Source organism: Kamptonema sp. UHCC 0994 (assembly GCF_029167235.1).
In the GTDB taxonomy this organism is placed as follows: Bacteria; Cyanobacteriota; Cyanobacteriia; order Cyanobacteriales; family Microcoleaceae; genus Kamptonema.
In genome coordinates this window covers 1-44,087 of sequence record NZ_JARFTR010000018.1, presented here as the reverse complement: position 1 = coordinate 44,087, position 44,087 = coordinate 1, and the positions used below count along the sequence as shown (strand labels likewise).

The 44,087-nt window shown below is 42.5% G+C and carries 31 protein-coding genes and 1 other RNA gene; 11 read left to right on the top strand and 21 right to left on the bottom strand.

Features of this window, described 5'->3' with window-relative positions; genetic code table 11:
• Window positions 1-70 precede the first annotated feature (70 nt).
• Window positions 71-2,335, top strand: a complete 2,265-nt coding sequence (locus PY364_RS01940; protein WP_275519997.1) for a glycosyltransferase family 39 protein — start codon at window positions 71-73, stop codon at window positions 2,333-2,335.
• A gap of 115 nt (window positions 2,336-2,450) precedes the next feature.
• Here PY364_RS01940 and PY364_RS01935 read toward each other — a convergent pair whose 3' ends face one another.
• The 3 genes from PY364_RS01935 to PY364_RS01925 all read right to left on the bottom strand — a co-directional run bounded on the left by PY364_RS01935 (window position 2,451) and on the right by PY364_RS01925 (window position 9,716).
• The gene (locus PY364_RS01935) at window positions 2,451-3,611 is read right to left on the bottom strand and encodes a glycosyltransferase family 2 protein (RefSeq protein ID WP_275519995.1); all 1,161 of its coding nucleotides are present in this window, start codon (window positions 3,609-3,611) and stop codon (window positions 2,451-2,453) included.
• Between the two features lie 191 nt (window positions 3,612-3,802).
• The gene (locus PY364_RS01930) at window positions 3,803-5,938 is read right to left on the bottom strand and encodes a HEAT repeat domain-containing protein (protein ID WP_275519993.1); all 2,136 of its coding nucleotides are present in this window, start codon (window positions 5,936-5,938) and stop codon (window positions 3,803-3,805) included.
• 130 nt (window positions 5,939-6,068) lie between these two features.
• Window positions 6,069-9,716, bottom strand: coding sequence for a CHAT domain-containing protein (locus tag PY364_RS01925; protein ID WP_275519991.1), 3,648 nt, complete (start codon window positions 9,714-9,716; stop codon window positions 6,069-6,071).
• A gap of 12 nt (window positions 9,717-9,728) precedes the next feature.
• On the opposite strand from PY364_RS01925, the gene PY364_RS01920 reads away from it, so the two are divergent.
• Complete coding sequence (locus PY364_RS01920) at window positions 9,729-9,908, top strand: hypothetical protein (protein ID WP_275519989.1); 180 nt, start codon at window positions 9,729-9,731, stop codon at window positions 9,906-9,908.
• A gap of 41 nt (window positions 9,909-9,949) precedes the next feature.
• On the opposite strand, the gene PY364_RS01915 is transcribed toward PY364_RS01920, so the two are convergent.
• The 4 genes from PY364_RS01915 to PY364_RS01900 form a co-directional block, all read right to left on the bottom strand.
• The gene (locus tag PY364_RS01915) at window positions 9,950-11,494 is read right to left on the bottom strand and encodes a mercuric reductase (RefSeq protein WP_275519988.1); all 1,545 of its coding nucleotides are present in this window, start codon (window positions 11,492-11,494) and stop codon (window positions 9,950-9,952) included.
• Between the two features lie 17 nt (window positions 11,495-11,511).
• Window positions 11,512-12,243 (bottom strand): TVP38/TMEM64 family protein, encoded by a 732-nt coding sequence (locus PY364_RS01910; protein WP_275519986.1) that lies wholly within the window; start codon window positions 12,241-12,243, stop codon window positions 11,512-11,514.
• 84 nt (window positions 12,244-12,327) lie between these two features.
• Window positions 12,328-13,386: a DMT family transporter gene (locus PY364_RS01905; protein WP_275519984.1), complete on the bottom strand. Its 1,059-nt coding sequence runs from the start codon at window positions 13,384-13,386 to the stop codon at window positions 12,328-12,330.
• A 31-nt stretch (window positions 13,387-13,417) separates the two neighbouring features.
• The gene (locus tag PY364_RS01900; protein ID WP_275519982.1) at window positions 13,418-14,110 is read right to left on the bottom strand and encodes an NUDIX domain-containing protein; all 693 of its coding nucleotides are present in this window, start codon (window positions 14,108-14,110) and stop codon (window positions 13,418-13,420) included.
• Window positions 14,111-14,233: 123 nt separating this feature from the next.
• Between PY364_RS01900 and PY364_RS01895 the strand changes: the two genes are divergently transcribed.
• Window positions 14,234-15,295: an isochorismatase gene (locus PY364_RS01895; protein ID WP_275519980.1), complete on the top strand. Its 1,062-nt coding sequence runs from the start codon at window positions 14,234-14,236 to the stop codon at window positions 15,293-15,295.
• 496 nt (window positions 15,296-15,791) lie between these two features.
• Here the strand turns inward: PY364_RS01895 and PY364_RS01890 are convergent, their stop codons facing one another.
• Together PY364_RS01890 and purD are read right to left on the bottom strand one after the other, a co-directional pair.
• Complete coding sequence (locus tag PY364_RS01890; RefSeq protein ID WP_275519978.1) at window positions 15,792-17,900, bottom strand: ATP-binding protein; 2,109 nt, start codon at window positions 17,898-17,900, stop codon at window positions 15,792-15,794.
• A gap of 116 nt (window positions 17,901-18,016) precedes the next feature.
• Entirely contained in the window at window positions 18,017-19,291 is a 1,275-nt protein-coding gene (gene purD, locus PY364_RS01885; protein ID WP_275519976.1) for a phosphoribosylamine--glycine ligase, read from the bottom strand.
• Between the two features lie 135 nt (window positions 19,292-19,426).
• On the opposite strand from purD, the gene PY364_RS01880 reads away from it, so the two are divergent.
• Window positions 19,427-20,632: a 5-(carboxyamino)imidazole ribonucleotide synthase gene (locus tag PY364_RS01880; RefSeq protein ID WP_275519974.1), complete on the top strand. Its 1,206-nt coding sequence runs from the start codon at window positions 19,427-19,429 to the stop codon at window positions 20,630-20,632.
• Window positions 20,633-20,681: 49 nt separating this feature from the next.
• Window positions 20,682-20,868: non-coding RNA, 6S RNA (gene ssrS / locus PY364_RS01875), on the top strand.
• A 63-nt stretch (window positions 20,869-20,931) separates the two neighbouring features.
• On the opposite strand, the gene PY364_RS01870 is transcribed toward ssrS, so the two are convergent.
• The 5 genes from PY364_RS01870 to folK form a co-directional block, all read right to left on the bottom strand.
• Window positions 20,932-21,891 (bottom strand): DMT family transporter, encoded by a 960-nt coding sequence (locus PY364_RS01870; RefSeq protein WP_275519972.1) that lies wholly within the window; start codon window positions 21,889-21,891, stop codon window positions 20,932-20,934.
• A 165-nt stretch (window positions 21,892-22,056) separates the two neighbouring features.
• Complete coding sequence (locus PY364_RS01865; RefSeq protein WP_275519970.1) at window positions 22,057-23,505, bottom strand: FAD-binding domain-containing protein; 1,449 nt, start codon at window positions 23,503-23,505, stop codon at window positions 22,057-22,059.
• Window positions 23,506-23,621: 116 nt separating this feature from the next.
• Window positions 23,622-24,170, bottom strand: a complete 549-nt coding sequence (locus PY364_RS01860; protein WP_275519968.1) for an NUDIX hydrolase — start codon at window positions 24,168-24,170, stop codon at window positions 23,622-23,624.
• Window positions 24,171-24,198: 28 nt separating this feature from the next.
• Complete coding sequence (locus tag PY364_RS01855) at window positions 24,199-24,627, bottom strand: DUF29 family protein (protein ID WP_275519966.1); 429 nt, start codon at window positions 24,625-24,627, stop codon at window positions 24,199-24,201.
• A 28-nt stretch (window positions 24,628-24,655) separates the two neighbouring features.
• Window positions 24,656-25,144, bottom strand: coding sequence for a 2-amino-4-hydroxy-6-hydroxymethyldihydropteridine diphosphokinase (gene folK, locus PY364_RS01850; protein WP_275519964.1), 489 nt, complete (start codon window positions 25,142-25,144; stop codon window positions 24,656-24,658).
• Between the two features lie 18 nt (window positions 25,145-25,162).
• On the opposite strand from folK, the gene PY364_RS01845 reads away from it, so the two are divergent.
• Window positions 25,163-27,430, top strand: a complete 2,268-nt coding sequence (locus PY364_RS01845) for an FdhF/YdeP family oxidoreductase (protein WP_275519962.1) — start codon at window positions 25,163-25,165, stop codon at window positions 27,428-27,430.
• Here the strand turns inward: PY364_RS01845 and PY364_RS01840 are convergent.
• From PY364_RS01840 to PY364_RS01830, 3 genes are all read right to left on the bottom strand, one after another.
• Window positions 27,424-28,017: a Uma2 family endonuclease gene (locus PY364_RS01840; RefSeq protein ID WP_275519960.1), complete on the bottom strand. Its 594-nt coding sequence runs from the start codon at window positions 28,015-28,017 to the stop codon at window positions 27,424-27,426. The two genes, PY364_RS01845 and PY364_RS01840, sit on opposite strands and share 7 nt — an antisense overlap.
• Before the next feature lie 37 nt (window positions 28,018-28,054).
• Window positions 28,055-28,645: a Uma2 family endonuclease gene (locus PY364_RS01835; RefSeq protein ID WP_275519958.1), complete on the bottom strand. Its 591-nt coding sequence runs from the start codon at window positions 28,643-28,645 to the stop codon at window positions 28,055-28,057.
• Between the two features lie 72 nt (window positions 28,646-28,717).
• Complete coding sequence (locus PY364_RS01830) at window positions 28,718-30,928, bottom strand: phosphoketolase (RefSeq protein WP_275519956.1); 2,211 nt, start codon at window positions 30,926-30,928, stop codon at window positions 28,718-28,720.
• A 201-nt stretch (window positions 30,929-31,129) separates the two neighbouring features.
• On the opposite strand from PY364_RS01830, the gene PY364_RS01825 reads away from it, so the two are divergent.
• The gene (locus PY364_RS01825) at window positions 31,130-32,554 is read left to right on the top strand and encodes a cytochrome P450 (RefSeq protein ID WP_275520002.1); all 1,425 of its coding nucleotides are present in this window, start codon (window positions 31,130-31,132) and stop codon (window positions 32,552-32,554) included.
• 220 nt (window positions 32,555-32,774) lie between these two features.
• On the opposite strand, the gene PY364_RS01820 is transcribed toward PY364_RS01825, so the two are convergent.
• The gene (locus tag PY364_RS01820; RefSeq protein ID WP_275519954.1) at window positions 32,775-32,924 is read right to left on the bottom strand and encodes a hypothetical protein; all 150 of its coding nucleotides are present in this window, start codon (window positions 32,922-32,924) and stop codon (window positions 32,775-32,777) included.
• Between the two features lie 35 nt (window positions 32,925-32,959).
• On the bottom strand, window positions 32,960-33,946 hold the full coding sequence (gene cysK / locus PY364_RS01815; protein ID WP_275520000.1) for a cysteine synthase A: 987 nt from the start codon (window positions 33,944-33,946) through the stop codon (window positions 32,960-32,962).
• A 361-nt stretch (window positions 33,947-34,307) separates the two neighbouring features.
• Here cysK and ribBA point away from each other — a divergent pair, with 361 nt between their 5' ends.
• The 4 genes from ribBA to PY364_RS01795 all read left to right on the top strand — a co-directional run bounded on the left by ribBA (window position 34,308) and on the right by PY364_RS01795 (window position 39,890).
• Complete coding sequence (gene ribBA, locus PY364_RS01810) at window positions 34,308-36,071, top strand: bifunctional 3,4-dihydroxy-2-butanone-4-phosphate synthase/GTP cyclohydrolase II (RefSeq protein ID WP_275519952.1); 1,764 nt, start codon at window positions 34,308-34,310, stop codon at window positions 36,069-36,071.
• A 141-nt stretch (window positions 36,072-36,212) separates the two neighbouring features.
• A complete protein-coding gene (locus PY364_RS01805) occupies window positions 36,213-37,649 on the top strand; it encodes a pentapeptide repeat-containing protein (protein ID WP_275519950.1) in 1,437 nt (478 codons plus the stop codon).
• 50 nt (window positions 37,650-37,699) lie between these two features.
• The gene (locus PY364_RS01800) at window positions 37,700-37,825 is read left to right on the top strand and encodes a hypothetical protein (protein ID WP_275519948.1); all 126 of its coding nucleotides are present in this window, start codon (window positions 37,700-37,702) and stop codon (window positions 37,823-37,825) included.
• A 334-nt stretch (window positions 37,826-38,159) separates the two neighbouring features.
• Window positions 38,160-39,890: an ATP-binding protein gene (locus PY364_RS01795; protein WP_275519999.1), complete on the top strand. Its 1,731-nt coding sequence runs from the start codon at window positions 38,160-38,162 to the stop codon at window positions 39,888-39,890.
• A gap of 72 nt (window positions 39,891-39,962) precedes the next feature.
• Here the strand turns inward: PY364_RS01795 and PY364_RS01790 are convergent, their stop codons facing one another.
• On the bottom strand, window positions 39,963-42,662 hold the full coding sequence (locus tag PY364_RS01790) for an AAA-like domain-containing protein (RefSeq protein WP_275519946.1): 2,700 nt from the start codon (window positions 42,660-42,662) through the stop codon (window positions 39,963-39,965).
• The gene (locus tag PY364_RS01785) at window positions 42,659-44,002 is read right to left on the bottom strand and encodes an AAA-like domain-containing protein (RefSeq protein WP_343277546.1); all 1,344 of its coding nucleotides are present in this window, start codon (window positions 44,000-44,002) and stop codon (window positions 42,659-42,661) included. The genes PY364_RS01790 and PY364_RS01785 overlap by 4 nt, the downstream gene beginning before the upstream one ends.
• Window positions 44,003-44,087 lie beyond the last annotated feature (85 nt).

Here is a 44,087-nt window from a genome sequence, read left to right as displayed (position 1 = left end):
GCGGTAAAGATACCGCCCAGAGGGCGGCGTTACGTAAGTCAAACAAAACGATATTCTGCTGTGAGGAATCATGGTAATACTACAACATCTGTGGGAGTTAATATTATTTCTCGTGATTCTATCAGGGTCACTTCCTTTATGTTTATTTCTTGCGCTGATTAATCAAAGTGAAAATGTTAAATCTTCCTTAGCCCATTTTTTGTTAGTAACATTAACGGCATGGAGTATTATAGAAATCAGTCTTGGCTTAATTTTAGGCACTTTCGAGAAGTTAACACTAAACACGGTGATTTTTTCAGAAATACTCCTATTTATTAGTGGTTTCAGTTTAATTGTTGCCAAAAGATATAGTTTTTCAGTTGTGCTTCAAAAGCTACCGAAGCTCAAACAGTCACTCAATAAAACGGAACAAATAATTATTAGTTCTGCTGCTGCTGTGGCGCTTGTACTTTTGTTGATATTAGCAACAAAACCAATCACTAACTATGATTCTTTGTGGTTCCACTTACCCGCAATCTCCCGCTGGTATCAAACAGGGGCCTTAACTTTATTAGATGCAACAGGAAATTGGATATTCGATCACCAAGATGCCATAGTTTACCCTTATAATTGGCATATTTTAAACTTGCTATTTGTTCTCCCTTTCGGCGAAGATTTCCTGGTAGCTTTTCCGCAACTAATTGCTTGGATAATACAGGGAATTTCCGTCTATCTTTTGAGTATTTATTTCGGCGCAAGTCGCATCAATAGCATGGCAGCTTCATCTTTATTGTTGACTGTGCCGATGGTGCTCAATCAGGTTAATACCATTCATATAGATTTACCATTATCTGCATTATTTACTGTAACTTTATACTTTGCCTTATCTTATTATAGCCGCAGAAGTATATCTGATTTTACTCTGTTTTTGGCTGCCTTGGGAATATTTGCAGGCATTAAAATTACAGCCATTATTTATGGCGCTTGTATTTTGGGGGGATTGGCAATATTAGAATTGAAAAAAATCTGGTTAAAACCCAAAGACACACAATTTAATTTTCAGGTAAAATCACCGCTGCTATTGTTTGGAATAGTCCTTTTGTTGTTTTTAGGAGGATTTTGGTATGTGCGAAACCTTCTGCATATCAATCATCCTCTTCAGAATTTGACTCTGTTTTCGCCAAGTTTTCCTACATCTCCACCGCCGAAAAATTCAGAAGCATTCGGGTATTTAAAGATTTGGAAAAGCACTTTATTGAATCAATTTAACCTCACAAAAATATCTAATTGGCAGATTTTTCTCTCTCAAGTAATTGTAAGATTGCAGTTGCCATTTATAGCAATGTTATGCCAGATATTCGCATTGCTAGTTTTGGCAATATTTAAAAAGCGAATACCCCAAATAAATGAAAAATTTGTTTGTTTAATTATTTTACTCATTGGCACAGGCTTTTTGTATTTTATTACACCATTTAGTTCTGGTACTGACGGCGAAATAGTTGGTCAACTAAGTCCTTTATTAGGATTTAATTTAAGATATGGATTTCCATTTTTAAGCATGATATCCGTAGCCGCAGCGGTGAGTGCAACTTTAGTCAAAACGGCAGATATATTAATTATATCAACTGTTTTAATTAGCGGTATTGTAGGTATTTTTAGTAGCGAATTTTTTGATGCTATCAAAAATGCCTCTTTTACTGGAAATAGTATAATTTGGGGTAGTCAACTGATTAACCAGTTTAAATCTTCTCCGATAGAAGCTGGTAATACAGTAATCGCAATACTGAAACCTAACCTGATTGATATCTGCCGATATCTAGGAATTTATGTGATTTATTTAGTGTTTATTTTCTTACTAACTTGGCAATTATCTCAGGGTAGATTTTTGACAATAGGATTGCATAGATTTCAGCGTTTTAGTCGAACAATTGTGATTTGTACTTGTATAGGGTTAATGATTTTAATCGTTAGTACAACTTGGATGTGGCGGGAAAAACGAGAGTTGAATCGAGCTGAAATTTATCAAGGGATGTATGATTATATTGAAAAAAACACGCTTCCTGATGAAAAAATTGGATTCTTTTTAAGTCACCGCAGTTACCTTTTTTACGGGAAAAACCTAAATCGGCAAGTTTTATATGTTCCTTTGAGAGTGAAATTCGATCAGAGTGCTAAATGGGCTGATAGTTTGCGGCAAAATGGAGTTAAAATAGTTGCATTAGGGCCTCTGACTTCCCTTGATAAATATACGAAAAAAACTGTATCTTGGTTAACGAGTGAGGATGGGTATTTGGAATCTGTTTGGGGTGAAAATGTTAGTCAAAAGTCTGTTTTGTATCGATTGAAAAGTAAATAAAGATTACCAAGATTGCCCAAAATTATATCATAAGTTAGGACACTCGCTCATGGCCCAAACCATTAACTCTGTTCCCCTCTTCCCCTTCTTCCCCTTCTTTCACGCTTCCCCTAGCCTAAGCGCCCCTAACCGCCCTGGCGGTTGCTATATCTGCTTGATTTCGCTTGACAATGCGGGAAATTGAGCGATGAAAAATGTTCCCAATCGTTACCATCAATTCGATATTTTTGCACCGACTCTCCACCAACACTTCCCGGCTAGTCAGTTTACACTCAGAGGATGGCGGCTCTTGTAATCTCAGAGGTGCCTCCAGAGCATCTTGATGTCTCCAAAACTGGAATAATAAGTTTAAAAGGCTTTTAGCCAATATTCTGTAAAAACCAAAACGAAACAAGGGTGAGATACACTCAGCTTTTAAAGCTTGGAATAACCAAAATAAAGCGGTGCTATCGCTCCCATTCCGACTACTTTGGTGTGCCAAAGATATCAAAAAAGTGCTAGCAGAAAATCGGTACAGGAACTCTGGAATTTCAGGATGTCGTTGCTTTACATCTTGCAGCATTAAGGCGTGAGACTTCGCCATCGCCATATAATTACTAGACATACTGCTGTAAACTTTGCGGTATCCAATCAGAAATTCTGGCACGACTTGGTATTGATAGTATTCTGCCAATCGTAGGTACAAGTCCCAATCTTCACAGCCTTGAGCACTCTGTTCTCTATAATTACTTTCGTAAAAGCCAACCTTATCCAAAGCAGAACGCCGGATCATTGAAGCGCTAGCATTACCTAAAAAGTTGTGGCAGACTAAGGTTTTATAAACTTCACCTTCAATTGTAAAAGCGCGGAATCCCCCGGTTAAAAATCCCTTTTCGTCAATGTCTAATGACCAAGAATAGACGACTCCTAATGATGGCCCTCCCGCCATCATACATTTAACTTGTTTTTCTATATTTTCAGGATACCAAATATCATCGGCATCAATGGGGGCAATGTATTCTCCTATTGACTTCTGAATTCCTAAGTTACGAGCAGCAGCAACGCCAGCATTGGGCTGTTTTAGGAGTTGGACGCGAGGATCTTTTTGGGCGATTTTTTCTACAATTTCAGGGGTTCGATCCTGGGAACCGTCATCGACTACTAAAACTTCAATTTGTGGATAAGTTTGAGCGAGAACAGATTTTAGAGTTTCTTCAATAAATTTCTCAGCATTGTATGCAGGGATAATAACTGAGACGAGAGGTAAATTGGGGGATTTTTGAGAATCTGGCTGCATTGGCTTTTATAGCAACCGCCAAGGCGGTTAGGGGCTAGGGGCTAGGGGCAAGGTTGCTATAAGAGTGATTGTATCGCATTCTTAGTTCAAAGTCAAAAGTTAATGGTATAGCAGGAGGCTCTTGTAATCAGAGCCTTGGGTTTGAGCGATCGCTTATAGGACTTTCGCAATAGAAGTTAAATTTTAGGGATTCATCTCCCAAGGTTTGTCACAGAAGAATCCCCGTGTATGACAGACTGGGGAGTGTCAATATTGAGCTTTCGAGTTGCTAACCCCCGCACTTGTTCGTCGGCATCGTGAAGCGATCGCGCTTGCAAAAGAGAGATGGCTCCGGGATGATGGGGATAGTGTTCGATAATTGCTTCCAAAGCTGTAAACCGAGGGTTGTAAGGGAAAGAGCCTTTCTGGTTATAAGGGTCATTGATGGCGCGATCGCACAAAAATTCAAACATTCCTGGTTCCTCTTTCCACCCCCGCATCAATTCCAACAGTGCAATTACTCGCACATGAGAGTCAGGATCGCTTTCTGCTCTACTTTTGAGCCATACCAAAGTTTCCGAGTCATTTTTCCAACCCCGTGCTAATTTCTGTACGGCGGCTTGTCTGACACTTGGGCTCTCGTCGCACTCAGCCTGGGCCTTCAGCAAGGTCAAGGTTTCGGAATCGCCAGGCCACCTGCAAGCAAGTTCTTGTACGGCTGTCTGCCTTAGTGCTACATCATTTGACTGAACTAGAGATTTTAGCCAAGATAAGATTGTCGGTTGGTTTGACCATCCTTGGGCGATTTCTTGGACGAGTACAGTCCGCAGGTAGGAATCGGGTTCTGAGTCAGCTAAAATTTGAAGGAAAGGCAAGGTTTCAGACTCCTGCGGCCACCCCCTAGCGATGCCTCGAAGTGCAGCTTCTCGCACGTTTAAATGACTGTTCGACTCAGCAAGATTTCTCAGCCACAGGAAGATTTCGGGATGAGACGATCGCAGTTTAGCTATTTCTTGCACGGCAGCTTGTTGGACAATCCAATAATCGTCCGCCTCGGCTAATGTTTTTAATAGCGTTAAGGTTTCTGGATTTTCGGGCCAACCTCTAGCTATTTCTTGAAGGGCGATTTCTCGTACTTCTACATCGCGATCGCTCTGGGCTACAGTTTTTACAAAAGCCCAAGTTTCTGAGAAATCTTGCCACCCTCTGGCTATTGCTTGTACCGCCACTTCTCGGACTGCGGAATTGCCCTCAGATTCGGCTACAGTTTTCAGTAACAGATAAATTTCGCGATCGCCCCCCCAACCCTTTCCCAACTCTGCTAATGCAGCCTTTCGCACTTCCTTATTCTCATCTGACTGAGCTAATCCTCTCAGCAAAGACAAAGTATCTGCCTCTTCTCGCCAACCCCGCGCCAATTCTCGCGCCGCCACTATTCGCAGAGTTGAACTGCTTGTCTGAGTTAGCTTTTTGATTTGGGGCAAAGTTTCGGCATCCTGCGACCAACCTCTGGCGATCGCTTCCCAAGCTGCTACTCGCACTGTTAAACTTTCGTCAGCTTCAGCAATTTTTCTCAGCAAAACTAAGATATTTGTTTGATTTGGCCAATTTTTGGCTAATTCTTGCACGCCTACCCTGCGGACTGCGGGACTGGTATCTAACTCCGCGAGGTGTAACAGCAAAGGTAATGTGTCCGCCGCTTCCCGCCAACCCCGCGCCAACTCTTGGGCCGCTGCCGATCGCACGGCCCAACTGCCGTCAGATTCAGCTAAGCTTTTGAGAAGGAGATATATATCTGTCGCGTCAGGCCAACCCCGCGCCAATTCTTGAGCAGCGGCGGCGCGGACTTCTCCGGTATCGTTAGACTGAAGCAGATTCAACAGCCAAGTATAGGTTTCTGGTTGGTGTTTCCAAGTAGCTGCGATCGCTCTAATTGCCTGCGATCGCACTTGATAAGTTTCCTGCAACTCTTGAGCGCTTTGATATAAAATCAAAAAGCCAGTACCATACTGAGATAAGCTCTTAAAAGAATTGAGCAATGTAGTATCAACAGTTACTCGATCGCGATTTTTTGTTTCTAACAGACATTGAGCCGCCAAAAACAGATTGATAAATCTTTCTTCTTGACCGTTTTGCCCAATCAAATATTCAATAATTTCTGATACACTCTCCTCATCCAGCCTTCCTGCAATTAGCCGCAGGACTTCATGCCAGGATTCTTCCCGCCAGTGTCCCCCGAAAATTTTCGTTTTGAGTTCCGCTGTAGTCAGCTTGCCAGATTGAACTTGTTCTACGATTAACTCCGCCGCAGTCCGGGCATCATTGTCGGCAATAAGTTTTTCTAACATAGGTGTCGAGGCAGTTTCCAGGTAGCTGGCACAAATCTGATTGTTATTTATATAGAGTAAGGCATTTCTGCCCTTCTAGATAACTAAATGTTTCTACCCTTGGGCCTTCTACCTTCTACCTTCTGCTATATTACCATTCCCCCTGAAGCGTAAAAGCCGCCCAATAATAAGGAGAACGCCACTTTTCCTGCTGTAACATTTCCAATTGCGCCGCCCTTAATGCCGCCGCTGGCGTTAACCCTTTTTGCAGCATTCCCTGATAGAAACTTGCCATTAGTTTCGACGTTCCTTCATCGTCCACATTCCACAAACTCACGACTACTCGCTTTGCACCAGCATACATAAATCCCCGTGTCAATCCTACCATTCCCTCGCCTTGAATGTTCTGACCTAAACCAGTTTGACAGGCACTTAAAACTACTAAATCTGCTGACAATTTCAGATTAAAAATATCCGTTAGTCGCAGGAATCCATTTAAAGGATTGCCATTTTTATCGACTAAAGACATCACAATTCCTGACAATTCAGGGTGAACGCTATTAACTAAACCGTGAGTGGCAAAATGAATGATTTTATATTGGCTTAAATTTGGGCTAGTTGCTGTGGCACGGTTAGCTTCAAAATCCAAAGATTCAGTACCAGAATTAGTCGGTAATAAGGCTTGAATAACTTGCGCTTCTTGGCGAGTAAAAGTTAAACGTTGAAACTGTACGTTATTGTCGCGAATAGAACGGCTTAAACCCAGATTTACTGATTCTATTGCTTGCTGAGTAGTGGCTGAAGAATTATTTTTCACTCGTTCATCATTAGCACTAAAGACTGGATCGGCAAGAATAGCTAAAGCCTTACTAGGGGCTGGTCTATCATTGTAATTTTGTCTTAAACTTGCTAAGGTGGAAGCCGAAGGTAGCAGCACGATTTCATGGTCTATAATTAAAGGCTGATTTCCATTTTTTTCAGAATTATCATTCAGTGATAGTGCCGCAAAGGGCAGATAATTTAACACGCCATCACCAACTATGAGCAGGCGTTTTTTACCAATTTTTGCGGCTACAGGCTGTAAGATCATTTGACTGATAGCATTGTTAGTTTCAGCTAAGCGAGTGGGGTTATTTCGGTAGCGCTGATTAGTGACACTATCTCGAAAATTACGGGCGGCTTCCTCAATGTCGGCAACTTTGGGTAATTCATAACTGGTGATGCCGGTTTTAGTCACAGCCCAGAGATAGCTGCGATCTTTTCCTAGAGAATACTGGAGTAAAATTGTATTTTGATCGAGAATTTGTTGTTGAATTTGTGAAAGAGTTAGGGGTTGCGGTTGAGTAAGGGCAGCGTAGCGGGGACTGGTAGCACGAATTTGAGCTTGAATGTCCTGATATTGTCCTAGTAAAGTTTGCCGTTTTTGGTCTAATTCTGTTTTTTGTTCGGGGGTAGAATTGGGGCGACTTAGAACTTCGACTCGGTGTTTTTCTATTGCGTCGAGTTGTTGTTGTAAACTGCGTTCTTTTTGCAGTAATTCAGGGGAAACGCCTTGACGAATATCGGCGTTTGCTTCTTGAAGAAGTTCGAGGAGGCTGCGGGCGCGGGAATGTTCGCTGGCTTCAAAGGCTTTGGTATCATAACCAGAATTAGGTTGCTTTTTGTGCAGTTGCATTAATAGGTCAATGTAGAACTGGTAATAGTTTTGTACAGTGGCAAAGTATGAGGTGCGAAGTTCAGGGCTGGTAACTTTTGTGCGGAGGTTTTCGATGATTTTGATGGAGGCTTCAATGTCGGTGAGGGCTTCAGTAAGATTGCCTTGATCGCGTTTAATGGTAGCACTATTGTAGAGGGTGAGGGCTTCTCCAGGACGATCGCCCAGAGCCCGAAACAGCGGGAGGGCTTGCTTGAAATACTCTTCTGCTTTCTGCTTTTCTCCCAATTCTGAGTAGGTAACACCTATATTATTAAGTGTAAAGGCTTCTCCGCGCCGATCGCGCACTTCTCGTCTCAGATACAAGGCTTTGTTGTAGTAATCGAGGGCTTGCTGTTGGTTTCCCAAATCGTTGTAGACTAAGCCGATGTTGGTGAGAGTAGTTGCTTCCTTAGTGCGATCGCCCATAGCGCGAAACAAAGTAAGGGCTTGGTCAAAATATTCTCTGGCTTTCTGTTTTTCTCCTAAATCATTGTAGGCTAAGCCGATGTTATTGAGTGTGGTAGCTTCCGCATTGCGATCGCCCGATGATGTGCGCGTATTTGGAGATATATTCAAGATATTGCTGGGGAGAATTGCTTCGATCGGGCGATCCGCCATTCCTCGAATCAGCGCCAGAACTTGGTTGTAGTAGTCGATCGCTTGCTGTTTCTCTCCCAAAGCATAGTACACAGCGCCGATATTGTTGAGGATGACGGCTTGTTTGGGGCGATCGCCTAAAAATTGATTCTGGGAAAGGGCTTGTTTGTAGTAATCTAAGGCTTGTTGTATCTCTCCTAATCTATTAGAAATTAAGCCCATTTGGTTCAGCGCATAAGCTTCATTCTTCAGATATCGAAGCCTTTGATAAAGCAAACGTGCTGCATCAAACTTTTGCAATGCCGCCCGGTAAGATGCTGCTGTTTGTTCATTGAATAGTCGCCTAGCTTCCTGAATCAATCGCTCGGCTTGATCTTTTTTTTGATTTAATAATTGTTTGTTTTTCTGAATTAATCGATCGGCTTCTCCATCCGGGATTTGATTTCCACTGAGATCGAGGGTTGTCAGATTCGTCAATCCCAATAAAGGTGTCGCATCTGTGATTTGATTTCTACTGAGATCGAGGGTTGTCAGATTAGCCAATCCCGCTAAAAGTTTGACATCGGTGATTTGATTTCTACTGAGATCTAGGGCTGTCAGACTTGTCAAGTTCGCTAATGGTTTGACATCAGTGATTTGATTGGAGTGAATGAAAAGCAGTATCAGATTAGTCAATCCCGATAATGGTTTGACATCGGCGATTTTATTCTCACTTAAATAAAGAAAATCTAACTTAGTCATTCTCGATAAAGGTGCCACATCTACAAGTTGATTAGATGCGAGGGAAAGCCCTGTTAGATTGGTTAATCCCGCTAATGGTGCCGCATCTACGATTTGATTGGCTTCGAGGAAAAGCTCTGTGAGATTAGTCAGTCCCGATAACGGTTTCACGTCTCTTATTTGATTGAAATTGAGGACGAGAAATCTCAGATTAGTCAGTCCCGATAACGGTTGCACATCTCTTATTTGATTTAAACTGAGGTTAAGCTTTCTAAGATTGGTAAATTTTGATAAGGGTTGGAGATCGACTATTTGATTGCGAATCAGGGAAAGTTCTGTTAGATTAGTCAGCGTTTTTTGAGCGCGATCGCACTCTTGTGTCTTTGCTTTTGACAGCAACACCTCAACAGTATGTCTGACTTCGGGGGTCAAACTCTCTTTGTTGGTACACCAATCGCCAAAGCTTTCAAATATCTTGGGATTGGGCCCTGTAGCAGATCCTAGCAGGATACTCGCACCTACAGCTAAGCCCCAATGCCCCCAAACCCAAACTGTGAATTTCATAAACACCTGCTCAAACAAGACCTTGTTAACCGGTATCATAGTCGATGTAGAACTGGTAATAGGCTTCAATGTTAGTGAGGCTTCGGTGAGATTGCCTTGAGCGCGTTTGGCAGAAGCCATGTTGTCAAGGGTGCGAGCTTCCCCAGTGCGATCGCCAGCTTCTCGATACAGCTTTAATGCTTCTTCCCATTTAGCGATCGCGCCTTTTAAAGCTTCTAACATCCCTTGCTGATAATGGCAATCAACCTTGCGATCGTATTGTGGAACTCAGACCGTCTTAACTGCCAAGAAGGTTGCTATAAATATATCATATCCTTTGTCATTGTTCGCTGTGCGAAGCAATCTCAAGGCTATGTGATTGCTTCGGGCTTAGTTTGCTTCGCTTCGCTCGCAATGACATTGTTAGGCTTATAATGACATTATTACTTTTAATTTATTCATATACTTATTAACATTTATCGCGTCCAAGTTAGCCATTGAGAAAACAGTTTTTTCACAAATGGTGTCAACCGAGTACGATTGTAAGCATCCGCCGCTTTGCGAATTGCATCCGCTTGAGTTGGATAAGGATGAATCACGCTGGCAATTTTTCCTAAACCAATATTATTAACCATTGCCAAAGTTATTTCGCTAATCATTTCGCCTGCGTTTCTAGCCACAATTGTTGCACCTAAAATTTTATCTGTACCTTTCTTGACATGAATTTTTACAAATCCTTCTTCTTCTCCGTCAGTAACAGCTCTATCTACCTGACTAAAAGGAATAAAAAACGTATTTACATCAATTCCTTTTTCCTCAGCTTCTTGCTCATACATTCCTACATGAGCAATTTCTGGGTCTGTATAAGTACACCAAGGCATTGTCAAAGCACTAAGTTTTTTACGTCCTAAAAATAGAGTATTTTGAATTACGATTCTGGCGGCAAAATCAGCAGCATGAGTAAATTTCCAGTTCATACAAACATCGCCAGCGGCATAAATACGGGGATTACTGGTTTGCAGATTATCATTGACAATTATCCCATTTTTTATATCATATTTAACGCCGACAGATTCAAGGTTTAAGGTCTCTACATTCGGGGAGCGTCCTGCACTAGCTAAAATTTCATCTACTACTATTGAATCTTCCTTGCCATTAGATTGATAATAGATAACTTTGCCTGCATTTGTGCGCTCAATTCTCTTGATTTTGCATTGCAAGATTAGTTGAATTCCTTCTCGGATAAAAGCCTGCTGAACAATTTCTGCTGCATCAGTATCTTCGCGGTCTAAAATGTGAGCATTTTTGTGCAGCAACACTACTTCTGAACCCAATCGCTGAAATGCTTGAGCTAATTCGGAACCAATCGGCCCGCCGCCAATTATTGCTAAACGTTTCGGCTGTTCTGTGAGGTTAAATACTGTTTCGTTAGTAAGATATCCAGCTTCTTCTATACCCGAAATTTGTGGTTGCAATGCTCTCGCACCTGTGGCAATTACTGCCTTTTTAAAACGTATAGTTTGACCTGCAACTTCTATTGTATCATGACTGGAGAAACGACCTGCTCCTAGAAAAACATCAACCCCTAATTTTTCTTGATAGCGTTGAGCTGAATCGACATCGCTTATTCCTGCTCTTAACCGCCGCAGTCTTTCCATGACTGCGGTAAAATCAACAAAATCAACTTCTATATTATCAGGAACTCCGATGCCAAATCGATTTGCATCTCTGATATCAGCAGCAACAGTCGAGGAACGAATTAGACATTTCGATGGCACGCAACCAACATTTAAACAATCGCCACCCATTAAATTTTTTTCAATTAAAGCCACTTTTGCACCTAACCCTGCTGCACCTGCAGCCACTATTAATCCCGCAGGGCCAGCTCCGATTATAACTAAATTATAACGGCTAACTGGTTGCGGATTTACCCAATCTAACGGATGTAAATAAGAAACTAATCTTTGGTTGTGTATATCCATCGGGGATATATTTATATTGTTAACTTTCGAGTCTGACATTGTTTTTATTTCTCCTGTTAAATACTGGCTTCTAAACTTTTACGAGCAATCCGAGCTGCATAACTGGTAACAGCAACAGTAGCAATAAAACCTAACCCATTAATAAGTAAATTTGCGGTAGATGCTTGGGTATTTACAGCATAACAAGCTTTTTGTATTATAGCTATCTCTCCTCCTAAAGAACCGAGGTACACGTACATCATAGTCCCTGGAATCATACCAAATGAACCGAGAATATAGTCTTTTAAGGAAACTTGCGTCACTCCAAAAGCATAATTTAAAAGGTTGAAAGGAAAGATAGGAGAAAGGCGCGTTAAAAAAACTATTTTAAATCCTTCTCTGCCAACAGCTTCATCAATAGCTTTGAATTTTGGATGCTTCTCAATTTGTTTTGCCACCCAGTCGCGAGATAGGTATCTACCGATCAAAAAAGCAAAGGTAGCACCTAAAGTTGCGGCAATAAAGACATAAAGCGAACCCCAAATAATGCCAAAAATAAAGCCTCCTCCTAGTGTGAGAATAGAGCCGGGTATAAATAACACAGTAGCCAAATTATAGATAACAATGAATGCTAATGGCCCCCAAAATCCAAGCTGGTTAATCCACACCAATCCGCTTCTTAAAAGTTCTTGAGTATTGGCATATTTTGCTGTTATAGTAATGATAACAACTAATGAGACAATTAAGGAAAATCTTAAGATATTTTTGATATATCGATTTGGACGGGTTGGCTGTGGTTGCTCTAACATGATTTTGCCCTCCTTATTTACGACGATAAAGTGTACCTAGTTTGAGGTTTTTATTTAGTAATTTGGCATTTTCTTAAAACTGTTTTATACTCCTTTAAAACCAACTTCTCTATCAATTTCCATAGCACTAATGTTCTGGGTTGTAACTGGAGTTTCAGTGCTTTGGCGAACAACTCCTATTTGGGTTAATATGATGCCCACCATGATAACAGTACCACCAATATATTGAGCTATGCTAGGCAATTCTCGTAAAATTAAGTAAGAGGCTAAGATTCCAGCAAGGGGGCCAAAAGAACTAGCTAATGAAACCTCTGAGGCGGTAGACTTTTTTAACCCAGTAAAAAAACACAATTGACCGCCCACAACGATGACAATTCCATAGAATAACATCCACTGCCATAACAAAGGCGAGAAAATATCGATAAAATGAATTGGGCCATATTGAAACATGACAATTGCAAAAAAGATAATCGTGCCTATAACTGTTCTAAAGACGGTAAATATTCCCAAGGGTATCTGACGGAGTTTGGCTTTGCTAATAATAGTAGAAATAGCTATAGATACAGCCCAGCCAGCGGTCATTAATTCACCTTTTCCTATATGAATAACTCCTCCCATTTTTACGATGTTGTCATCGGGAGTTTGAAGTAATATTGTTAAGAGAACGCCAATAAATGAAGCAATTGCACCGCCAACAACCCACCGATTTACTCGTTCCCGTAGCAATAATACGGATAAAATTAAAGTTAGAGGCGGCTCGATGCGCCCAATCAAAATGACATTGTTAACCATTGTCACAGCTAGAGCTGTAAAAATTAGAGTGGGGGCTAAAGCTCCTTCAAGGATAGCAACTACACTTAAACTTAGCCAATCTTTTCTAGAAAGCTGTTTTAATCCAGGCAAATTCCATTGTCGGTGATAGACGAAAATTAGAACGAGCAAAGCACAAATATTTCCTGCAAATAGGATATTGCAAAATGAAATTGGATTCCTGCCATTAATTAAGTTTTGAGCACCGATTTCTGTTAATTTACGAATGACTGACCCAGAAATAGCGAAAATAACAATAGCTGTCAAAAGGTAGGCTCTTGCAGGCATTGCGTTGATTAATTTTAAAGTGGTAGCCCATAAGTTTGAGATCATCTTGGTTTTATCTCCTTAGTTTTGACTGTGATTATAGTTCAAAATTAAATCCTTTTTGTTTTAATTTATGATATTTACGTTCGTCAAATTTATAAAGTCTTGCTGCGCGATGGGCAACTCCTATTTCGGTTTCATCTAGCGCTACTAAAAGCTCCATTTTTAGAATTTTTTTACGGAAATTTCGCTTGTCTAGTTTTTGTTCTAAAATTGTTTCATAAACCTTCTGGAGTTGGGTAAGGGTGAATTTTTTTGGTAAAAGTTCAAATCCGATGGGTTCGTAACGAACTTTGCCTTTTAGTCTAGCAAGAGCTGTCGCTAAAATTTGCTCGTGGTCGAAAGGAAGTGGCGGCTTTTTAGTAGCAGGAAACCAAGCGGCATCGGTGGCATCTGTTGCTGCATCAATGGGGTGCTCCGATAAATTGATTAAGGCGAAATAGGCGACAGTAACAACGCGATCGCGCGGATCTCTGTTAACATCACCGTAAGTATAAAGTTGCTCTAAAAATACATTTTTAATGCCCGTTTCCTCGCGCAATTCCCGCCGAGCTGCTGCTTCGAGGTTTTCCTCAATTCGCACAAAGCCCCCAGGTAACGCCCATTGTCCCTCAAAAGGTGGCACTTTCCGCTGGATTAGCATGATTTTTAGGAGGTCGTCTTCATCCAATCCAAAGACGACGCAATCGACGGTAAGTGCAGGTCTCGGAAATTCGTAGGTGTAAGTCATGGGAATTGAGAATTGGGAATTTTTCTAGCCACTCTTGACAATGTGTTTTAGCGACACTAAGCTAGAAGTGTATCAATAACACTAATATAGCGGATTCCAGCATTTGTTTACAGGGAAATCATAATGACAACACAAACTCAACTACAAATTCCTTCTCACTTCGACCCCAAAAAAGTTGGAGAAGTCTGGCGAGTGCCCTATCAAGATAGGGCAACAGATGCAAAAAAATGGGCAAAACAAAACAGTATTCAACCCGCAGCAAAAGACAAAACTCGCATTTGTCTAATGATAATTGATGCCCAAAATACCTTTTGTATTCCCAACTTTGAATTATTTGTCGCAGGTCGTTCCGGTACTGGTGCGGTCGATGACAACGTGCGACTGTGCGAATTTATTTATCGCAATTTAGGTGTAATTACAGCCATTGCACCTACAATGGATACCCACACCGCCATGCAAATTTTCCATCCGATATTTTGGATTAATGACGCAGGAGAACACCCAGTACCAGCCGCTACGATGGTGACACTAAACGATGTCCAAACAGGCCTCTGGAAAGTTAATCCTGCCATCAGTTATAGCCTCGCTGATGGGCACTATTTAGCCTTGCAAAAACACGCTCTGCACTACGTTCAAAAACTGAGTGACAACGGTAAATATCCCCTCACAATTTGGCCCTATCATTCCATGTTAGGGGGAATTGGACACGCCTTAGTTTCAGCAGTTGAAGAAGCGATATTTTTTCATAATCTAGCCCGAAACAGCCAAACTCTTTTTGAAATTAAAGGTAGCAATCCCCTCACAGAAAATTATTCAGTCCTGCGGCCAGAAGTTTTAGATAGTGCAGATGGTTATCCTATTGCTCAAAAGAATGTGCGTTTTATTCAGAATTTACTGGAATATGACGCGGTAATTATTGCCGGACAAGCAAAAAGTCATTGTGTCGCTTGGACAATTGAGGACTTGCTAACAGAAATTATGGCACAAGATTCTAAATTAGCTAAGAAAGTTTATTTGTTGGAAGATTGCACTTCGCCGGTTGTTGTTGCCGATATAATTGATTTTACAGAGCAAGCGGATGCTGCTTTTGCGAGGTTTGCGAATGCGGGGATGCAGATTGTTAAATCGAGTCAGCCAATTGATACCTGGCCGGGTATAGCAACCGCCAAGGCGGTTAGGGGCTAGGGCGTGTTTTCAAACTATAAATTTGATGTAGGGGCGAAGCATTCGGGCGATAAATTTCTGCTATAAACCAAGGTTTTGTGTCCGAATGCTTCGCCCCCCCAGGGTTTGAAAACACGCCCTAGGGGCTAGGGGCTAGGGGCTAGGGAAAGAAGGGGAAGAAGGGGAAGAAGGGAATAGAATCAGCGAGTTTCAGGAACTCAGAACGTCCTAACTGCCAAGAAGGTTGCTATATTTCACTTAGAAACTTTACGTAACGCCGCCATCTTGGCGGTAAAGAAACCGCCGGGACGGCGGCGTTACAGATATTTTGTCAGAGTTTACGCACCCAACCAAAGAAACCGGGTTTTTTACGAAAATACTTCGTTATGACCACAGATTCTCTAAAAAACCCGGTTTCTGGGACTCTATGCCTAAGTCCTATTCGTGTCCATTACCAATTACCAATTACCAATTACCAATTACCAATTACCAATTACCAATTACCAATTACCAATACCTATTTCTGCCCATAAACCGCTAAATCAAACCAAAAAGTAGTACCTACCCCAACCTCACTCACCAAATGCACTTTCGTATGATGCTTATCAATAATATTCCTCACAATCGAAAGCCCTAAACCAGTTCCTTCCAAAGTATGTACTCGATTTTCTACCCGGAAAAAACGGTCAAAAATTGCCTCTTGATCCTCTGCATCAATCCCAATTCCCGTATCAGAAATTTCAATCCGCACTAACTTAGAAGCCTGTACCGCGTGTGAAAGAGCATATTTCCCAGATGACGATTCTTCGCCCACAATTGCATATTTATCTTTTTCTAATTCAACATCTAACTGAGAAGCGCGAATCGCAATTTTCCCCCCAGAATTAGTAAATTTCAAAGCATTACCGACAAGATTAGCAAATACTTGTAATAGCAAATCATAATGACCCAAAACAGTAGGCAAATCAGGCTCAAGCTCTTGGATTAATTCAATCCCCTTATCCTTAGCATTAAGTTGATAAGTACGCAAGGTTTGCTCTACAGCTTGGGCAATATCAACACCGTCAAAATGGTAAATTCGGCAAGATTCCAACCGCGACAAATCTAATACATCGTTAACCAGGCGAGTGAGGCGGTCAGTCTCATGGTTTGCCGTTTCTAGAAATTCCCGGCGTTCAGCCTCGCTAAGGTCTTCTCCGTACTCGTGGAGAGTTTCGATGAAAGATTTAATATTAAACAAAGGCGTTCTCAATTCGTGAGAAACATTGCTAATAAATTGACTCTTAGCTTCATTTAGTTCTACTTCGCGAGTAATATCCTGTATTGTCATCGCAATCCCTTTCAAGTTTTCTCGATACTCTTCTGGAAGGTGGGATTTAGAACTTTCAAAGTATAAGGAACATTCAAAAGCATCGGGACGCGGGGCCTCGGTACAGGTATTTCTTTCTTCATGGAGACAACTTTTACAGAGTGGTTCTGAACCCGGTGCTTTGTGTAGAGTTACAGTAGTAACAAGAATTCTCACAGTGCGATTAATGGGTTCTGTAAGGGAGCAGCGAAATTCTCCCCCTTCGCGATCGCCACCAGCAATTTGATATAGTGGTCTGGCTACCTCTAGCTGCACTTCCGCAGGCAAGTAATTTAAAACATTTTCCCCAATCACATTCTTATATTCCCAGCCAAAGATTCGCCGCGCCGTTGGGTTAACTAAAATGATGTACAAATTAGCATCTAGCAACACTGCACCGTCAGCAATAGTAGAAACCAGGGTTTCTAGCTTAGCTTTTTCCGCTGTCAATTCTTCAATGTTTTGCTCTTCGTAACTTTCCAGCTTTTCAGCCATCTCATTAAAGCTACAAATCAATTCTCCTAATTCACCACCCAAAGGCAAATCAACCCGCTGTTTAAAATTACCCGAAGCAATGTTTTTAACACCAAAAACTAATTCTTTAATCGGTTGGGTAATAGTCAAAGCATTAAATACTGCCCCTAAAATTACCATCACCCAAATTGTTACAAATACTGCTAAGGTAACATCCCTAGTTAAATTTGAGGAAATGACGGCTGTAGGATTAGGATTAATGCCGATCGCTAAAACTCCTAAATATTTGCCCTCGTGGATTAAGGGAACAAATACGTCAGTCAGTTCACCTAGGGGAGTTAAGTGCTGCTTGACTAAGGGTTCAGGGGCGAAATTTACATCCTCGACATTGGCGGTAAAAGTATCTGGAAGTTGAATCCGGCGACGGAGAGTTAGGGACGTTTCTACCTCGGACTCCGAAAAGGGTAAGCCAAGGTAGATTTCGCCGGCATCATCGGCGTAGAGGATATAGCGAATGCTCGATGTGCTGCCGTAGAATTGCCGGGAAAAGCGGGCTACCTCTGTGCGATCGTTTTTGGCAATTAAAGGGGCGACATTGGCAGCTAGCAGCAGGCCGAGATCGCGGCCGTAGCGGGTGTCATTGAGGTGGGCATCTAGTTGAATGGTGTTGACTGCCCAGAATGTGAGGCCGCTCATAATCAAGGAGACTACCAGTGTGGCTCCCGCCATCAGCCGCGTCTGGAGGGTAAACTCCGACCACCAATGGGCTATTATTTCTCCGATGTTTTTGAGGAAGATTAGCATTTGGGTAATTAAAAATTAAAAATGTAAAATTAAAAAATTGGATTTTTAGATATTGCCAGAGGGCAAGCGCAAATCCAGCCTTTATTGTTACATTATTAAATTTTAATTATTAAATTTTAATTTTTCATCGCTCGGTGGCCAATGTCCCGGCGGCAGTAAGCCCCTTCAAACTGGATACAATCAACGGCTGCGTAAGCTTTTTTGATGGCAACCTCAAAGGTTTCGCCCACCGCAGTTACCCCTAAAACCCGCCCCCCGTCAGTAATTACCTGCTCTTTCAGCTTAGTCCCGGCGTGAAAAACAGTGGCTCCCAAGGCTTCGGCTTGCTGAATCCCGGTAATTACTTTGCCTTTCTCATAAACCCCTGGATAGCCGCCAGCGGCCAGTACCACACAAACGGCCGCCCCCGGTTTCCAACTCAGGGCGGGGAATTTCCCTAAACGCTGTTGACAACAAGCCAGCATGATGTCTTCGAGGGGCGTTTCCAGCAGGGACAGGATGGGTTGAGTTTCGGGATCGCCGAAGCGACAGTTAAACTCTAAGACTTTGGGTTCGCCCTCTGGGGAAATCATTAGACCTGCGTAAAGCACACCTCGGTAGTCTATACCACGTTTCTGTAATATTGTCAAGGTGGACTTTAGAATTTCTGTCTGAATCCGCTGCATTAGGGCGGGTGTGACGATGGGTGCAGGGGCGTAGGCTCCCATCCCCCCGGTATTTGGGCCTGTGTCGCCGTTGCCGATCGCTTTATGATCCTGTGCGGGCAACAGTGGTACAATTGTCAAGCCATCGGTCAGAGCTAGGATGGAGACTTCTTGGCCGCTTAAAAATTCTTCAACTACGGCGCGAATATTATCACTGCCAAATTCGCCCCCAAAGATAGCATCAATGGCACTCTCAGCCATTTCTACGGTGGTGGCAACTGTGACACCTTTACCCGCTGCGAGCCCGTCGGCTTTGACAACGATCGGCACTCCCTCGGCGGCGATGTAAGCTTTAGCAGAGTCAGCATCGGTAAATGTGCCTGATTTGGCGGTGGGGATACCGGCCTCTAGCATCAAATCCTTTGCCCAAGACTTGCTGGCTTCAATTTGAGCCCCTGCTTGGATGGGGCCGAAAACGGGGATATTTCGTTGTTGGAAGTAGTCAGCAATGCCCAAGGATAGGGGGACTTCGGGGCCGACGGCCACTAAGGAGATATCATGCTCTAATACGGCTCGTTCCATGCCCTCGAAGTCATCTACCTGAAGGGGGAGATTTTGGCAATTTTTCAGGGTGGCAGTTCCGCCATTGCCGGGGGCGCAGAATACTTGTTCTATTTTGCCTGATTGCAGCAGTTTTGTTGCGATCGCGTGTTCGCGGCCTCCGTTTCCTACTACTAAAACTTTCACTTTGTCATTACCTCTAGTTTGTTTCCTCAATGGCTGATTTTCAGCTACACTGTCTATCTGTCTTGTACAGTATTTTTTATTATGCCATGATTAATTAATGAATAGTTATTATAGTTCACACAATTACTTTTATCTATGAAAAGCAGTCAAATTACCACTAATCAATCTCAAAAAATCCATCGAGTAGGTGTCATCGGCGGCGGACAACTAGCATGGATGATGGCAGATGCAGCGACAAAATTAGGAGTTAAATTACTAATTCAAACACCGAATTTAAGCGATCCAGCGGCAACAGTAGCGGCGGATATTGTGTTAGCATCTATTGATGATGCAGCGGCGACTGCTAAGTTGGCAAATCGTTGTGATGCAATTACTTTTGAGAATGAGTTTATTGACTTAGAAGCTTTATCTCCCCTTGAACAGCAAGGTGTAATCTTTCGACCGAGTTTATCAGCTTTATCTCCTTTATTAGATAAATATCACCAACGTTGCTATCTGCGAGATTTGGGTTTACCAACTCCAGCTTTTATGGGTTGGGATGGCGGGTTGACAGCCGAAAAGGTGCAAGATTTAGCGGCTCAGTTTTCGCTGACAAAATTTCCTACAGTCCTCAAAGCTCGTCGTCACGGTTATGATGGTCAAGGGACTTTTATTATTAAAGATGAAGCGAGTTTAAAGTCAATTTTGGATAAGTTAGGAAATCAGCCATTATTACTTGAAGAATTTGTACCTTTTGAGCGAGAATTAGCGGTAATTGCGGCTCGTTCCGTGACAGGCGAAGTGGCAATTTATCCAATAGTTGAAACTCAACAGGAAAATCAAGTTTGTCGGCGGGTTATTGCTCCCGCTGATATTAGTGTAGAAGTAGCAGCACAAGTAGAAGCGATCGCGCACTCTCTCCTAAATAGTTTAGAAGCTGTCGGCATCTTTGGTATTGAATTATTTTTAACTAAGGATGACAAAGTATTAGTCAATGAAATTGCACCCCGCACTCACAATTCTGGACATTTCACCATTGACGTTTGCGAAACTTCCCAATTTGAACAACATTTACGAGCAGTTTGTCAACTCCCTTTAGGTGAAACTTCCCTTAATTGCGACGGTGCAATTATGGTAAACCTACTGGGGTATGAAAACGCGCAATCTGACTATTTAACCAAGCGAGAAAAACTGGCACAAATCAGGGGCGCTTATGTGCATTGGTATGGTAAGAGCGAATCGCGTCCCGGTCGTAAGTTGGGTCATGTTACAGTTGTACAGGATGCGAGATCGCATGGCGATAGGCGAGTGGAGGCAATGGCGATCGCTCAAACCATAGAATCCATCTGGTATGGAAGTTAAATTAATTAAAGCTTGCCAAAATCAGATAATTCTGTATAATAAAAATATAGGTTTGCTACGACGTTGGTGACTGCCGATAATGTTTTTTTGATCTATAACTCTAAACATTACGGGAGCCTATTTGTTTCGTCAGCAGTATACCGGGCTTGTACCCGGAAACTTTAAGACTTAGCTGAGGTGCCCACCTGGTTTACACCAGGTCAAAAGCTGAGGTAAGACGGCGTTGCGGTGAACCTTATTTAAATATTGATGATATAGGCGCTATGGAAGATAGCAAGCCTATTTTTTTATCGTTTAGCCTAACTCTGAGCAGGTTCTTCCAATTCGATTTCTAGTATATCATTCGTTGTTTGACTCACGATCGCTACATACAATCCTAAAAGCACGATCGCAAACCCCACCCAACTCGAAAAACCGAGCTTTTCTGAAAAAATAATCCAAGCCAACATCCCTGCAAAAACAGGTTCAAGTAGATGAACTAAAGCAACAACCACCGATGATAAAGTATCAAGACTAAAGGTTAATAATCCATGTCCTAAACCTTGACAAATACAGGCTAAAGCGAGAATCATCAGCCAAGTATTGAACGAGTGAGGAAAAGCCGGACTCTGAGTTAACAGTAGGACAGGTAAACTTACAAAGGCCCCAATACTACAGATCCACATTTGCATCGTCACCGCAGATAGCTGAGTACGAATTTGTTCCATAATCATCAGATATCCTGACAAAAACACCGCCGATAGAAGAGCTGCAAAATCTCCCTGCACCCGACTTGCATCAATTTGTATTTCCTGCCATCCAATCGCTCCTACTCCCACGATCGCAATCATCATACCCACCACAAATTTGCGCTCAAATGTCTTACCAAAAAACCACCAAGCTCCCAAGCTAGTAAAAATTGGCGCAAGATTATGGAGTAAAGTAGCAATCGCAATACTTGTCTGGGATTGTGCCCAAAAAACCGCAGCAAGAGCCGCCAACCATAGCACTCCTGCTATCGCTAACATCCCCAGAGTTTTAGCTGTGTATAACTCTGATTCCACTGTTTCTTTCGGAGAAAAATGCTGAAAGGCAGTAATACCACCATTGCACAAGCCAAATACAATCGCCGATATAAGTAAGCGATTGGAAGCAATGGCGTATGAGCTGAGTTCGTAGTGGCTAAACTTAACAAAAGTAGCCGCAAGAGAGATAGCAAATACGCCAATTAGCAAGGCAATAAAGGCGATTGTAGGTTTATTTGAGTCAGTTAACTGCACAATCAGAAAATCTCATCAAAAACGTCAGGATATTAATTCAGATGCAATCCCTGTAAGTAGAGATAACTTTTTCTCTACTTTTTGCAACATTCTAGAGATTAATATCCCTAGCATTACCGATCGAGTTGGCATGAATTTACATATTGTACACTAAAATTAAAGAATTTACTCAACTACTTTTTGCCGCTGATAAAGTTCCTTAAATTTTCGCTGCTGCTGATTGTGATCCACAATTGGCTCAGGATAGCCAATGCTGCGCCGCTCTATCGGTGTAATTTTCCCAGCTAGCAAAGAAGCTGTATCTATCCCACACAATTCTGGAACCCATTTCCGGATATATTCACTTTTTGGATCAAATTTTTGCGCTTGGGTAAATGGATTAAAAATTCGCAGGGGTTTCGGGTCCATACCACTAGATGCGCTCCACTGCCATCCTCCATTATTAGCAGAAAGATCGCCATCAATCAACTTCTGCATAAAGTATTTTTCGCCCCACTGCCAGTTAATAATTAAATCTTTGGTCAGGAAACTAGCAACTATCATCCGACAGCGGTTGTGCATCCAACCAGTTTGATTCAGTTGACGCATAGCAGCATCAATAATTGGATAGCCTGTTTTACCTTCACACCACGCTTGAAAAAATTCTTCATTGTTATCCCAAGGAAAATTTTTAAACGCCTCACGATAAGCACCATTAGCTAATTCCGGGAAGTTATACATGGCGTGTTGATAAAATTCTCGCCAAGCGATTTCCTGTTGCCAAGTCTGGATGTTTGTACGCGCTGCTTCATTATGGCATTGTTCTATGATGGTAATAGTAGCCTGCCAAACTGTGCGGATACCAATTGCTCCAAACTTAAGAGCAGCGCTGAGTTGAGATGTGCCGTCAATTGCCGGAAAATTGCGCTGTTTATCATAGTCGTAAATAGCGCGATCGCAAAAATCATCTAATTTTTCTTGCACTCCATCTTCCCCTGGTTCTATAATTAAAGGAGCATTCCAAACAAATCCTAATTCTTTTGCTGTTGGCAATCTAATCGTACCAGATAACTTAGCTATATCTTGTTCTTTCGCCGTTAATCCTGTTAATTGTTCCAGAGACATAATCGGCAGGGTGTCAACAGGTTCGGCTTTAGGTTTACTAACCCAATTTTTCCAAAATGGGGTATAAACTGTGTACTTTGTACCCATACCTGTGCGAATTTCATCTGGCGCGTGCAGTAATTGATCCCAGAAAGTTCTGACTTCAATTCCTGCTTGTTGAAGTGCCTCTAAAACAGCATCATCGCGCTTTCTTGCATAAGGCTCAACATCCAAATTCCAGAATACAGCCTTTGCCTGCAAAGCTATTGCTAATTTCGGTATTCCTTGGGTAGGTTCAGCTTGAAGTATCAATAATTGACTGCCAGCTTCAGCATAGCGACGTTGAAGTTGCTGCAAGCAGCCAATCATATAAGTAACTCTTGCCGGTGCAACATCATCGCGCTGTAAAATATTGGAATCTAGGCAAAAAACACCCACAATTTTATGAGTTGATTTCCGCGCTGCGGCTAATCCAATATTATCAGAAATGCGTAGATCGCGCCGATGCCAGAAGATAAATAAATTAGACATTTTTACTTAACTACCATACTCATTAATTGCCGATCTATCGGAAATTCAAAGCCAGCACCGTAAGCATCGCCAATAGCTAATTCGAGTAGCATATATTTAATGAATTTTGTAGGTATTTAATTCAAAAATGGACGAGCCAGAAAAAAGCTAGAAATTGATTTAGCATCCACTGGTTCACCTGCTAAAATCGCATCTTCTAATTCTTGAGGTGTAAACAAAACGACTTCCATATCCTCATCATCATCTTGTGCTGGCGGTTTTTCTAGTAGTTCTAAATCTTGTGCTAAAAAGGCATAAATAATTTCATCTGAATAACCGGGAGCGAGAAAAAACTGCCCTAATTTTTGCCATTTATGAGCGCGATAGCCTGTTTCTTCTTCTATTTCGCGCTTGATAGTTTCTGCGGGATCTTCATTGGGTTCGATAGTACCTGCGGGAAATTCCAAAATCCTTCCTTGAGTTGCAAATCGATATTGCCGCAATAAGACAAGTTTACCTTCAGGGGTGACGGGTACTGCTAATGCACCGCCGGGATGGCGAATACATTCCCATTCGCCTTCGGAACCATTGGGGAGGCGGAGGCGATTGACATCAAAGCTAAATTTACGACCTTGATAAAATAGCCGTTGTTTGATAATTTGTGGTAGTTCTTCAACAATTTTCATGGGAATTTTCAATGGTGATTGTTTAATTTTAACTCTCTGGCGATATTAAAGCCAAGGCCCGATCGATAATTTCTTCTCGGTTAACCATCGCTGCCAATTCTTCCGGCTCATATTGTCCTTCTCTTACTTCCAATGATGCAGCATCAATTGCCATTATGTAAGCAACTTCTAAAATAGAGCGCAATTCTTCTGGCATTAAATAATACCCCCCTGCTTTACGACGCTTATTTTTTTCCTGAATTTCGCGAACACTATTGCGAATAGAAATATCCCAAGAGCGCGTAGTACGATGTTCTGCCTGCTGTTTAATTAAGTGTAGCAGCAGAATCTTGGCATAGCTACGAATGTTATTAATTTTGTCGTCTCGGCTCATTTCTTCAAGTTCATCGACTATGACTAATGCCGCTGGAATATCGCCTTGCAAAAGTAAGTCTTTGAGCATTAGCAATTCTTCCATAACTAATACCTCAAGTATTGGGTAATATCTACGATATTAATTCTCGTACTTCTGAACAGTCTACACTATTTACCAGTTCTGCGATCGCCATTTCCTTGACCGGATGTACCCAATCGGAAGCAATTTCTGCCAAAGGTACTAATACAAACGCTCTTGCTATCATCCCAGGGTGAGGCAGCACCAGTGGCGGAGTTTCTAGGATTAGACGATCGTATAATAGTAAATCGAGATCGATAGTTCTCGGCCCCCATTTTTCTCGGCGTTGGCGACCAAACTTAGCTTCAATTTCCAGTAAAGTTTCTAGTAATTGTTGCGGTTCCAAGTTTGTTTCCAGTATAGCACAGGCATTGATATAATCAGGTTGTGGGGGGCCAACTGGTGCCGTTTGATACCAGTTTGAACAGGATTTAACAGTGATTCCTGGGGTGTTATTCAGGGTTTCGATCGCCCCTTGGAGGGTGGCGAGGGAATCTCCCAGATTGCTTCCAAGTGCGATTGCTGCTTTAATTAATTTCATAGTATTTAACTAACAAAAATGGACACAAATATCAAACAGAATATCGAATCTACTCCAACCTTCGGCGATCAAAACGATGAAACTCCGAGTATGGGAGGTGGCTTGCCTATCATTGAATTCTGGGCAGAACATACCCTATCCCCGTCAGGGCCAAAACTCTGGAAGACCTTATTACACAAAAGTGCTTGTCTGTCCTGTTCTTGGGGTACTGGAGGACAGAAAGGAGGCTTCACGAATGAGGTCGGTGAAAAGCTCCAGCGCTGCATGAAAAGTGTAGAGGCAATTGCCGCCGAAATCCAACCACCTATCTCCGCTAATGTTTTTTCTCAACATACCATTAATGAACTTCAACAACTAACATCACTGGAAGCAGATCGCTTAGGGAGACTAAGTTTTCCAATGATTTTGCGGGCAGGAAAAACTCATTATGAGCGAATTTCTTGGGAAGAAATTTATCAAATTGCCTTGTCTGCTTTTAGCAAATCTCCTGAACGAGTTGCCTCTTACAGTTCCGGCCGTTCCTCGAATGAAGCGGCATTTTTGCTACAATTGATGATGCGATCGCTCGGTTCTAATAATTTAGCAGACTGCTCCGATCTGTGCCACGCCGCTTCTACAACTGCCCTCAAACAAATGTTTGGAACGCGCACCTCAGTGGTAGACCTAGAAAACCTGAAGCAAGCAGACTGCGTAGTGCTGGCTGGTTCCAATTGTGCTTATAATCATCCCCGTTTGATGAACGAACTGATCAAACTGCGCGATCGCGGTGGTCAGGTAATTGTGATTAATCCCATCGAAGAAATTGGATTAGTTAAATTCGGTTCACCTGCCTTTCCCATTAAGTCTTTGCTAACTGGCTCTGATATTTCTTCTCTCTATTTGCAACCCATTCCTGGTAGTGACACAGCCCTATTTGTTGGCATACAAAAATCTCTAATTGAGAAGGGAATGGTGAAAATAGAATACCTGCAAGCATATACAGAAGGTTGGGAATTTGTAGTTGAGCAAGCACGAACAACTGATTGGGAAACTATTACCAAAATTTGTGGTATTTCCCAACCAGAAATTGAAGCCGCTGCCACTATTATTGGCAAATCCAAAAGAGTTGTATTTGGTTGGGCAATGGGAATTACTCAACACAATAACGGTGTTGACAATGTTTATAGCATTGCTAATACAGCTTTAATCACTGGTAATGTCGGTTTTGAAGGTACGGGAGTGATGCCAATTCGCGGCCATTCTAACGTCCAAGGTTTTGGCTCAATGGGTGTCACAGTTAATCTAAAAACAGAGATTCAAGCAACACTAGAAAAGCTATTAGGACGTTCACTAAGTCGTGTTAAAGGTTATGACACTCGCGCTCTAATTACAGCAGCAGATGATGAAAAAGTAGATGCGCTAATCTGTCTTGGTGGTAACTTATATGCTGCTAATCCTGACTCTACTCAGGCTAAACGTGCCTTGGGAAAAATTGAAACAATTATCTATCTTGCCACCAAGCCAAATTTAGGGCATTTTCACGGTTTAGCAAAACAGAACACTATCATTATTCCCGTGCTGAATCGATTTGAAAATCCCCATAAAACAACTGTAGAATCAGGCAATAACTTTGTACGATTAAATGATGAAGGCGAAACGCATATCAAGAATGCTGAACTGATTTCTGAAATAGAGTTTCTGACAGAATTAGCGCACCGCATTCATGGTGAATATCCCGTTAAATGGCGCAAACTTCAAGATACTAAATACGTGCGGCAATTAATTGCTAAAACTATCCCTGGATTCGAGAAGATGGCAAATATTGATGAAACAAAAGAGGAGTTTACGATTTCAGGACGTATTTTTACAGAACCAAAATTTCCAACTCCTTCTACTAAAGCTGCAATGTTTATCACACCTTTACCCAAACTAATACTGCCAGATCAAAAAGATTTTGGGATACCTGAATCAATTAAAGGCGTGATTGTTTCACTAATAACTGGTCGCAGCTATTCCCAACACAATACAGTCGTTTACAAGATTGGCGACCAATATCGAGGGATGCCTCACCGCAATTGTATTTTGATGAATCGAGGGGATGCAGAAAGCGTAGGTTTGAAAGAACATCAGCGGGTTACAGTACAAGGAGATGCAGGCAAATTAGAAAATGTTGAAGTTATTTATGGTGCTGTTCGTCAGGGTGCAGCTTTAATGTTTTATCCTGAAGTAAATGCAATCTTTAAGGCACAAATTGATGAGCGTTCTGGGACTCCAGGATTTAAGCGAGTACCAGTTTTTGTCTATTGACTAATTCCCTTGATGAACTCATTTCTTGCCTCAATTATTGAAGGCATTAATACACAGCGTACTAACAACTCTAAATCTAACTCCGGTAAAAATTCACTTCTACTAATTTGCTGATAATCATCACCTTGCAGTCGATAGACAGACAACTTATTATTTTCCCAAATCCAGACTTCAGCTATTTTCAATCGCTGGTATTTTGCCAACTTGGTCAAGTTACCGCTGGTAATTACTACTTCAACTGCTAAATCGGGATGTTCTTTCTTTTCTCCTATATAATAAGACTCATCAGGCTCAAAGGATACATCTTTTGTTCTATCTCTGCAAGTCGCACTTCCTACGGGGATAAAGTAAATACCTTTTTCAAAAAAATAGGCCTCCAGCAAGATAGCAATTGCTTTCTTGAAAATCTCATGTTTTTCACTCAGCGTCATAAATTCTACACACCCATCTAAATAAGTTATTCGCAATCCTGGCGCATCTGCCATTAATACTTCTAATGCTTCAAATTGTTCCCAAGTATAATCACCTGGTAAAGTAAATCTTTGTTCTGCAACTGTTGTTATTAAATCTAAAACTTGTGCTGTCATGGGTATAATTCTCCAATTTTTTAGAGGATTTTTATTATTAACTAATTCCCTTGATAAACTCATTTCTTGCCTCAAAAATTGAAGGCATTAACACACAACGCACCAACAAATCTAAATCCAGATTTGGCAAAAATTCACTTCTACTAATTTGCTGATAATCATCACCTTGCAGTCGATAGATAGACAACTGATTATTTTCCCAAATCCAGACTTCAGCTATTTTCAATCTTTGGTATTTTGCCAACTTGATCGAGTTACCGCTGGTAATCGCCACTTCTACAGCTAAATCGGGATGTTCTTTCTTTTCTCCTATATAATAAGACTCATCGGGCTCAAAGGAAACATCTTTTGTTTTATCTCTGCGAGTTGCACTTCCTACGGGGATAACTCTAATGTTAATTTCACAAAAATAGAGTTCGATTAAAAATCCTAAAATGGTTTTTATCATCTCATGTTGTTCACTTAAGGTCATAAATTCCACACACCCATCGAAATAAGTGATTCGCAATCCCGGCGTATCCGCCATTAAAATTTCGATCGCCTCAAATTGTTCCCAAGTATAATAACTGGGGAGAACCAATCGTTGTTCTGCAAGCGTACCTATTTCTTCTAAAATTTGTGCTGTCATAGTTATAGCCTATTTTAATCTAGCTAGCCCCACCTAGTAAAAACTAGGCAGGGTATTTACTCACATTATAACTTAATCAGCTAACTCAATAGCGCGTTTTTTCAACGCTTCAGCAGTCAACCCATTAAAGGCCATCAATTGACCAGCAGTTGCGGTAGTTTCTCCCCGTTTCCAGGCGAAAGTATCACGCTTGCTATTACTCCGTAACATAATCGGTTCTAACATCCCAGATGCACCACCAATTACGCCAATTAACGCATTACCGCCAAACATTTTCTCAAATTCAACATCGTTCAAAAAGCCGCCATCGGGTTCAGAACAAGTATCCCAAGCAACATCACTAGAACGGTACAAACGGCGAGGATTGATAATAGAAACAATCCGAGAACCGATACCTTCTTTTTCTAAAGCTGCTGCTGCTTCAAATACAGGGATTAGTGTCATATCGCCAATTACGGCAAATACAACTGTCTTATTCCCGGTGATTTCTTGCAAGATAACGGCACCTTTTTCTAAACCTTGTTTTGTCTGTTCAAAGGTAGTACGAATTGGCAATGGTGACTTACTAGAAGTAATCACAATTCCCTTATTCTTAGCTGTTAAAGCCCAATCATAACAGACTTGAATACTGTTAGCATCAGGGGGAAATAAAGGAAATACATTGCCATTTCGCATCATGGCTGCAAAGTAAGCTTCAATCTCTGGCCGTTGGTGCGTCCAACCATTACGACCTTGTTCTAATGCACCAGCAGTAAATAAGGTAATAGTTGCTGGAGTTGGTCGCCGTAATTCTGCCATTGCTTGCGTTACAGTTTGCCAAATTGGAAGACCATTAATAGCAAAAGATTCATAGGAACACCACAAACTACGCGCCCCCATTAGTGATAAGCCAACGGCTAAACCTGCACAAGCATCTTCACTCAATGGTTCGTAAACTTGACCCTTGGGCGATTGATTGTATAAGTCATCTGTGGTAGGATGAATAATCTTCAAGGCTTGGTTAATATTGGCAATTCCTGATGCTTCATTGCCATCAGCATTAGTGACAATAAAAGTGCGATCGCGTTCTCCTACTTTACCAACTAAACGCCCCATTGCGGTTGTGGAAACTTTAGCTTCACCGCCAACGGCATATTCTTCTAAAGGTAATTCTCCCAAATCTGCCAAAGGTAATTGAAATTCAGTAACGGCAGTTTTAGCAGCAGGGCCACCGCCAGCACGTTCGCAATTTGTCCGTACTAATTCCCAGGCTTCGACAGGTAAAGCACGACCTTTCAAAGCATCGATAATATGCTGACTTTCTAGGGTATCTTTGGGATAAAGATTGTGGGATTTTGCTCCCCGTGCGTGAACGCCTGCGCCTTTTAGTTGTTTGATGATAAACACAGTTAATTTACCACCCAAGGCAGATTTTGCCGCTTTATCAACAGCAACTAAAACAGCTTGGGTAAAGGCCAAGCGTTGTTTCATTGAAAAAGCAGTGCTGTCAATGTAATCTCCAGGTTGATTCTTGTCGTCAAACTCTTTCGCATCAACTAAGATGACTTCTTCAAAACCATTGCCTTGCCAATAAGCAATCATTTCGGCATTGGTTTTAGTCGAAACCATGCTATGATGTTCCTGAGAAAAACCGTTCCAAACTAACACGGGTAAAAAGTTGGTAACGCTAGGATAAGCAGTGTGAAAATGTGCCATACTGCTCATGGGATAAGGTTCCCCCATGCCGCCATCTCCCATCGTGAAAGGAAACAGTTTGTCGCGGTGCAAAAGTGCGGCGGCCATTGCAAAATGTTGCCCTTGACCGAGGGGGCCAGCAGGTGCTAAAATGCCAGGAATATAACCGGAAAGGTGGCCTAAAAGTCCGTGTTGTTCGCGGAACCGATCGCGCAATTGTTGCACAGTTTCAATGCCCATATCCTCCAAAGAGCGATCGAGAAACATGGCACTATAAAATCCTGGCGCATGATGCCCTACTTCTGTTAGAATGTTCTTGTAGCCCAGCATAACTAAAGCTGCATAGGCCTCCACTTGGCTCGCAAAACCCCCCGGATGTCCAGAAGCTTTACTTCCCGTAACTTGCAGAGTCAAGTAGCGCAAAGCATCCGCTGCAAGTAAAGTTTGAAACACGGCAGCGGGCTCTGTACAATCCGCGATCGCACCAGAACCCTCCGCGATCGCAGGCTTTCCATAAGTCTCAAAACCCGGCACAGCGTCGCCAAAATATTGGATACCTTCGCAAAAAGCGGGAGTTGCTGACGTTGCCTTCGGAGTAGTTGCAGTCATTCCTTAATACCTTAAAATTTGGGATAGAATCAATTTAAAATTAATTTTATAACTTTATTGTTACAAAAAATCATCATTTAAAGAAGGGGCTAGGGGCTAGGGGCTAGGGACTAGGGAAAGAGGTAGAGAGGGGAAGAAGGGAAGATCGGGAAGGTGCCAATTACCAATTACCAATTACCAATTACCAATTACCAATTACCAATTACCAATTACCAATTACCAATTACCAATTACCAAACTGTAACAAAAATGACACTACCTAATGGCACCAAAACTTTGCGCTACGTGCAGTTAATTCAATGGATCGGCGATCCATTGGCATATATGGATCGATATGCAAAAGAATACGGCGACATTTTTACAATCCAATGGGGAAAACTCGATCCCTTCGTAATGATTAGCAATCCCCAAGGGATGCAAGAAATGCTCACAAACACGGCCTTTGAAGCCCCCGGAAGCGCGAACGGGATTTTAAAACCCATGCTGGGGGAGAATTCAATGATTCTGCTTTCAGGCGATCGCCACAAACGTCAGCGACAATTATTAATGCCCCCCTTTCACGGCGATCGGATGCGGAATTACAGCGAGAAAATTTGCGCGATCGCCAGCGAAGTTATCAGTAACCAAGCGATCGCCACACCCTTCTCCACCCGCAGCGTCATGCAAGAAATTACCATGCGCGTCATCCTTCACACCGTATTCGGTCTAGATCAAGGGCCCCGCTTCCAACAACTCCGACCAATTCTCGCTGAAATGCTAGACATGACAGGTTCACCCCTGAGATCCAGCATCCTATTTTTTAACTGGATGCAGCAAGATTTCGGCCCTTGGAGTCCCTGGGGACGGATGATGCAGCGACAAAGGCAACTTGACGAAATCCTATTTGCCGAAATTGCAGAACGCAGAGCCCAACCAGACAGCGATCGCACCGACATCCTCAGCTTAATGATGGCCGCGATCGACGAAAACGGCCAACCGATGACCAATGAAGAATTGCGAGACGAACTACTAACATTACTCTTCGCCGGACACGAAACCACCGCCACCGCCTTAGCCTGGGCATTTTACTGGATACACCAAATACCAGCAGTACGCGAAAAATTACTACAAGAACTCGACAATTTAGGCGAAAATCCCGACCCAATGGCGATTTTTCGACTACCTTACCTCACCGCCGTCTGCAATGAAACCCTACGGATTTATCCCGTCGCAATGCTTACATTTCCGCGAGTTGCGCGCGAACCCGTTTCATTAATGGGTTATCAGCTTCAACCTGGCACAACCGTAATTGGCTCAATTTACCTCACACACCGCCGCGAGGATTTATACCCAAATCCCCAGGAATTTAGACCAGAGAGATTTTTAGAAAGGCAATTCTCCCCTTACGAATATTTACCCTTCGGCGGCGGAGCTCGTCGTTGTATCGGCCTAGCATTAGCGCAACTGGAGATGAAATTAGTATTAGCTGTAATTCTGCGAGATTACAACTTAGCCTTAGCAGAGAAAAATCCCGTGCGTGCGAAGCGTCGAGGCGTAACTTTAGGGCCCGCTGGCGGCGTGAAGATGGTAATCAGAGGGCGAAGAATGCGCCCAGAAGTCCATCAACCCCTTGCTAGTGTTGTTTGAAATTGGAAATGGGAGTTCCTAGGAATACCCTGATTGCACTGATTTTCCGTAAAAGTGGGTAATTGCAATAGCCCACTTGAGAAATCAAAAGCCTGCCTGTAATAATAAGAGACAGATATGCATACCCTGTTAATTCAGAGCGGTCGGAAGTGTGTTAGCTATGGCTAACATCTTCCGCCCTTTCTATTTGTAGGGTACTTCAATAGGACTTAAGCAGGGTTTAGGTAACGCCGCCATCTTGGCGGTAAAGAAACCGCCAAGATGGCGGCGTTACAGATATAGCAACCGCCAAGGCATTTAGGACAGGATAGATTGCTGAAATCCTTGCTACGATCGCCTCTACCTTCTGCCTCCTGCTATATATTTGCAAAATCAGATTTTCCCCAAAGTTTGAGCCTAATTCGATTAATTATCTGAGGCAGTGGTTGTTAGGGGGCGCGGTGATTCAGCGACAGATTCGATATCTTTAAAGAGCACTGTACTCAGGTAGCGTTCGCCAAAGCTAGGTTGTACCATTACTATCAGTTTCCCAGCATTTTCTGGGCGCTTGCCGATGGTAATTGCTGCTGATAAAGCTGCACCGGCAGAGATACCTGAAAGCAATCCTTCTTCTTTGGCTAATCTGCGGCTAAATGCGATCGCATCGTCATCGCTAACGGCAATTACTTCATCGATTAGTTCCTGGCGAAGGACTTCGGGTACAAATCCCGCCCCAATGCCTTGAATTTTGTGTGGCCCTGCTTTACCTCCCGCGAGCACTTGACTGTTGACAGGTTCAACTGCGATCGCTTGAAAACTCGGTTTCCGCTGTTTAATTACCTCAGCAATCCCCGTAATTGTCCCCCCAGTACCAACCCCAGAAATTAAGAAATCGATTTCGCCGTCAGTATCTGCCCAAATTTCCTCTGCTGTCGTTTCCCGGTGAATTTTAGGATTAGCAGGGTTGTTAAATTGTTGCGGCATAAAAGCATTGGGAGTTGTGGCCGCAATTTCTGTCGCCCGCGCGATCGCACCTTTCATCCCCTCATATCCTGGTGTCAATTCCAATTCTGCCCCATAAGCTTTCAGCATCGCCCGCCGCTCTAAGCTCATCGTATCTGGCATGATTAAAATTAAACGGTAGCCTTTCGCCGCCGCTACCATTGCCAAAGCAATTCCCGTATTTCCCGAAGTCGGTTCTACTAAAATTGTTTTCCCTGGTGCGATCGCACCCGCCTCTTCTGCTGCTAGAATCATGCTAGCCCCAATTCTGTCTTTTACTGAAGCCGCCGGATTCATCCCTTCTAGCTTCACTACAATTCGAGCTACACAACCTTCTGCTTGTGGAATTTTGTTAAGCTGAACTAAAGGAGTCCGCCCAATTAGTTCCGTCACATCTTTAGCAATTCGCATGGAAATACCCCTCTGATTTTTTATCAACAATGATGTTTTTACCATGAAAACACCCTTTATCGATAAAGTTTTAGGGTTTTTCAAGATTTAAAGGCTTAGTTGGGTCAAAGCAATTGCGCCTTTATTTACCGTGAAATCCAAAATTTCTGGTGCAAATACTTTTGCCATTACCCAAGTAATTACTAATTATCACAGATTTAATTAAAACCTAGAAGCGCCTAGACTTTCATGGGCGGGCTAGAAGCCCACCCCACAATAAAATACAGTCTTTGTGGAACAGGCATCTTGCCTGTTATAAGGTTAGAATTAAAAATAAATTACCATTTCATAACATTACGGTTTCGTTAAATTGAACTCCTCTGTGCAGCCCAAAAACAACTCCATTCAACCCTTTGAATTTGACTCAATAGATGCCGCCCTAGCGGAACTCAAAGCCGGACGCGCCCTAGTGGTAGTCGATGACGAACACCGTGAAAACGAAGGCGATGTCATTTGTGCTGCCCAATTCGCCACCCCGGACATGATTAATTTCATGGCAGTTCAGGCGCGGGGATTGATTTGTCTGGCATTGACTGGCGATCGCCTCGACCAACTCGACCTACCCCTGATGGTCAGCAAAAACACCGACAGCAATCAAACCGCCTTCACCGTCAGCATCGATGCCGTTAGCAACGTCACCACAGGCATTTCCGCCGAAGACCGAGCTCGCACTATCCAAATCGCCATCAACCCCACCACTAAACCAGAAGAACTGCGTCGTCCCGGCCATATTTTTCCCCTCAGAGCAAAAGACGGCGGCGTATTAAAACGGGCCGGTCATACCGAAGCATCAGTTGACTTACCAAGACTCGCAGGACTATACCCCGCAGGCGTTCTCTGCGAAATTCAAAACCCCGACGGTTCGATGGCCAGATTGCCAGAATTAATCGAATACGCCAAAACCCACCAGCTCAAAATTATTAGCATTGCCGATTTAATTAGCTATCGCCTCAAACACGATCGCTTTGTCCGTCGCGAAACCGTCGCCAAATTGCCCACTCAATTCGGTGATTTCCTGATTTACGCTTACCGCGACCTTCAGGACAACGCCGAGCACGTCGCCATAGTCAAAGGCGACCTCGCTGATTTCAAAGATAAACCAGTTATGGTGCGCGTCCATTCCGAATGCCTTACCGGAGATGCCTTGGGTTCTCTGCGCTGCGACTGCCGAATGCAGTTACAAGCGGCATTGAAAATGATTGAAAATGCCGGATCGGGCGTAATAGTTTACTTACGGCAAGAAGGCAGGGGAATTGGCCTGATCAACAAATTAAAAGCTTACTCCCTGCAAGACATTGGCTTTGATACCGTCGAGGCAAACGAACGCTTAGGCTTTCCCGCCGACCTCCGAAATTACGGCGTTGGAGCACAAATGCTCAACGATTTGGGTGTCAAAAAAATCCGCTTGATTACCAACAATCCGCGCAAAATTGCTGGTTTAAAAGGTTATGGAATTGAAGTTACCGATCGCGTTCCCCTGCTAATCGAAGCCACAGACTACAATTCCATCTATTTGGCCACAAAAGCCGAAAAACTCGGCCACCTACTGTTACAGACCTATTTAGTCACAGTAGCAATTGAAATCAAGGAAGAAGAAAGAGGGAAGAAGGAAGAAGCAAGAAAAAGCAAGGAAGAAGCAGGAGAACTAGAATCCCTAGTCCTCAGTCCCCAGTCTCCAATTTACGATCGCTACGATCGCTTAGAGAAACTGCGGGCGATCGCGAAAAGCCATGACTTGATTTTGCAAGAAGAAGCTAGACCAGTGGCGATCGCCCTATTCGGCGAAGCCTCCCTAATTGTAAACTTAGGCTTCGATCAGGTCGGACTTGCTTCTCCCCATTGGTACTCCGAACCCAACCACCCCTACATTAATGCGATCGCCCAAATTCTTGACGAAATCGCAACAACCTGGCCCCAACTACAAAAATTAGAATTCATCGTCTCCTCCGGTTCCGATCCCCTTAAAACCTTACAGGTACAATTGGACAGGCAAACATTCCCCCTACCTCTTCTACCTTCCTCAGTGGCAGCACAACTGCAATCTCAAGTAATATACAGTTTCACCAATATCAAAACTCACGAGTGAGAAACTTGAAACACTATCGGGCACCCTCCCTTTAGTCACGAAAGCGGGGGAGGGTGTATTTAATTCAATTGAAAACTGCTATATCGGGTTACAGGAACGCAAAAAGAGCACAAACTTGCTGACTTCAAGGGAATTAGTGAAATGGAATTGAACGTTGGCGACTTTCTCAACCGCCTCGATCTCAGAGGACAAGAACTCAAAGGTACCAACCTCGCGGGTGCGGAACTCCGGGGAGCCAACATGAGGGGAAGCGACCTCAGAGACACTAACTTCAGCAATGCTAGCCTCAAATATGCCGACCTGATTGAAGCAGACTTGAGCGGAGCCAACCTCAGCGGAGCAGACTTATCCGAATCATTTATGAATTTGGCCAACCTCACCGCAGCAGACTTGAGAGGAGCCTCGCTGAAAGAAGCGACTCTCGTAGGAGCAGAGCTCACAGGAGCTAACCTCCAACAAGCAAGTCTGATTATGGCCAACTTAGTTGGAGCCAATTTGGACAAAGCCAACTTAGCAGGAGCCAACCTCAGCGGCGCAGATTTTAGAGGAGCCCAATTGAGCGGTGCAATTCTGGATAAAGCTGTTTACAATAACCGCACCATTTTCCCTCAAGATATTAACCCCACAGAGGCAGGAGCTTTCTTGCTTGCTCCCAGCGTCTCCCTACCAGGATTAAATCTTAGCAAAGTCGATCTCAGCGGTGCTGATTTGAAAGGAGCCGACTTGAGGAGAGCGAGTTTAATTAAAGCCAACTTATTTGGCGCAAAACTCGATAGAGCAAATTTATCAGGAGCCAATCTCAGCGGTGCAGATTTAAGAGAAGCAAGTTTAATGGCCACTATTTTAGAAAAAGCTGTTTATAATAATCGGACTTTATTTTCTGAAGGTATTGACCCCAGTTTCGCTGGAGCCTACTTAATCGCTCCCAATGTCTCTTTACAAGGGGTAAATTTAGTTGGTGCTGATTTAAGCGGTGCTGATTTAAGCGGCGCTGATTTAAGTGGTGCTAACTTAAGCGGTGCCAATATGAGAAAAGTAGACCTCAGCAAAGCTAACTTGAAAAAAGCTTATCTCAAAGCTACAAACTTGGAGGGTACAGATTTGAGAGGAGCAAATTTGACAGGTGCAATTTTACATCAGATAAATTTGAGCGCTGCTGACATTAGAGAAGTAGACTTTACTAGAGCTGACCTCAGCGGCGGTAATTTGAGCGAGGCAGATTTGAGGGGGGCTGACTTGACAGGAGCGAGTTTGCTTCATGTAAACTTGAGTGCAGCAGATTTGAGAGGCGCTGATTTAACTAGAGCCGATCTCACTGGCGCAAATTTAAGCGGTGCTGACCTCAGAAAAGCTGAGTTAATGAGGGTAAATATGGAGGGTGCTGATTTGAGTGAGATAGATTTAACTGAGGCAAATTTATTTCGAGTTAATCTGAGAGGGGTTAATCTTAAAGGTGCTAATTTGAAGGGGGCTAATTTGAAGGGAGTATTTTTGACCGATGCTTATTTGAGTGAAACTGATATGACTGATGTGGCTCTTAGTCAAACGTTTTTTGAGCTACCAAATTCTGTAGAATAATTTTGTTAACTGTTAACTGTTAACTGTTAACTGTTAACTGTTGGTAATATATGATATCATTACGATGGATAATCTATCAGGACTTACGCAAAACTATCAGTAACGCCGCCATCTTGGCGGTGAATTTACCGCCAGGATGGCGGCGTTACGTAATCGTGCGTAAGTCCTGTCTATGATGTCATTACCAAGGATAATCTATGGTGTCATTGCGAAAAGCCGAAGCCGCGAGCGAAGCGTGGCGGGAAGCGAAGCAATCGCAAAGACTTGAGATTGCTTCGGGCTTGCTTCGTACCTCAGATTGCTTCGGGCTTGCTTCGTACCCTCAGATTGCTTCGGGCTTGCTTCGCTTCGCTCGCAACTGCGCTTCGCTTGGCTCGCAACTGCGCTTCGCTTGACGCGCTTCGCTTGGCTCGCAACTGCGCTTCGCTTGACGCGCTTCGCTTGGCTCGCAATGACGGAAGTATGCTCAATTACCAATTACCAATTACCAATTACCAATTACCATCTAAAATGGATAAACCTTTAGGTTCTGTGATTCAAGGTTCCCTCAGCAAGGGATTAGAAGTGCGGCTACATCCTGATGTTTCCGTAGAAGAAATGAGAGTAGGTAAATTTTTAGTAGTGCGAGGAGTAAGATCGCACTTTTTCTGTATGCTTACTGATGTATCTCTCGGAACTTCTAGCGATCGCATTCTAGCAAACCCGCCTCACCCAAATGACGACTTCATGCAGGCCGTTCTCGCTGGCAGTAGCACTTATGGTACAATTGAATTATCACCAATGTTGATGTTGACTGCTGAACGAGAAAAGCAGCAGGCAATTTTCCCTCCAAATGTCAGTAACACCAAGCAGAGAAAGTCTAATAATTCTAGTTTGTCTTCAATGGAAGTGCAATCTAGTGCTGATATTGAGTTACTACCTGTAAAAACTATTCCCAGCCATTTTTCTCAAGTTTTCGACGCGACAGAGGGCGACTTTCGGGCAGTTTTTGGCTGGGAAGATGACCCCACCCGCCGCAACTTTGCCATCGGCCAACCGATCGATATGGAAGTCGATGTTTGCCTCGATTTAGATCGGTTTGTGGAACGCAGTAATGGAATTTTCGGCAAGTCTGGAACTGGGAAATCTTTTTTAACTCGCTTGCTTTTATCGGGGATAATTCGCAAAAAAGCGGCAGTTAATCTAATTTTTGATATGCACTCTGAATACGGCTGGGAAGCTGTTTCGGAAGGTAAGCAATTTAGCACAGTTAAAGGTTTGCGGCAGTTATTTCCGAGTCAAATTGAAATTTATACCCTCGATCCTGAAGCTACAAAACGCAGGGGTGTACGGGATGCAATGGAACTTTATTTAAGTTACGATCAAATAGATGTTGAAGATATTTCTCTCGTGCAGCGGGAGTTAAATCTTTCAGAAGCGAGTATAGAAAATGCGATAATTCTGCGTAACGAGTTAGGCAATTCTTGGATTAACAAATTGTTGGCAATGACTAATGAAGACATCCAAATGTTCTGTGAAGAAAAACGGGGCAATAAGTCTTCAATTATGGCCTTGCAGCGAAAACTTGAACGGTTAAACGATCTAAAGTATATTCGCAATCGTTCCAATCATAATTATGTCGGGCAAATTTTGCAATCTTTAGATGCGGGTAAAAATGTAGTGATTGAGTTCGGCTCTCATTCGGATATGCTATCTTATATGTTAGCGGCGAATGTAATTACTCGCAGAATTCACCAGTCCTATGTGAAGAAAGCAGACAATTTTTTAAGGAGTAAAAATCCGTGCGATCGTCCTCAACCTTTAGTGATTACAATTGAGGAAGCTCACCGTTTTCTCGACCCGGCTATTGTCCGCTCGACGATTTTTGGTACAATTGCTAGGGAGATGCGAAAATATTTTGTGACGTTATTAGTTGTAGATCAAAGGCCTTCGGGAATTGACGCTGAGGTAATGTCACAAGTTGGTACGCGAATTACTGCTTTGCTGAATGATGATAAGGATATTGATGCAATTTTTACCGGGGTTTCTGGGGGGCAAAGTTTACGATCTGTTTTGTCTAAATTGGATTCTAAGCAGCAAGCTTTAGTTTTAGGGCACGCTGTACCTATGCCCGTTGTGGTGCAAACTCGTCCCTATGATGAGAAGTTTTACAGGGAAATTGGCGATGTTGATTGGGAAGATATGACCGATGATGATGTGTTTGACGAGGCGGAATCTGCTTTGGCTGATTTGGGATTTTAGGGAGCTAGAATAACGACATAGGATAATAATTGTAAATCTTTTTAGTGGTTTTGGCAAGTCAAGGCGATCGCGCTAAAATTTGCACATACTCGAAACTCTACTAGCATAATTAGGTTGATGGCTTAAAAAATTGCAACTTTCCACCAGCAATTCCTCCAACCCTTCAATCCGCCTCAGCGAGACAGTACCATTACTTCCGGCTACGGCAAGTTTTTTACCATCAGGACTCCAGTTTACACTAACAACATTCTCCTTAAACTCAAATTGAGCAACTTGTCGCCCCGCCAAATTCCACAGCCGCACTGTCCTATCAATTCCTACAGTGGCAAAACGCTCCCCGTCGGGGCTAAAACTGATTAACTTAGTATCTAAATGCAAAGTTTCAATCTCATTAAATAAATCCTTATTTGACATATCCCACAGTCCAACTTTACCATTTAAAGTTACTGTGGTAAATAGCCTTTGCAGCGGAGAAGCACTGAAGCTAATACTAATAGCTTGAGTAGGCAAAGTTTTTTGTAACTTTCCTGATACATTCCAAAGCCGTATTGTAGAATTGCCATCTAAAGTCGCTAAAAATTTCCCGTTTGGGCTAAATGTTACGGTTCTCACTAAACCATTATTACCTGGAAGTGTAACATCAGAGGTTATTAATTTTGGCAGTTGAGAAAGATTCCATAGCCTTGCTGTATCATCTATGCCAGCCGCCGCTAAAAGCTTCCCATCAGGGCTAAAACTGATACTCGTAATGGCTCCTTTAACAGCTTTCCATTCATAAATTTTTTGCCCTGATAAAGTCCATAATTTGACAGTTCCATCTCTTCCCCCTGTGGCTAAATATTTCCCTTCTGGACTAAAGACAAGGCTGTTAATTGACTCTTGTAAAGCTTTCCATTCATAAGTTTTTTTACCTGCTAGATTCCACATTTTCACTAAATTATCTACTCCAGCCGTCGCTAAAAATAGTCCATCTTGGCTAAAATCAACACTGGTGACAGCACCAACATGACCTTTCCAAGCTATCTCCCTTGTTTGAATAGAAGACTCTTTAAATTGCTCTTGTGTATCAAGTTTGTCGAGAATTACCTGTAAAGCTAATAGAGGTCTTGTTGCTGGATATCGCTGTAAAATTGGCTCATTTTTTACCAATGATCTCAACTTTTGACCCGCCGCAATTGCCTTCGGTAAAGCCTCTAATAAAGCTTGGCTATTTTCTGAGTTTTGAGATATAGCCAAAAGTAAGGCATCTGTCCCATTTTGTTCTATCTCAATACTTGTTTGTGCTAGTTGAAATCGTTGATAAGCTAGAGCTGAAAAACTAATTGCGCCTACCAAAGATGCCGCCAATACCCCAGAGCCGATCCCAATCCATTGTTTGGCTTTTTGCTTTGAAGATGTTGCTTCTTCTTTTGCTTTTACCGCATCAATTCCAGCTTTTTCTGTTTCAATTTTAGCAGATTCTAGGGTTTGTTTTTGGTCATCTAACACTACTTGCTGGCTAGCTGTCAAAAATTGAAAATCATGGTTTCTCAAACTTTTGTCAGCAGCCCACACTAATGCTGACTGCAAATCATCACCCCGTAATAGCTGAGAAGAATCTTGACAATTAGAATTTAGCCATGCTTTGATTGCGTGAGAGTAAGGTGGTAGTTTCCCTAACTCATAATCCACAAAATTTATATCAAAAATATGCTGATAAATTAGGTTGGAAACTTTTAATTTTTCTCCATATTTAACCACTAATCCTGATAGCCGTAACTCCATCTGTTCGGGACTCCCATCAGCAGCAATTTCGCCTTGTTGTAAAATTTGCTGGTATAATCCTAAGCGTCTAACAATATGTCGATCTTCTCTAAGAATGCGATCCCGAATTGTCGAAAGATGCTCTGGAATATCCTGAGATTTCCAATTTTTAATTACTTTCTGATACACCACTTTTTTAACTATAAACTCCGGGGTAGATTGCAGTAAATTTTCGATTGAATCAGTATGTTCAAGGATGAGCTTGCAAACTTTTTGAGTTAAAAAAGGTTGCCCTCCAGTCCAGAATAAAACTTCCCTTAAAATAGCCTGGGGATTTTCTGTAACCGCAGCCAACCCAGTAGTTAAAGGTTGTGCTTCCTCTTCGTCAAAACCTGCTAATTCAATTGCCTTGCCAATATTAAAAGGCGTGCTACTGGAAACTTTATCTGTACATAAATCATTGGGCGATGCCACCCCCAAAAGTACCCAGGTGAGGCGATTGTATTCTGGATTATTAGGACGTTTATTGTAGCAAGAACGGATGAGAGCAAAAAAATCATCGGCGGGAAAATCGAGAGCTAGAATGCTGTCAATTTCATCGATAAAAATTACAATATTGCTGCTAATATTAGCCAGCATTACAGTTTCTATAAACTCGCTCAAACGCTGCACAGGTGCTAAAAAATCGCGCTCTCGCCACCAAGTTCGGACATTGACAACATCTGAGAGATTAAAATTATTTTCTATGGTGCGAATTAGACCAGCATACCACTGTTCAGGAGTCACGCCCCGATTCCCAATTTCCGACATATCAATCGCTGCACAGGCTATTCCTTCAGCTTTTAGCTTTTGTATTGTTCGTACCTGTAAGCTTGATTTTCCCATCTGTCGGGAATTCAAAACATAACAAAATTCTCCCGCTTTTAATGCGCTGTAGAGGTCGTCATCTGCTTGGCGCTTCACATAATTGCAAGCATCACCCGTTAGACTCCCGCCGACTTGATAGTAGGATGGTTTTGTTTCTCTCACAAATTTTGACTCAAGTGTAATCTGAAATATTGGCGATACAATTCACATCTAGGACTGCACTCATTACCTTGTAATTTTACCAACCCTAAACTTTCTAATTTAAATGCCTGCATTGTTTTTAACTGTACCGAAGAACTCGCCATAACTACTTCTCTCATTCCCGCCGTCAATTCTGGATACTGTTCCAAATTCCACAACTGCCGACGTAGGTGTTCGCTATAAACTCCAGCTTCTCCAAAAGCAGTTAGCTTGAGCTGTTCAAGGGTCAAATCATGCCGTGCAATATGATATAATGCTACTCGTATTAGATAAGGATTGCCGCCCACAATTGCCATCAATTCTAACACCTCTTGCTCTGACCAATTCAAATCATGCCGCTGTGCTAAATCCTCGATTTGCTGAGCATTAAAATCCGGCAATTCCACTGGCAATCCCACATTAAAAGGCGATTGATTGATATTCATGGGAATGTAAACTTCTGTGGAGTGAACCACAATTAATCTTAGTTTTTTCCAAATCTCCCGGCGTTTTGATTCTTCATGCCAAGCTCGTAGCAATCCTAAGAAATCTTCGGCAATATCCGTATATTGAAAAACCCGGTCAATTTCATCTAAACCTAAAACTAGCGGACTATCTATTTGCGGCAATATATACTTTTCAAAGTAATCTTTGCAATTAACCTTACTGCCAAAAATTTCATCCCAATAATCATCTAATTGATTCGGCAAGTTCAATTCTCGCCCAATATAAGCGCAAAACCACTTTAAAAATTTATCCAAATTCGCAAACACACCTTTATCTACTAGCTGAAAACTCAGCGGAACGGTGCAATAACCTTGACCTGAAGCGCTATCTAAAATCCGAGAAAGTAAAGAAGTTTTACCCATTTGTCTCGGAGCTTTAATCCGAATTAATGCACTTGATTGCAAAATTGTCTCATAGCAACGTTCTTCAATTGGTGGTCGTTCCACATAAAATCTAGAATTTACATCGACTTGTCCCCCCGGCAATTCTGGTTCTGCTGTGGGTAAAAGAATATCATTACTAACTGTAAATTCCGTAGTTGCTTGGTTGCTATCAGGTTTAGAGGAATTATGATCGTTTGGGTCAAGGGTGAGTCCAAAAGTCGCGAATAACTGGCGAATTTTGCTGAGGTCGGCTCCATCTCGGCCCTGTCGAATTTTGCTGACAGTATCAGCGCCGACACCTGACTCCGCCTCTACCTCAGCTAGCGTGCCTTTGAGGTTGTTGTGGTCAGACCACTCCTGAATTGCCTCGTTAATTTTTTTCAACCCAGAGGCGGTAAGAATTCGACCGCGATCGCGTTTTGACTTGAGCACTTCTCTTTTACCGAAAACCGAGTTTAACGCCTTAACTGTGTTAGCACTTACTCATAATTGTTTGTAACGCCGCCGTCCCGGCGGT

Coding starts and splice junctions, on each gene's coding strand:
- PY364_RS01940 (WP_275519997.1), top strand. CDS start 71: ATGGTAATACTACAACATCTGTGGGAGTTAATATTATTTCTCGTGATT.
- PY364_RS01935 (WP_275519995.1), bottom strand. CDS start 3,611: ATGCAGCCAGATTCTCAAAAATCCCCCAATTTACCTCTCGTCTCAGTT.
- PY364_RS01930 (WP_275519993.1), bottom strand. CDS start 5,938: ATGTTAGAAAAACTTATTGCCGACAATGATGCCCGGACTGCGGCGGAG.
- PY364_RS01925 (WP_275519991.1), bottom strand. CDS start 9,716: ATGTTAGAAGCTTTAAAAGGCGCGATCGCTAAATGGGAAGAAGCATTA.
- PY364_RS01920 (WP_275519989.1), top strand. CDS start 9,729: ATGGCAATCAACCTTGCGATCGTATTGTGGAACTCAGACCGTCTTAAC.
- PY364_RS01915 (WP_275519988.1), bottom strand. CDS start 11,494: ATGTCAGACTCGAAAGTTAACAATATAAATATATCCCCGATGGATATA.
- PY364_RS01910 (WP_275519986.1), bottom strand. CDS start 12,243: ATGTTAGAGCAACCACAGCCAACCCGTCCAAATCGATATATCAAAAAT.
- PY364_RS01905 (WP_275519984.1), bottom strand. CDS start 13,386: ATGATCTCAAACTTATGGGCTACCACTTTAAAATTAATCAACGCAATG.
- PY364_RS01900 (WP_275519982.1), bottom strand. CDS start 14,110: ATGACTTACACCTACGAATTTCCGAGACCTGCACTTACCGTCGATTGC.
- PY364_RS01895 (WP_275519980.1), top strand. CDS start 14,234: ATGACAACACAAACTCAACTACAAATTCCTTCTCACTTCGACCCCAAA.
- PY364_RS01890 (WP_275519978.1), bottom strand. CDS start 17,900: ATGCTAATCTTCCTCAAAAACATCGGAGAAATAATAGCCCATTGGTGG.
- PY364_RS01880 (WP_275519974.1), top strand. CDS start 19,427: ATGAAAAGCAGTCAAATTACCACTAATCAATCTCAAAAAATCCATCGA.
- PY364_RS01865 (WP_275519970.1), bottom strand. CDS start 23,505: ATGTCTAATTTATTTATCTTCTGGCATCGGCGCGATCTACGCATTTCT.
- PY364_RS01860 (WP_275519968.1), bottom strand. CDS start 24,170: ATGAAAATTGTTGAAGAACTACCACAAATTATCAAACAACGGCTATTT.
- PY364_RS01855 (WP_275519966.1), bottom strand. CDS start 24,627: ATGGAAGAATTGCTAATGCTCAAAGACTTACTTTTGCAAGGCGATATT.
- folK (WP_275519964.1), bottom strand. CDS start 25,144: ATGAAATTAATTAAAGCAGCAATCGCACTTGGAAGCAATCTGGGAGAT.
- PY364_RS01845 (WP_275519962.1), top strand. CDS start 25,163: ATGGACACAAATATCAAACAGAATATCGAATCTACTCCAACCTTCGGC.
- PY364_RS01840 (WP_275519960.1), bottom strand. CDS start 28,017: ATGACAGCACAAGTTTTAGATTTAATAACAACAGTTGCAGAACAAAGA.
- PY364_RS01835 (WP_275519958.1), bottom strand. CDS start 28,645: ATGACAGCACAAATTTTAGAAGAAATAGGTACGCTTGCAGAACAACGA.
- PY364_RS01830 (WP_275519956.1), bottom strand. CDS start 30,928: ATGACTGCAACTACTCCGAAGGCAACGTCAGCAACTCCCGCTTTTTGC.
- cysK (WP_275520000.1), bottom strand. CDS start 33,946: ATGCGAATTGCTAAAGATGTGACGGAACTAATTGGGCGGACTCCTTTA.
- PY364_RS01805 (WP_275519950.1), top strand. CDS start 36,213: ATGGAATTGAACGTTGGCGACTTTCTCAACCGCCTCGATCTCAGAGGA.
- PY364_RS01800 (WP_275519948.1), top strand. CDS start 37,700: ATGATATCATTACGATGGATAATCTATCAGGACTTACGCAAAACTATC.
- PY364_RS01795 (WP_275519999.1), top strand. CDS start 38,160: ATGGATAAACCTTTAGGTTCTGTGATTCAAGGTTCCCTCAGCAAGGGA.